We start from the raw sequence: 57,671 nt of genomic DNA on the forward strand, positions 1-57,671 counted from the left end.
CTTTTGGGGTGAATTGTGAGGATGTAGTCTTGCAAAAGACACCATTTAGCTTTGATGCTTCGGTGTGGGAATTCTGGACACCTTTGATGGTGGGGGCTAAACTCGTGATGGCGAAGCCGGGAGGTCATAAAGATCCGGCGTATCTAGTCAAAACTATTCAGCAAGAAAATGTGACTTTGCTGCAATTAGTACCGAGTCTTTTAGAAATGCTCCTTGGTGAACCGGGATTTTCTGAATGTTCATGTCTGCGTTTAGTTTTTAGCGGTGGTGAAGCGCTGAAAAGACGGGTGTGGGATGAGTTTAGAGATGTTGCATCTAAATTGGTGAATCTTTATGGCCCGGCGGAAACAACTATTGATGTTGCTTTTCATTGTTGTGGAGAAAAGGAAATTACTGAGGTTATTCCTATTGGCAAACCAGTCAGCAACACTCGTTTATATATCCTAAATTCTCATCTGCAACCTGTGCCTATTGGTACACCGGGTGAATTATTTGTGGCTGGCTCCCAATTAGCTCGTGGTTACTGGAATGCCCCAAGCATGACCGCTGCAAGCTTTTTACCCGATCCTTTTGTTGAAAATGCAGGCAGTCGGATGTACCGCACAGGCGATCGCGCCCGGTATTTACCTGATGGTAGGATTGAGTTTCTAGGACGTGCAGATCAACAAGTCAAAATTCGAGGTTTCCGCATCGAAACTGGCGAGATTGTGGCAGCTTTAGAAAAACAAGCTTGGGTAGTTCGGGCTGTCACCAAAGCTATTGCTACTCCTGGTAAACCCAATCGACTAGTTGCTTATCTGGAACTGAAAACACCACCGACATCCTGGCAAACAGTTTTGCGATCGCAATTATCTGCCCTTCTCCCTGATTATATGATTCCTTCGGTGTTTGTCAGTCTCGATGCTTGGCCGTTACTGCCTAATGGGAAAATTAACCTTAACGCTTTACCCGCTCCTGATGAAGAGAATATCATAGCCCGTGAGGAATATATCGCCCCACAAACCAAAACTGAAGAGATTTTAACTAAACTTTGGCAGCAAGTACTACAAGTATCCCGTGTGGGAATTAAAGATGACTTCTTTGAACTGGGAGGAGATTCGATTCTTGCCCTGCAAATTATTGCTAAAGCACGGGATGCTGGACTTTATTTCACGCCACAAGATTTGTTTAACAATCCCCAAGTTGCAGCACTTGTACCTCATATTAAAACAACAGCAAAATTACCCAATGCTTTATCAATTTCTGTAGGTAGTGAAGTAGCGCTAACTCCTATTCAGCAATGGTTTTTCCAGCAATCCTTAGAACATCCTGAATACTGGAATCAGACGGTTTTATTGGATGTCAAACCGGGATTTAATGCGTCACATTTTCAAACTGCATTAAGTTATATTGCCGCAAGTCACCCAGCTTTTCGCCTGCGATTCCGCCAAACCGAAACTGGGTGGATACAATGGTTAGATGATGATGGTCATGTTTTAAATTTTGATATTGTTAACCTGACTGCTATTTCTCAAACAGAATTACAAAAAATTGCCAGTCAATTTCAAGCACAACTTAATTTAGCCACTGGGCCTCTCTTTCGCGCCGTCTACTTCCATACTGATGAGAATAAATCCGATAAGTTACTGCTAATTATTCATCACCTCATCGTTGATGGTATTTCGTGGCGCGTCATTTTGCAGGATTTAGCGATCGCTTGTAATGCTTTACAAAAGGAACAGGAAATTTCCTTATCTGCTCATAGTGTCGGTTTTCCACAGTGGACTCAACATTTACACACCCTAACTGAAAATTCTGATTGGCAAGAAGAAGTAGCTTTCTGGAAAACCCAACAAGTAGCTAATTCAGAATTACCCCTTGATTTTCCTGATGGCATAGCAGAGAACACAGAAATTTCTGCTACTCAAATAGAATGCAATTTTAGCGAAGATGAAACTGATAGTCTCCTTTATGAACTACCACGCACTCACAAAGTTAGGATTCAGGAAGTTTTACTGGCAGTTCTTTTAGAAGTGGTGACAGAATGGACAGGTGAATCAAAAATATTAATTGCCCTAGAAAGTCACGGACGAGAAAGCGATTTTACTGCCATTGATGTCTCTGATGCTGTGGGATGGTTTACATCTCTTTTCCCCTACAAATTAGAGAAATCTCAAAAGAGTAAATTCAGCAATTTAGAAAGCGTCAAAGAACAGTTGCGGAACTTGCCAAATAATGGCTTTGCTTACGGTATCCTCTCTCAAAAATCAGAATTCGCATCTATCTTACCGCCAATTCCCCAAGGCATCCTGTTTAACTATTTGGGGCAATTTGATGAAAACCTTTCCCAAGCAGCATCCTTTACTCCAGCTAACGAAGATGTCGGGCTATCTCGACACCCACAAAATAGGCGGGCTTTTCAACTAGAAATTACTAGTTTAATTGCTAATGGCAAACTCCAAATGCGGTTTGGTTTTAGCAAAGCTTTACATAGAGAAGAAACAATTCGCCGTTTAGCAGATAGTTTTTCTAAACATTTACAGACTTTGTTAGCAACTAGCCGCCATCAAGAATACAGTTTAACATCTGCTGATTTTCCCCTCGCTAACCTTAATTCAGAACAACTGGTTATTGCTTTGGCGCGAACTACCGATGTGGAAGATATTTATCCTCTATCCCCTGTTCAGGAAGGAATACTTTTTCATGCAAATTATGAATCAGAAAAAGATATTTATCTGCAACAGGTGAGTGGTGAAATTGAGGGTTTTCTAGACGTAGAAACTTTTAAAAAGGCTTGGGAATCTTGTATTAACCGCCATCCTAGTTTACGCGCTTCCTTTGTCTGGCGCGATTTACCCCGACCGTTGCAACGCATTCACCGCCGGGTCAATTTGCCCTTTGTCTACGAAGACTGGCGCGGATGCGATATTAATGAAGTAGCAATGAAATGGTCAATTCTGTTAACAACAGACCGCCACCAAAGCTTTTCAACAGAAAGGGCCCCACTGATGCGGATGACGTTAGTGAGAACCCAAGAACAGAAATGGCAATTTCTCTGGACTCACCATCATCTCCTTTTGGATGGTTGGTCATTACCGCTAGTTTTCCGGGATGCGATCGCATTTTACCAAGCTAAAACAGAACGCCCAAATTTACCACAACCACCCATCTACCGAGATTTTATTGCTTGGTTACACAAACAAGAATCTGGTTTGGCAGAATCTTTCTGGCGCAAAGAATTAAGCGGTTTCCGGGAAGCAACTACTTTTGGTATTAAAAAACACTCCTCTGATGATTACCAAACCTTACAAACTACTATCCCCAAGGAAATTTACACCCAACTCAAAACCTTTGCTCAAAAGAATCAAGTAACGTTAAATACTTTAGTGCAAGCGGCTTGGGGAATTCTTTTGAGCCGATATAGTGGTTCTGAAGATGTGGTTTTTGGTGTCACCGTGTCGGGACGTACTACCGAATTATCGGGTTTTGCAGAGATGGTGGGTTTATTTATTAACACCTTACCCTTGCGTCTAAAATTAGATGCAGCCACACCCTTAAAACCGTGGTTAATAGAATTGCGCGATCGCATCTCGGCAATTAATCAATATTCCTTCACTCGTTTAGTAGATATTCAAGGATGGAGTGACATTAAGAGAGGAGAACCGTTGTTTGAATCCATTGTGGTTTACGAAAATTACCCAGTGGAAGAAAGCCTGCGTCAAAATCCCGGAGAACTGGCGATCCATTCTGTTGAATCTTTGGAGAAAAACCATTACCCCATCAGTCTATATGCCTTACCAGGAGATGATTTAACGCTGAAAATCGCTTTTGGGCAGCAGATTGGGAGTGCAAAAACACGAGGAGATATATTACATCATCTAACCCAGATATTGACCAGTTTTGTTACCGAAAAACCGCAATTCATCGGTGAAATTTGTTTGTTATCGAAAGCGGAATTAGGTAAGGTAAATTACCCATTACCCATTACCCATTACTCCAATACTCCAATACATAAATTATTCAGTCAGCAAGCCGCTCAAACTCCCGATGCGATCGCTATTTTCCCCTCCCTAACCTATGCAGCTTTAGAACGCAAATCTAACCAAGTTGCTCACGCACTACTGCAACTTTGTGTGACGCGAGAAACCTTAGTGGCGGTTTGTTTAGAGCGTCATGCAGGTTTGCTAATAGCATTGTTAGGAATTATGAAAGCAGGCGCGGCCTATGTACCACTAGATCCTACCTTCCCGCGCGATCGCCTGGAGTGGATGCTTGCAGATAGCGCGGCGGCTGTAATCATCACCGAAGATCAACTTGTGTCAGCGCTTCCAGCATCATCAGCAAAAGTTCTGTTACTAGATTCGGTTTCGATCCAACCAAATACCGCACCACCTGCGGTTGCTGGTAACAACCACTTAGCTTACGTTATCTATACATCCGGTTCCACTGGACGACCCAAGGGAGTACAAATTCAGCATGAATCTTTGGTGAATTTCCTCCTCAGTTTCCAAGAAAAACTGCGACTGACTGCTGCTGATACCCTGGTTGCAGTAACTACAATTTCTTTTGATATTGCTGGACTAGAACTTTTCTTACCATTAATTAGCGGTGCAAAATTAGTCCTAGCTGACAAGGAAACTACCAGAGATGGATTTAAGTTAGCTCAACTAATGCAAACATCCCAAGCCACGGTGATGCAAGCCACTCCAACTACCTGGAGATTACTCTTGGCTGCTGGTTGGCAACCAAATGATAGTTTTCGCATCCTCTGCGGTGGAGAAGCTTTGCCAGTTGATTTAGCCGCCTCTCTTCTCAACTCTCAGGTGAATCTGTGGAATGTTTACGGCCCAACGGAAACCACAATTTGGTCTACTGTCAAAGAAATTAAGCTGCAACAGGATGCACATTCCATAGGTAGGGGAATTGCCAACACATCAATTTATATTTGGGATAATGCTGGTAATCCTGTTCCAGAAGGGGTTGTAGGTGAGTTGTTGATTGGGGGAGCAGGATTAGCACGAGGTTATCGCCAAAGACCAGATTTGACGGCGGAAAGATTTGTTCCCAATCCCTTAGCCACAAATCCCGGTGAGCGATTATATCGGACTGGTGATTTAGCGCGTTGGCTACCCAATGGTGAAATTGAATTTTTGGGACGCATCGATTACCAAGTTAAAATCCGTGGTTTCCGTATCGAACTAGGGGAAATTGAAACCATTTTAGAAACTCATCCTGCGATCGCACAAGCTATTGTCCAAGCTATTGACGATACTGTAGCAGGTAAAAAGCTTGTTGCATATCTAGTTGTCAAATCTGAAGCTGAAAAACCCCCTCTCGAAACTTTGCAATCATATATGTTGGCAAAACTACCCGATTATATGCTGCCTGACTCTTGGGTGTTTCTAGATGCGATGCCTCTAACACCTAATAATAAAGTTGATCGCCTTGCTCTACCCTTACCAAATCAGTTTGATCATCAAGTTGATTATACAGCGCCGACAAATGCGATCGAAGAAGCATTAACCTATATTTGGCAAGAAATTCTGCAAGTCGATAGGGTGGGAATTATGGATGACTTTTTCCGACTGGGCGGACATTCTTTATTGGCCGCCCAAGTTCATGCTCGCATTAGAAAAGTATTTTTGATTGATTTAGAATTACGAGAACTTTTTGATACGCGAAGAATTGAAAAAATGGCACAACTTTTATTGGCGCGAGAACCTCAAGTGGGACGCACTGAAAAAATAGCGAAAGCGTTTTTACGCCTCAAACAAATGACACCAGAAGAAAAGGCTAAACTTCTGCAAGAAAAACGTAAAAAGGATTGAGAAAAGGCTGAATTGTCATGTTTTTAAATCAAGGACAACAGTAAATTTCATGTTATTCACCAAGGCGGCGGGAAGCCCACTTGCTTTTTGGGGTGTCCGGGATAGCCGCCCCGCCGCCCTTAACTGTCGACTGATGACTGTTAACCGTCAACCGTCTTTCGTGTTATCCCATCCCCTTTTAGGTGTGGGATGATCTGAAAAAATCTACAAATAGGAATTTTTTAATGAGTAAACATGATTTAACCACAGTGAGGTACATTGAACGGGTTGAACAACCGACAAGAGAGGAATTCCAAAGGAATTTTCTCTCTCCTAGAAGACCCGTCATCATCACTGGTGCTATTAATGATTGGAATGCTCTCTCTTTATGGACTGCGAATTATCTAACTAGCTTATTCAGTGATAAAGAGGTTGAGATAAGTGTTTCTCAAAATAGTATTTTTACAGGTAATCTGGAAAATGGATTTGCTAATTTGAGACAGAGAATGCAATTTAGTGACTTTATCAACATCCTGAGTTCAAAAACTAAATTTGATAAATTCTACTATCTCCAACAACAGTCAATTCCTACAGAATTTCCCGAACTCTTAAAAGATATTAAGTTTCCAGAATATTTTGATAAAAAGTTATTTGTCGATCCAACTATTTGGATTGGTTCTGGCGGTAACACATCTCCATTGCATTATGACGCAATGGATAACTTATTTATTCAAGTTAGCGATCGCAAGCGTTTTCTGTTGTTTGACCCGCAACAAACATCTTCATTATATCCTTTTCCGGCTGGTTCAAAAATCCCCCACATGAGCCAAATAAATATTGAGAAGCCAGATTTGGATAAATTTCCCAATTTCCAAAAAGCCAAATATTTGGAGTGTATTGTTGAACTCGGTGAAATTTTATTTATTCCTGCTTTTTGGTGGCATCAAGTATACTCACTAGAAAATTCAAATCACCAGCTAAATATCTCTGTAAATTTCTGGTCTAAGCCACCTATTAGTCAATTTTTAACTCCTCCTGGGCGGAGATTGGCAGCACAAATACCCACTATTTTAAAGAGAGCTTTTAGTCGATGATTCTATATTAGAATGGTATAATAAGCAATTTTTTCAACCTCAGAACATTTGTTAATTTACCTCCTGAAACCTTACAAGCCAAAAAATATACATCTAATTTATAAAATATGTATGTAACTAAACTAATTGAACTAATTCGGGAACTGCGTAATTTTACCCTCTTTTGGCTGGGGCAGTCTCTGTCTGAAATTGGAAATCGCCTAACAGGATTTGGTTTAGGTATCTGGGTTTATCAGAATACTCATGCTGTTACACAACTTAGCCTCGTTATATTTTTTACAACATTGCCCGGTGTATTAATCACTCCCTTTGTCGGTGCATTAATAGATAGATGGAATCGAAAATGGACAATTATTTTTAGTGAAATAGCTGCGGCTTTAATCACACTCACACTTGCTGTACTGTTACTGACTGGCAATCTACAACTTTGGCATACTTATGTTTCTGCGTTTTTTACCTCAGTCTGCGGCTCTTTTCAAATGACTGCCAAAGGTGCTGCTTTACCTTTGATGGTTCCTAGCAATCAGATGGGGAGAGCTAATGGCTTGATTCAGTTCAGCACAGCATTAGGACAACTGGTTGCACCAATCTTGGCAGGTCTACTAATTGCTAATGTACAACTTCAGGGCTTGCTGCTGATTGATTTGTCTACCTATTTAATTGCATTGTTAACCCTAATATTTATTCATATTCCTCAGCCGGAATCTAGTATTCTGTCAACAATGGGAATATCTACCATCCTCAATGATATTGTTTATGGCTGGGAAAATATTTCTTCTCGCTTTTTCTTGCTGATTCTACTGTCATTCATGACAATTTATTTTTTTGTGAACGGCATGACTTCTGTCTTGATTAATCCCTTAATATTATCTTTCTCTTCAGCTACAACATTTGGGAGTGTAATGTCAATTGCCGGCTGTGGGATGGTTGCTGGCAGCATCCTTATGAGTATCTGGGGAGGAGGTAAAAAATCTATCTCTGCTCTATTTATATTTTCGGCATTAAATGGGATAGGTCTACTAATCACTGGCATTAAACCCTTTATTCCTACCATCGCCTTGGGCATTTTTATTTCATTTTTTACCTTGCCCATTATTCTAAGTACTAATAGTACAATTTTGCAAACTAGCATACCCCAAAATGTTCAGGGACGTGTTCTTTCATTGTTCTACACTTTGGCAGGCTTGGGTGGGGCTTTTGGTAATCTTAGTGCCAGTCCCCTAACCGATGGACTTCTGGAACCTATGCTATCTAATGATGGGCTACTTGCTAGTACTGTAGGGCGGGTAATTGAAACTGGTTCAGGGCGTGGAATTGGTTTTTTGATGGTTCTTGAAGGGCTACTTGTTTTAATCATCTCAATCAGCTTATACAATTATTTTGTATTGAAAGAAATGAATGAAGAATTATTAATTAGTGATGGAGAAATAGTAAACAATAAGATGATAATAAATACGTTTGATCAAGAACATTAAGAAAATATCTAAGGGAGGTGGATAAACATAGGTTTATTGCTTTTATTTACATCTAATTTAAATTAGTTTATAGACTTTTTTGTATTAAGCAAAACAGGTAATAACTTATTAACTAATTATAGATATTTAAGTATACAAAAAGATAATTAAAGCCAGCTATCCGTTATTTTAAAGTTTTTATAACCGCAACATCTGTCTCTTAACATCTGTTGCTAGTACATGATAACCAAATTCTGCTTTAGCATCATTGAGGTATCTTTAATGGAAAAAATCACTGCTACTACCTACGATACAGTTGACCCATACCAATGGGTTACAGATGTGGCTCATGAAGCTTGGAAAGCTAGAGATAAAGAAGTTTGGACTAATAACATTCAGGATTTGATCACGCCTGATGCAGTCATTCTTGATGCTGGATGTGGATTAGGAAGATTACTTCCTCGCCTATGGACAGCTAAAAAGATTGTTATGGTCGAACCAGACCTCAGGAGATTCTTACACGCTTCACTAGTAGCCAAATGTTTAATTAACCAAGACAATGAACTATTAAAAAAATTACATAATGATGACTTTGTACAAACCAATGAATATGAACGATTGCTAAAAGAAATCTATTCATCACCACTAAAAAGTGAGAAAGTCCATCTCCTGAATGATGTGATGCAAAGTAAAGCAATATCACAATATGGTAATTTCGATTTGATCGTTTGCTCCCACATTTTTGAACATATTTCTTTAGATGTTATTCAAGAAAGTATTGCTGCTTTTTATAAATTTCTTAAGCCGAACGGTTCTTTAGCGATCTTTGCTTGCAAGTCTCCCATTCTGTATCACTTTCGTGACAATAAAGAGTTTAATCATCAACATATTTTAATTACACGAGAAGAATTTTTTGATATTTGTAAAAATGGACATTCCGCAGGGTTAGGGATTCGATACATGCCTTTTGACCTTTTCCAAACCCTCCTTACCAACCCTTTTAATCCCACATTGCAAGAAACATTTGGGGATGAGTTCAAATCTGAATCAGAATTTTATCAACTTCCTGCTACACCGCTATTTACCATCAAGCAATGGGAAGCTTACCATTCTGAGTTGTATACTCATAAAACTATGCAGGTGGGCACATATATTGAATACCCGCAAATTCAAGCCCGCCTCTATCGACCAATCAAACCGATAGAAAGTGTTGCAGAAATATTAGACCTTGAATACCAAGTTAATCAAAATGAAACTTTAAAAAAAATGCATTTGATTGATATGGTCGTGGTTGCTAAGAAAATGGATGATGATTATAGCAATCCTATTTGAGTCTGAGGATTTCGTAAGGTGCTGTTAGCGCAAAGAGTACGACTCCAAACCATAAATGATACCTTACAGTCTATTAAAAGACCCTCCAATCGGTGCTAATAACAACAACTTTCTCGCAATAAATGGACAATTTACAAATACTAGCAAAAGTAAATCCCCCAAATTGGTTAAAAATCTTAGTAATAATCCTCATCGGGTTAGGTATTTTCTTTCGCTTTGCCCATCTAGGACACAAAATATACTGCTGTGATGAATCTTGGACATCTGTAGCAATTTCTGGTCACACGGTAGCCGAGCTAAAACAGGAAGTTTCCAATTATCAAGGCGCAATTCCTATTACCATCTTCGACAAATACCAGCATATTAATCCAGATCATGGTGTGGCTGATACAGTGAATTACTTAATCACCTCAGACCCACAGCATCCCCCCTTATATTACGTAATGGTGAGATTGTGGGCACAAGTATTTGGAGATTCACCTACTGGGATGAGGAGTTTATCAGCACTCATCAGTATGTTGATATTTCCCAGCGTGTATTGGCTGTGTTTAGAGTTGTTTGAGTCGACCGTTGTGGGATGGGTGGCGATGGCATTGGTTGCCGTTTCTCCTTTGCAGTTATTTTTTGCTCAAGAAGCCCGTCAATACAGTTTGTGGATCGTAGAAATTTTACTATCTAGTGCTGCATTATTGCGAACTATTAGACAAGAAAATAAAGTAAATTGGGTTGTGTATACCCTCACCTTAGCTTTGGGATTATATACCCATTTATTCACAGTTTTGGTAATGATCAGTCATGGTATTTATGTAGTTATTCAACAACATTTTCGCTTCACGAAAACCTTACTCAATTATCTGCTTGTTAGTATTGCTGCCTTCTTAATATTTTTGCCTTGGTTGATTGCGATCATCCCCCACACTAGGACAGCACTAGAGCTTACTTCAGGGTCGGCAGTAAAATGGATAAATAATCCCTTTGAGCTAATCGCTATTTTTCTGATTCGAGTTACCCGAATATTTTTCGATCTTAATTTAACTTCAGATATTTTTGCGTTTAATAGTTTTACTCTTGAAGGTTCTCTGTTTTATAGTATTACTGCATTAATATTCAGCTTAAGTTTGATTGGTTATTTGATTTTTTTCATCATAAAAACACTCAAGTATAAAACCAGCCTATTAATTTTTTTAATGGGAGGATTTACCAGCCTATTGTTAGTAATATATGATCTAATCTCTGGTGGAATTCGCTCCATCCAAGTTCGCTACCAATTGCCTTTATATCTCAGCCTAGAAATTATTGTAGCCTATGTTTTAGCTTTTCATATTTTCCAAGAAAAGATGTGGCAGAAAAACATCTCTCAATCCCTACTAGTCGGATTGCTGATAGCTGGGTTGATTTCTGATGTCAGATTTTTTCAAGCTGGAAATTGGTGGACGCAATCGGATGGACAATTTATCAGAGAAACAGGTCAATTTCTTAAGGAATCAGAGAGACCTTTACTGGTAATTAATGATTCTCCTATTAATTTGGGAGGAATCCTAACCTTAAGCCGTTATTCACCAAAAGTTAGCCTACTTCCAGTAGCAGATGATAGTCTGTTACTGATTCCTCCGAAATATAGTCACATTTTATTTATGCAAAATAATAGTAGTTTATTTCATCAACTGGAGCAAGATAAAACCTATTCTTTGAAAGTTATTAAAGTGCTTAATCTACCACCTGGAGGTTTATGGCAATTCGAGAAAATTGAGCAATCGTAAACAGTAGAATTTGAGACTGTATTAAGTGGTAAAAACTAAAACCCTATAAGCCGAATGAACCAATGTCTTGAGATTAATATTCTAATAAATCGACTGTGTTTAAGGCTTTCTTGGCTGGTTGTGAATAGGCTAATTCGTTTCGCCATAGTGGGTTTAAGTGATGTATTTGTAGACTTCGGAGGATTCTATATTTTACATACTCTATTGGGTTGGATGTTAACTCCAAGTGCAATACTTTCAACAGAGATAGCAATCATTAATAATTTTATCTGGAATGATCTATGGACTTTTGGTGATGTATCTATTCAGAAACAATTAGACAAGCGGTTGCGACGTTTTTTCCAGTTCAACCTAATTTGTTTTTTTGGACTGATTTTTAATAGTTTAATTGTAAATTGGCTCTTTTATAAATTCGAGATGAATGAATACATTGCAAAATTAGTAGCAATTGTTGGTGTAACTTTTTGGAATTTTTCGCTCAACTGGAAGGTGAATTGGCAAATAAGCGAGACAGAAGTAGATGTTTTGAGAGATAAGTCCATCACCTGAGCTAACTTGTTTGCTAACTCACCATTTTTAATTCGTAGGAATGCTCTATGCGTTATTTTGACGAATACTGTGAAGTACATTTAGACCCTAGCACAGCACCATATACTTGGGTGTTTAGGAGTGATGAAAAAATCTCCATCAGATTTGGTGTTCACTTATTTAAAAATCCAGATTATGGTCAGATAGTTTATGAATTGAATGATGGACAAGGTTATTCCGATTCAGATCGAATTACGGCACAAGCTGAAAGCGTTATAGAAAATGGCTTCCAAATGTTCTCAGCCATCCTACCGCCTATGGATAGCGGGGGAGGATATCGTTACAGTTTAGGTTATGTCGATACATTTGGTAATGAACATACAAGCACGCGATCGCATTTTTTGTTAGTCTGTGATGAAGCACCCCGCTCAATGGCTGAAATCCCATCTGTATTTCTGGGCTATGTAGATAATCAGCCTTTATATGGACTAAAACCAAAGGTTGCAATGACATCTAGTCCCGATGATTGGGAAGCACGTCTATTTTACTCAATCATGATTGATCGATTTGCTCGCAGTGCAGACAGCAACTACACTGGTCTGAGTGCAGTCAAATATGATCCGACTTCACCCTATACAAGTCATGGTGGGACGATTCGGGGCGTAATTGAGCAGATAACATACTTGAAGTCATTAGGAATTCGAGCCATTATCCTCAGCCCTGTCTATGTCAATGCTGCTGATGGCTATCATGGCTATCATCCCATCCACCTATTGATGGTTGATCCACGTTTGGGTACACTTATGTGTCTGCGTGAACTGGTGAAAACTGCTCATGAAGCTAATATTGCTGTCATTTTAGACGTTGTTAACAACCATATTGCAGATAGTATTAACTGGGAAGAGTATGGGGGGCCACCAGGCGGAGAGTTCAAGTATGTGCAAGGTGATGGCTCCGCGGTTATGCCTTTTCCTATAGAAGCCCGTAACACATTACTCTTCCACGGGCCTGAATACACTGATATGGTAAATCAAAGGCTCTTTGGCTTCTTAGAAGATTGGCGAACAGAGACAAGCTACGTCCGAGAATTACTGATTCAACACCTAAAATACTGGATTGCAGAAACAGACATTGATGGCTTCCGATACGATTCAGCACGTCACGTTGGTCTTGACTTCTGGGAGCCTTGTGTTGAAGAGATATCAAGGTATGCTGCCTATCTTGGAAAAAAGCAGTTTCTGCAAATAGCCGAACACGCTGGCAGTACTCACGAAGAAGTAATTGCCTACAATGGAGCGAAATTTTCAAATCTGATCGACTACCCAACTTATTATGCTGTCAAGCGTTCTTTGGCTGATGGTAATTGGCTAGGGGGTTTGGCAGATTATTTTTGCGGTTTTCTAGAGCCATCGCACCCATATTATGCTGGTTGGCGGCATAATATTATGTTTCTCGATAACCAAGACACAAGTAGAATTTTCCATCACTTCTTAAGTTGTCTAGGAAATCAGGATGAAGCGCGAGTCCGGTTATATTTTGCACTTGCTTGCTTAATTTTAGGGCCACAAATACCTTCTATCTATCAAGGAACAGAGCAAGAATTTTCTGGCGCTTTAGGGATACATCAACACCAGGATACAGGTGAGTGCATTGGTCATGATTGCTATGTGCGGGAAGATATGTTTGATAACCCTGCTTGTGTGTGGGAATTTGGGCCGATTAACCGCAAAATTTTTGAACCATATAATAAAAACCACCCAAGTTTTTTACTAATTCGACAGCTTGCCGAAATTAGGTTTCAAAATAGACTAATTCATAGTGGAAACCGCACTCTCTTATGCTCTAGGAATAATGGTCTCTGGTGTGTACTCATTCATGGTGCAGAGGATGAACAGCCGCTTTTTGTGGCGATGAACCTGGGGTCTACACCAGTAGTTGAAGAGGCTTTAAAGATTCCTAATTGGTACGGCAAGTTCTGCGGAGTCGATATGTTAATTGCTACATCGGGGGGAGTATTCCATCTTGTGGAAGGTGGTATGCGAATTAAACTTCCACCATTCACATTTGTCTTAGGACGACTATTACAGGTGACAAGTAAAGCTCAAGAATAGAAGCAAGTTTTATTGTCTCTTTAATCCCTACATGGGGGTAACATTGCCTGCTGAAGATTCAAAATCAGGTACATTAACTTCCAAGTCTCGGATGGCAGGGTATTGGGAGCCAATAAATGCTGTTATTAATATAAAACACCCGATAATTACAAACAATAGTCCAATCCCACGACCAGGCCCAGAACCAATTATTTGGCCAACTAGTACTTGAGACCAAACTCCATCAAAAGCCATCAGTGGCTCGAAAACATAGTCAGCTAGGGGGCCTGCAACGATCGCAGCGAGCGGTATAGCCGCCCCCCACATTGCTCCGGTTAATGCAAATACTCTTCCCTGTACCGACTCGGCAACTTTTGTCTGCAAAATAACTTGCACTGAGCCATTGATGAAAGGCGCAGTCAGGAAGAAAAGTAAAGTAGCGATCGCAATTTGGATAATAGAAGGGCGTAAACCCGCAAGGGCAATGCATACCCCACTTACCGACATAGTGATTAGAACAGGGCTGATTAAGTTCTGCCAACTATTCTTCCATGTGCTCATCACTATAGCCCCCACGAACATACCAAGACCGCTAAGAAATGCAATCTGTCCTAAGCTAGTTGGCGTAGTTAATGAAAGAATTAGGGGAAAGCTTAGTACACTCACGAAGCCGACCAAGAATTGATAAATGGTGAACAGAAGCACAAAGCTGAGTAGTCCCGGACGCTCTGTTAAATAAGTCCAGCCGTAGAGTGTTTCTCGCAAAAATGAGGTAGGCGGAGTGGACTCATTCGCTTCAGTAACCGGGCTGATCTCAGGGAATCGCACCAACAGAAGGGGAACAAGGGCAACCAGTAAGGTTGCGAAGTCGATAATCAGAATGCCTTTTTGCTTAACAATAGCCAGTAAAATACCTGCTAGTAAAGGCGAAATGATTTGCTGAATGCCCATGCCCAATTGAATCATACCGCTCACCCGTGCTAAATCCTCTTGAGGCACCAAAGAGGTAATGGAAGCTTTATAAGCAGGCGTATGGAAAGCACCGATGATGGAAGTAATGATATTTCTAAGATAGATGTGCCAAATCTCTAATTGACCAATACTGATTAGTAGTATCAGAATTAGGGTACATAGTCCTTTACAGGCATGACTAATAATCATGATCCAGCGACGATCCCAACGATCAACTAATGTGCCTGCTATTGGCGAAATAACGATGAGCGGTATCGTACAAGTCAGGGTAAGGAAAGCAAATTGGGTGGCAGAGCCAGTTTGCTGAAATACCGAGATATCCAGAGCAAACCCGGTCATAGACACGCCAATCAGAGAAATTAGTTGTCCTAACCAAATAAATGTGAAAATACGCATTTTTATGTATAAAATTATGATTTAGTTGTCGTTCTGTATTATATGTATACTTGGTCGAGTTGAAATGAAAGTACTACTTATTTTAACTAAGACGAAGTGCGTAAACTCTAGATCACGGAGTAGATATACATAGATAAAGTTAGCGATCGCTAGTAGGGGGTAAATTTTCTTTTGAACCTGTCCCTGATTAATCCCTACCGCAATGAATAGAGGGCGTAGTTATGAAAATCCTCAAAACTAGAAAAATTTATATAGTCTACAAATGAATCGATTCAGCTTGAAAGCGGTTAAACGGTTTTGGGCGATCGCTCAACTCTATTGGTTAGGCGATGAAAAACGAGGTGCTATAGGTTTACTTGTGCTTCTCGGAGTTTTATTATTAGCTACCACTCAAGTCAAGGTTTTCTTAAATACTATACAGGGAGATTTAATTTCTGCCCTTTCCGCCCGTAATAGTACTAAATTCTGGCAAGTTATACTAGTTGCCTTCGGGGGAATAATCGTCTTTGGTTTCCTAAATTCTGGCTATGGTTTTCTGCGAGAGACAATCGGCATTTATTGGCGACGATGGTTGACTCATCATTTACTCAATCAATATTTCCAAAATCGCGCTTTTTATGATCTGAGTAACTCTCATAAAGAGATTGATAACCCAGACCAACGTATTTCTGAAGATGTTGCCAATTTCTGCCAGCAATCTATTCAGTTGCTGGTAAATTGTCTGGAATCTGTTTTTGTAGTAATTGCTTTTAGTGTCATTCTCTGGTCTATTTCCAAAAATCTAGTTATTGCTTTGGTAGTTTATTCTATTTTAGCCTACGCCATAACTATTGGGTTCTATGGCAGAAAATTAACGCAACTGAATTTTGAACAACTAAAAAAAGAAGCTGATTTTCGCTTTGGTTTAGTCCGCATCAGAGAGAATGCTGAGTCTATTGCCTTCTATAACGGCATCCTTCAGGAAGCTAATAAAATTAAACTTATATTTAATGCAGTTTTTCATAACTTTAAGCGATTGATATTATGGTCAGAGGTGTATTTAAACATATTTAAATATCAGTTTGGTTATCTCCCCTGGATCATACCAGCATTGATTTTAGGAAACCAAATTTTGTCAGGTGAGACGGAGGTGGGAAAAGTCACAGAAGCTGGTGGTGCCTTTGGGCAGGTTGCTTTTTCTGTGAATCTGATTATGTATCAGTTTGAAAAATTTACTAAATTTGCTGCTTCAATTAATCGCCTATACGTATTTTATGAATATCTCAAACAGCCAAGCAAAGCAATAGCTAATTCTAGGACTATTGATATAGTTATAGGCAGCCGTTTAGCCTTGGAAAACCTGACTGTCGAAACACCCAATTATCAAAAAACTTTATTTAGCAACCTGTCTGTAGCACTGGAAACAGGACAGGGATTACTAATTATGGGAGATAGCGGTTGTGGTAAAAGTTCTTTGTTGCGTGCCTTGGCGGGTTTATGGAATTCGGGAACAGGTGTAATTGTTCGTCCGGAATTAGAAGAAATGCTATTTTTACCGCAGCGTCCTTACATGATTTTAGGGACTCTTCGGGAGCAGTTAATCTATCCTAACGCCAAGGTTAATCTGAGTGATGAAGAACTCCATCAAGTTCTCCACAGAGTCAATCTGTCAGACTTAGCAGAACGGTTTGGTGGTTTTGAGGTCGAGCAAGATTGGAGCGATGTTCTTTCTTTGGGAGAACAACAAAGATTAGCTTTTGCTCGGCTTTTAGTTACGAAACCAAAATATGCAATTTTAGATGAAGCGACTAGTGCTTTAGATATTAACAACGAAGAACATCTTTATAGTCTTTTAGTAGAAACAGAGACAACCTTTATTAGTGTTGGTCATCGCCCTACTCTCAAAAAATATCATCAGGTCATTGTTAATCTTTAAATTTGTCAAACTAGCAGGGTATTTTCTATGAGTCGTGTAATATTTATGAACGTTTCCGCTGCCGGGCACGTTATTCCAACCTTTGGATTAGTGACGGAGTTGATGAAGAGAGGTGAAGAGGTAATTTATTACGAGGTTCGCCATTTTCAACAAGAAATCGAGTCTTTTGGAGCTGCTTTTCGTTGCTATCCTCAACTCAATCCTGAGACAGCGCCACCATCTGAAAATGAAATGTCTCTAGTACCTTCTCTAACTTGGTGTACTCGTGAGATGCTACCAGCACTCTTAGAATCAGTGCGTGCAGAAAAGCCAGATTATATTATTCACGACTCTCTCTGTCTCTGGGGAAGACTAGTGGCACAGTTGCTCAATATTCCTGCCGTTAATTCCATTGCTACAGCCGCTTTTACTCCCGAAAGTTTCTATGAATGTCCTTGGCTGAGGAAGAAACTACCACGATTGTTAAAAGAGGCGGCTGTCGGGATGAAGCACTATCGTCAACATCAACGTGAGTTAAGAGCAACTTATGGTGTACCTCCAATTAAATTTGTTGACACTTTTACTAATATTGAACCTCTCAACATTTGTTATTTACCCCTAGAACTCCAACCTTATAGCGATAAATTTGATGAACGCTTTCATTTTGTTGGCCCTTGTAATCCCGTGCGGGCAGTAGAATATGATTTCCCAATGGAGAAATTGAATTCATCCAAGCTCATCCTGATTTCATTTGGGAATATTCACGACCCAGGTTTGGGATTTTACCATAAATGCATTGAGGCTTTTACTAACACAGATGCTCAGGTGGTAATGGTGTTGAGTCCAGCTTTAGATGTCACACTTCTAGGAGATATCCCAGAAAACTTTATCATTCGACCTACGGGTACTGTTCCCCAATTAGAAATATTAGAGCGTGCCAGTCTATTTATTATGCACGGTGCAGGTGGTGGAACACGGGAAGCTGTCTGGTATTCGGTGCCAATGATTGCAGTACCACAAACTTATGAGCAAGAAATCATTTCCCGCCGCATTCAGGAGCAGGGTGCAGGAATTATGATGATGTTAGAAGATATAACTTCAGAAGGCTTGCGGCAAACGGCGCAACGAATTTTTGATAATAGCTCTTTCCGAGTAAATAGTGGTAGTTTGGGTGACGCTTGTCGTGCGGCTGGCGGAGTAAAGCGAGCGGTAGATGAAATTCTGCGATATGTTTGTGAACAGAAAGATTCACAGACATTAGAATATATATCTTAAATTGTTTAATTGTATTTGCCTCTTTTTGAAGTGAGCTTATTTTATAAACAAGCCCATGCAAAAAATCAGACAGTACTTTTGAGGAAAGAGCGAAAGAACCAGTATGGTTCTAAAAGCATACCGAATAAAGCTCTGGTTATCTGGTGTTTTGCAGGCAACCAAGAAGTAGTCATGTGGTGTATGGTATAAGTCTCTGAGCTAGGCTGGCTCTTGAAGATTTTGCCGTTAAGTTCCATTGGAGCACCTGGTTCAAAAATATATCCTGGGCATATACGAACTGTGGGACTTTCATGGAATTTACTTGTTACTACGGAATCATTTAACATGAGAGGCCCGGTGCTGTGGCCTACATAATAGGGCATGGTATTTTGGGCTGAATTATCTTTGCGTTTTTGTAATTCTTCGAAGACTTTTAGCCAGAGAGGATGTCCTGGAATACTGCCCATAATGGCATTACTAAAGCAAACTAATTTTGAAAGCACAAGCTCAAAATCTGCTAATAAATCATCAAGTGGTTTGAGACATTCAATATCCATATCAATATAGAAACCTCCATAATGATGAAGGATAAAATAGCGTATGGCATCAAAACGTTGAATTTTATGGGGATAAGCATCAAATATTGGCAGAAACCAGGGATAATTATCTGCCATAAATTTTTTTGCTCTGGCTTCATCCCAAAATTGGTGTTCCCATTCTGGGTGATGCTGCAAAACTGTTTGATGATAACGACGATATTTTTCTGGTATGGCTGCTTCTCCCAGAAAAAAAATCTGATGGATTATTTTGGGAATTTTAGTCATTGAGCAATTGGGTGTGGTTTTGATTCTTCGCAGTCTCTAGTACTTTGTCAAGCTAGTTTTGAGGGTTTGTAGTAAGGACTTTAGTGCTTAGAAAATAAGGACTAAAGTCCTTACTACGAACTTCTAGTCCTCAATCTGTAAGTTAAGTTTTACAATTCAGGATGAGTAGATGCTTCTTGCATTGCCTGACGCAAACTTAAAGGACGCATATCTGTCCATACTTCTTCGATATAGGCTAAACATTCAGTTTTAGAGCCTTCTTTGCCTACAGATTTCCATCCTAATGGCAGTTCCTGTTTCCATTTCGGCCAAATTGAATATTGTTCTTCATGATTGACTACTACAAGATAAATAGTTTCGTCGTTGTGTTCGTTGTTACTCATAGTTTTTTAGGCTCCTTTGTTTTGGTGATTGGTCTATTACCCATTACCTTTAACTAATATGCCGTCATCGCTTAAGTTTACAGAACGGCGTTGACGCGAGGCTTTGGGAATATCGGTGGTTGTTTGCACAGATGGAGAAGTTGCTAGTAAAAGAGCGATCGCTTCTGGGGTACGATGGGTGAATAATTGAGGTAGGGGAAACTCGGTTTGATAGCTTTGGCGCAAACGGATGGCTAATTGGGTAACTAACAGGGAATCTCCGCCAATTTCAAAGAAATCATCGGTAATTCCTACCCGTTCTATTTGTAATAAACTAGCTATCACGGAACAGATAGTTGCTTCTTGCTCATTTCTAGGTGCAATGTAAGGTTTACTTGTCCCACTCCAATCGGGTGCAGGTAAGGCTTTGTAGTCTACTTTGCCGTTAACTGTTAAGGGAATTGCTTCTAGTGGCACATAGACCCCTGGAATCATATAGTCTGGTAATTTGCTCTTTAAAAACTCTGGTAAGACGGTTTTCAGGTCTGAATCGGTATTAGAGATAAAGTAAGCAATTAGCCGATTATCTCCATTTGCAGCTTTCCCTACGGTGACTAAGGCTTCTTTTACTTGGGGGTGAGTGCTGATAACAGCGGTAATTTCACCTAGTTCAATGCGAAAACCGCGTATTTTCACTTGCTGGTCGGCGCGTCCAAGATATTCTAGTTCGCCATTCGGTAGACGAAGCGCTAAATCTCCACTGCGATATAGACGACTACCAGGAGTTTTGGCGTAGGGGTCGGGAATAAATCTCTCTGCACTCAAACGAGGCTGATGCAGATAACCCCGCGTCACTCCCGCACCGCCAATATAGATTTCCCCAGGAACTCCTATCGGCATTGGTTCCAGATTCTCATCTAAGATATAGAGATTTAAATCGGGAATCGGTTGACCAATAACGCTACCTCGATTGGCGTTTACATCTGCTTGGGTAATCGGTCTATAGGTGACGTGAACGGTGGTTTCGGTAATACCATACATATTAATTAATCTCGGTTTTTCGTCGCCATATAACTCAAACCACGGTTGTAGGCTTGGTAGTTCTAAGGCTTCTCCTCCGAAAATCACGTAACGCAAAGGTAGCTTTGGTGTCTCTGATGCGGCTATTTGGATTAATTGCTTGAAGGCTGATGGAGTTTGATTTAATACCGTAACTTTGTGGTTTTGGAGCAGTTGGAAAAAGTCCTTTGGTGAGCGACTTGTCCAATAGGGGACTACGACTACTTGACCGCCATATAGCAAGGCTCCCCACAGTTCCCAAACGGAGAAGTCGAAGGCGTAGGAGTGAAACAACGTCCAAACATCTGCGCTGTTAAATTCAAACCAGGATTGAGTGGCTTTGAGCAAGCGAATAACGTTGGCATGAGTGACAATACAGCCTTTCGGTTTGCCTGTGGAACCACTTGTATAAATTATATAGGCTGGATGCTCTGGTAATATCTGGGCTGCTAAGGAATCATGGCTTTGATTTTTTAGTTGGGTGGTTATATCTTCGAGAATGATAATTTCGGTATCACCTGCGGGAATTTGGGGAACGACTGAACGCTGGGTGATGAGTAGAGAAACGCCACTATCTTGTAAGAGAAATTCTATGCGATCGCTAGGATAACTAGTATCAACAGGAACATAAGCACCACCAGCCTTGAGGATTGCTAGGATGGCTATTACTAAATGTTCAGAACGTTCTAAATAAAGCCCTACAAGGGTTTCTGTCCTAACGCCTCTGCTTTTTAAGTAATGTGCAAGGCGATTGGAACGAGTATCTAATTCTGCAAAACTGAGAGTAGTTTCTTGGAAACAGAGGGCGGTTTTGTCTGCATATTGGGAAACCGCTTGAGCAAAGGCAAAAACCAGGGTTTGGTCAGATAGATAATTGGCTGAGTCCAGATTGGAAGCTTGCAGTAAGTTTTGGCGTTCTTCAGAAGAGAGGAGCGATCGCTTGTGGTATGGTGTTTGTGGTTGAGTGGCGATTTCAGTCAGGGCAGTTTGATAATACTTGCTATATTGCTCAACTTGTGCATCGCCAAACTGCTGCACGTCATAGATTAAATTCAATTGCAGGGCTGCACTTCCTGGAACCAGACAAAACTCTACTAGAAAGGGAAAATCTGTCTCTTCAAAAATATCAACGTTTTTAACTTCAACTTGGGGTAGATTTAGCAGCCCTTCATATACGTGAAAATGGACGTAGTTGAATCCCACTTCAAATAAAGGACGCTGATCAATCCGGCGTTGCATCTCAGCTAATGGGAAATTCCGATAAGGGAGAATGTCCCGTTCAGCGCGAAAAACGGCTTGGATTAACTCTAACCAACTACCAGATGTCAATTCCATCCTCAACGGTACTGTATTGACGAACAAACCTAACAGATTTTGACTGTCGAGGGTTTCGGGTCGTCCATTGATGACGTTACCAGTCACGACTTCATTTTGTCCAGTTAAAAAGGAGAGAACGCGCAGATGCACGGCTAAAAGCGCTGTTTTCAGAGGAAGCCCGGCATTTTTGGCAATTTTGCGGAGGCTATTAGCTAACTGCTCGTCAATGGTGACTGATAAGCGTTTTAGTTGGCGTTTTAGAGACATTGAATGCTCTACATTCAGACGCGGGAGGGTGCTAACTTCCAAGTTGCTGAGATGTTTTTGCCAAAATTCTTGCAGTTGCTTGTCAGCGATCGCTTGTTGTTCTTGAGCGATAAAATCTCTGTAAGCAATCTCTGGAACTGTCAACGCTGGAACGTTTGCGGTTTCTAAATACTGAACATAACGTTGTAATAATTGCGTGAGCAATGTTGCGACACTCCAACCATCCAGAATGACGTGATGAAAACTGAAACTGAAGCTGAGTTGTTCATCTGAGAGTCGGTGAATCTGGAAGCGGAATAAGGGAGGTTTCGCAATATCAAAGGAGCGGGTTTTTTCAGATTCAATCCATTTGGCGACTTGCTGAGGTGCATTCGCTCCCAAATTACGCAAATCGACAACCGTTAAAGGTAATTCAACTTGAGCGTGAACAATTTGAATCGGCGTGCTGTATCCTGTCCAGTGGAAAGAAGTCCGTAATACTGGATGTGCGCGACAAAGATCAGCGATCGCATTTTTCCAAGCAGCTTCTGAATAGGTGAGGCGTAAATCAAAGGTGAAAATTTGGTGGAAAATTGCCGAGTCAGGATGCATCTCACTGTGATAGAGCATTCCTCCCTGTAAACTAGAGAGGGGATAAGCATCTTCGACATCTTTTGGTAAGCGCTGGTGATCGCTTTCAGACAAAAGGTCAATTACCGTATTTTTACTTAAGTCAGTTGTACTTAATGCTGATTTTCTTACAGCCAACTGACGCACAGTTGCAAATTCATAAAGTTCTCTAGCGGAAATTGCAAAACCTGCTTTTTTAGCTTTAGCGATAACTTGCAAAGCCAGAATCGAATCTCCGCCAATTTCAAAGAAATTATCGTCAATCCCGACTTTTTCCAGACCAAGAACTGCGGCTACAATTGCACAGAAGCTTTCTTCATCAGCATTGCGGGGAGCTACATAATCTTCTTCTACCCTTAAAAGGTTCCAATCGGTCGCGGGTAATGCTTGCGTGTCAATTTTACCATTAACAGTTAAAGGAAAAGCTTCTAAACTCACATAAGCTGCTGGTACCATATACTCAGGCAGCTTGGTTTTGAGATACTGACGCAGTTCATTAATATTAGGATGGGATTCTCCTGGAACATAATAACCAACCAGCCTATTTTCTTCTTCCCATTCATCAGTCAAAATCAAAGCTTCACGAACTTGAGAATGGGACGTTAACGCTGTTTGGATTTCTCCCAACTCAATCCGAAAACCGCGAATTTTGACTTGTCTATCTATCCTTCCCAAATATTCTAAATCTCCGTTAGGCAATCTCCGCGCTAAATCGCCACTGCGGTAAATTCGTCCTTCTGCAAAAGGATTCGGTAAAAACCGTTCTGCTGTCAGTGCGGGACGATTTAAATAACCGCCAGTCACCCCTGCACCGGCTACATAAATCTCTCCTGGTAATCCATCAGCAACGGGTTCTAGTTTTTCATCCAGCAGGTATATCTGCAAGTCGGGAATCTCTGTACCGATTACACTAGCACGGTTTTTGGTAAGATCGGACTGGGAAATAGGGCGATAGGTAACGTGAACGGTGGTTTCTGTAATCCCGTACATATTAATTAAACGCGGGTTTTTATCCCCGTACCGTTCTAGCCAGGGATGCAGACTTGGCAAATCCAAAGCTTCACCGCCAAAGATAACATAGCGTAACGCCAGTTTTCCCACACTGGCTTCGTCGGCGCGAATCAGTTGGTTGAAGGCGGAAGGAGTTTGATTGAGGACAGTTACCCGTTCTGTGGTGAGAAATTCGCGGAATGATTCTGGGGATCTACTTAACCAGAACGGAACAATAATTACTTTACCACCGTAGAGCAAAGCTCCCCACAATTCCCAAACGGAAAAATCAAAGGCGAAGGAGTGAAACAGCGTCCAAATATCTTGTTCGTTAAAACCAAACCAAGCTTCTGTGGAACGCATTAGCCGGATGGCGTTAGCATGGGTTACAACGCAACCTTTGGGTGTGCCAGTGGAACCACTAGTGTAAATTATATAAGCTGGAAATTCTGGTTGTAAGTAAATTGGTGGTGATGTATCTGGTTGATTGCTAAGTTCCTTTTCTATAGATTTGAGAGTGAATGCTACTACTTCTTTGTCAGTCAATTCTGATAAAACTGAGTCTTCAGAAATTAGTGCCAAAATCCCGCTATCTTGCAGAATTAATTGCAGACGTGCAGAGGGAGAATTAGGATCGAGAGGAACATAGGCTGCACCAGCTTTCAGGATTCCTAATATGGCAATAATGACGTTTTCTGAACGTTCTAAACATAATCCTACTCGTGTTCCTGGCTGCACTCCTTGGCTTTGCAAATAATGAGCGAGGCGATTTGCCTTTGCATTAAGTTCAGCGTATGTGAGGGTGATTTTGTTAAATTTAACTGCGATATTTTCAGAATACTTGTTGGTGGTGCTATCAAAAGCAGAAACGAGTGTTTCTGTGGTTAACGGGAAACCTAACCCCCTAACCCCCTTCCCTACAAGGGAAGGGGGAAAATTCAAACCCTCTCCTCTAGTAGGATAGAGGTTTTCCAAATCCTGTGAAACGCCTACTTCCGGTAATACAATAGACAGGCTAGAAATGGTTTGTTCTAAATTTTCTGTGACTTCTTCAAACAGATTTTGGAAGTTTGTAACTATCTGTTCTACCGTCTCAGAATCTAAATAGGAAAGATTGTAATCAAAATCAATTTTGATGTCACTATCTTCCTCATATTCTCGCACATAGATAATTAGGGGAACTTTTTGCTGATGGCTGTAGAGAGGAACACAACTTGTTTGACTATCAGCAAAACATTCGTTGTAATCGTGCCTTTCGTAGGAAAGATAAACTTCAAATAAATGGTCTTTACTACTTGGTTGTAAGCCAGAAAATCGCTTTAGCTCTCCTAACGGAAAACGTTGATGGCGATAGTCTTGCCGCAATAGAGAGCGGATTTTATCTAGAAGTTCATGGACTGTTTTATTGCCATTGATTTCCACCCGGAATGGAATGGTGCTAACAAATAAGCCAATAGCATCTTTAAAACTTTTTTTATTGCGGTTTAAAAGAGATAAACCAACAACTAAATCACTTTTGGTATAGCGTTTAGCTAAATAAATTGTAACTAAACTCAAAATCAAATGAAAGACATTTGATTGAATATTTTGGCAAAGAGTATTAACCCGGTTATACTGCTCACGAGAAATATAAATAGATTGACGGTTTCCCATCAATCTTTGGGGTTTAATTTGAGGAAAAATCTTAGGTGAAACCTGCTTTAGGCGCTGTTGCCAATATTCGCGATCGCGCTGAAAATTCTTTGATTCTAAATACTCTGATTCTTCATGAAGATATTCAATTAAAGACCAATCTCTTTCTATTTGATTATCGGTACCTTGATTAATAATTTGATTGTAAGTTTTGATTACTTCCCTAAAGAAAATAGAGGTTCCCCAGCCATCAGTGATAACATGATGATATTTAGCAAAAATAATATGTTTTTGGTTGTTAATCCGAATTAGTTGAAAAGCCACCAGTGGTGAATTTTCACCAAAGCTAAAAGGCGTGGTAAATTGCCTATTTATATACTCTTTGGCATCTTCTTCACTCTTTTCATGACTTGAAAAATCAACTAAAGTAACCTTTACATCTTGGTGCGGTGCAGTTGTCTGCAAAGGCTTACCTTCAGATTCATAAATTCGTGTTCGCAAACCTGGATGACAGCGAATTACTTTGTTAATGGCATAATTGAAAACTTCAATATCGAAAGCACCTTGAACCGTGACAACTGCACCGATATTCAGATGGGAACCTTCCGACCACATCATTTGGTCGATATAAATTTCTCTTTGATTGATTGATAATGGAAATATTTTATTCACGGTGTCTGTCATAATTCCTTAAATAAATTAACCTTTTCAGGGGCAAAAGCTTTGAGATAATTCGCTTTTAGCCCAAGTTAATATTTACTAAGCACACACGGAGTGAAAAATGTCTTGTTCCTACATAATAGATACAAGCAAGTTAATTATTAAACACTTACGCTCAACTTGGTCTGAAGTTGAGTAGTATAAAATTTAACTATTTTTGACTCATCATAAATCAATATGTTTAGCTCATTTTAGGTAGAATGTTTTTATTTTGATAATTATTTTACAAAAAACATAACTACAACTTATCGTTACTCAAAGTGTAGTTGACAAGAAGATAATTATATGAAATATATGATGATGTCAACACCATGATGTAAAAAATTTATCTTGTTCTGCAATTAAAGCAGCCTCCCTGATGCTGCCGGACAAGTCTTGAGAGGTAAAATTTTTGCAAAAATATTGTGAGTCTACACGTGTGAAGGCTGGAACTTCCAGTACTACAGACTATAAACACTCAATCTATGTCTGCTTTGAGCGCAACGGATGAAAAGGTTTCAGGATTTTTAACCCAGAAATTTTAAGTAAATACTATGCCTAAAAGAGTCATTTCCAAAGAACCCCTGTTTAACTTTATTGACATTCATATCTCAGAGATAGAAAAACATCCCAACGCCTTGCAAGATATGCTGTTTAACCGCAGCTTTGAGGGTATGATTATCCGCGAGGTGTTGCCTAAAGAGACTGTTGAGTTAGTCGTCAGTCGCCTAGAGAATAATGAAGGCGGGATGAGTGGAATTTTAGACTCTAAGTTTGCCGAGGCGATCAAGGGAGCCTATACTTTGGGTGAAAACATTGTTTTCTCCGACCCTGGCTTGCAACAGTACTTTGATTATGCAGCCATTTTTCGGGAAAAGTGCCGCACATTGTTTGAAGGGAAGTTGGACTTTGAGGCGCTAATGGAATCTGTATTGCGCTCTCTTTCTGGGGGACTTTCGGTACAAGTACCCAATGGGCCTCAAGGACAAAGCTACATTCCAGCTACCATCCGTAAGGTACCAACAGATCATGAGTTTCCTATCCATGTGGGGAACGATTTTTTGAACAGTCCTCAAAGTGAGCATTTGAGAACCCTGGTGGATGTCACTGACCAACTCAGTTTCTTTATTCCCGTAGCTCTCCCAGAAGCTGGAGGAGAACTAGTTATCTATGGGCTAGAGTGGGACGGTGAGGAGTTAGTTTTTGAAGACACAAACTCTAAGAACGGCTATGGCTCTCGCTTATACCAGCAATCACATCAGGTATTTGATCAGCAGTATGGAAGCATGACTTTTAAGCCGAATATTGGAGATATGATGCTATTCGATGGTGGTCGCTTCTATCACTGTATCGTCCCAACAATTGGCGATCGCACCAGAATAACTATTGGTGGATTTCTCTCGTTCTCTAAAGAGCATGATGCAATTTACTACTGGAGCTAATTTTGTATGGCGAAAGTGAGTATTGTTACACCCTGCTACAATGCAGAAAAATTTATCGGTAAGGCAATAGAAAGTTTGAGCAATCAAACTTTCACCGATTGGGAGTATGTGGTTGTAGATGATGGTAGTACTGATAAATCTAAAGAGATTGTAGCAAATTATCTGACTATAGAACCTCGTATGAGGTTGATCAAACAATCCAACAGTGGGACCTGTGTAACACGTAACAATGGTTTTAAAGCTTGTTCTTTAGAATCGCAATACTTATTATTTTTTGATGCAGATGACTGCTTAGAACCCCAAATGCTAGAGGTTATGGTTAAATACCTTGACCAATATCCTCATGTTGGTGCTGCTTATTGCGATTTCTCTAATATTGAGGAAGATGGTAAGTTAATAAACACCGTTTCCTGGCCAAGATTTGTCCCCTCTTTTTTTGGCGTAACAACCCTACCCTATGATACTCCTGAAACACCTTTGGCAGCTATTGTGGCTGGTTTAGGAGGTGGACTAGACGGACGTTGTGTTTTCCGTCGATGTATATATGAAAAGACATCGGGATGGGATGAGAATTTAGGGAGAAATGGTGGACATATACTTGACCTCTTGCTACAAGTTGCTTTAGTCAGCGAAGTTCATTTTGTAGCCGAAAAACTGCATCAATATCGTTTACATAGTATTAATCAACTACATAGGACAGTTAACTTTAAAACTCAAGCTCAAAAAATTACTAACAAATGGAAAGATGGAAAATGGTTGACCCAAGAGCAAAAAGCCAAAGTAGCTGAAGTTCTGTGGTTTTATGAAAAAAGATTAATGCCTTTATTCGAGATGCAATCTGGAACAGACTTGATGCGACGTGGACAAGTTGGTACAGCATTAAGGTTATATCTAGAAGCTGGGAAAAAATATTTTATGTCATTTTTCCGGCATCACTTTAAAATAGACTGATTTTATTTATATATATTATGATGAATTCAGAAATCAATGATATTGAACTTTTAGAATTCCTTCTAGAAGAGGAAGGAATCGAACTAGAAAAAGACCAGTTTTTGATTCCGCGTCGCAGTCTTACCCAAGCACCCGCTTCTTTTCAACAAAGGCGGTTGTGGTTTCTTTATGAATTAGAACCTACATCTTCTGCTTATAATATTTGTTCTGTATTCAGTCTACATGGGAATTTACAGGTAGAGGCTTTGCAGGAAGCTTTTAAACAATTACAGCAGCGACATGAAAGCCTGCGAACCACATTTATAGCAATTGATGGGGAACCTTGGCAACAGATTCACCCAGATTATTTAGCTGAAATTGTATTAGAAGATTGGAGCGATAACACAAAAGATGCTGAAAAACAAATCTTGAGAATAGGGCATTCTGAATCTGAATATGCCTTTGATTTAGAAACAGGCCCATTGGTGCGATCGCGCCTTTTTCGGCTAGCAGCAAAACAATACATACTCACTCTAACTCTTCATCATACCATTGCTGATGCTTGGTCAATTGGCGTTTTTTTACAAGAAATTGCTGCTCTTTACCAATTGGCTATTCAAAAACATGAAACAGCACTCCCAGATTTAAAAATTCAATACGCTGATTATGCCTTATGGCAACAAGAAAAATTTAACTATTTAGCTTTGCAAGATAGTCTTGCTTATTGGGAGAAACAACTAGCAGAATTACCAGTTTTGCAATTTCCCATTGATTTTACCAGACCCCGCCTCCAATCATTTCGGGGAGATTTGGTGAAATTTTCTCTACCTATTTCCCTCACAAATGCTATTCGTACCTTCAGCCAAAAAGAAGGTACCACTTTATTTATGACCCTGATGGGTTCTTTCCAGGCTCTTTTAGCGCGTTACACCGGACAAGAGGATATACCAGTCGGTACTTCCATCGCTAATCGTCCGGGAATCGATGCTGAAAAACTCATTGGTTTTTTCGTCAATATGTTGGTGATTCGCACCGATTTATCAGACGAACCTAGTTTTCGCAAGCTGCTAAATAGAGTCAGAGAAACGGTACTAGAGGCTTTTGAACATACAGAAGTACCATTTGAAACCTTAGTAGACCGCTTGCATCTTGAACGGGATACCAGCCGCAATCCTTTATTCCAAATTGCCTTTACTTTATTAAATGCACCCAAGCCGCAATTTAGTACAGGTGATTTAGAAGTTTCCATATTAGCAACTCAAGAAGCGGCTCGTTTTGATTTAGAGTTATTTATTACCGAAAGCGAAAAACAGCTAAATGGAGTTTTATCCTACAACATAGATTTATTCAAAAGAGAAACTGTAGAAAGATTTGCGCGTCATTTTTGCCAACTTCTAGAAAATTTAATAGCGCAACCGGATACACCCGTAAGTCGCTTACCTTTTCTGCTGACTGAAGAATTATCTCAATTAGTTCCAGCGACACCTCGCCAAACTTTTCCCGTGCAATTTTGTTTGCATGAAATATTTAGTCAACAAGCAAAGTTGCGTCCCCAACAAACAGCGTTAATATTTGAAAATGAAACCCTGACATACTCACAATTAAATCATCGCGCTAACCAATTAGCGCATCATTTAATTAATCTTGGTGTCAAACCAGAATCACGAGTGGGACTGTGGCTATCGCGTTCTTTGGATTTGGTCGCTTCTATTTTGGCGATTCTGAAAGTGGGTGGGGTTTATGTTCCCTTCGATCCCGATTATCCGAGCGATCGCATCGCTTATATGATTGAAGATAGTCAAGTTGCAGTTTTGCTTACCCACACCCAATTTAAAGAGCAAATTCCATCTCACCAAGCTACTGTTATATTTATTGATAATTGCGAAGCTGAACTAGCAAAACTACAAAAAACAGAACCAAAAGTTTTAGTTCAGCCAGAGAACGCAGCTTATATTATTTACACTTCCGGTTCCACAGGAAAACCCAAAGGAGTCGTTGTCACCCATCGTCATGTTGTGCGTTTAATGTTGGCTACTGAAAAATGGTTCAACTTTAACGCCAAAGATGTGTGGACACTCTTTCATTCCTGCGCCTTTGATTTCTCTGTTTGGGAAATTTGGGGTGCTCTTTTCTTTGGTGGTCGTTTAGTAATTGTACCTTATTTAGTAAGTCGTTCTCCCGAAGAATTTTATAACTTACTTTGTGATGCTAAAATCACAGTTTTAAACCAAACTCCTTCAGCATTTAGACAATTAATGCAAGCGGAAGAAATACTTTGTCGGGAAGGGGAACTAGAATTACGCTATGTAATTTTTGGTGGAGAAGCGCTTGATTTAGCCAGTCTAGAACCTTGGTTTGAACGCCATGATGATCAGCTTCCGTTACTAGTAAATATGTACGGAATTACGGAAACCACCGTTCATGTTACCTACCGTCCGATTCGGTTAAGGGATGTAAAACAACGTCTTGGTAGTTTAATTGGCGAACCGATTCCTGACCTTTCTCTATATATTTTAGATCGTCACTGCCAACCCGTTCCTATTGGGGTAGTTGGTGAAATGTATGTTGGTGGTGCGGGTGTAACTCGCGGTTATTTTAACCGTCCGCAATTAACCGCAGAACGGATGATTCCCAATCCATTTAACAATTTAAAACCAGAATGCCTCTACAAAACTGGTGATTTAGCTCGCTTCCTTGATAACGGCGAAATTGAATATATAGGACGTAACGACCATCAAGTTAAAATTCGTGGCTTTCGCATCGAATTGGGGGAAATTGAAGGAGTTATCAAACGTCATTCAGGGGTGCGCGATGCTTTAGTAATTGTCCGGGAAGAAAGCAAAGAAGATGTGAGAATAGCCGCTTACATAGTTCCCAAAGATCAAATTTCAGACTATGAAACTTTGAAGCAGGAACAAACCCAAGAATGGCAATATACCTTTAACGAAACCTATCGTCATAATGAAACTGAAGCCAACGAAGCCTTTAATATTACTGGTTGGAATAGTAGTTATGATAATCAACCCATTCCCGCCGCCGATATGCGTCAATGGCTAAATAATACCCTGGCGCGAATCCAAGCACTCAAACCCCAACGGGTTCTAGAAATTGGCTGCGGTACGGGGATGATTTTATTGAATATTGCTACTCAGGTAAAATCCTATTGGGGAACTGATTTTTCCCAGGAAGCAATTAAGCGATTGACAAATATTATTCAAAATCGCTCGTGGAATCATGTAAAGTTATTGACGCGAGAAGCCATTAATTTTTCGCAAATTCCTGATGCTGAGTTCGATACTATTATTATTAATTCTGTCGCCCAATATTTCCCATCTATTGATTATTTACAGAAGGTAATTGCAAGCGCTTTGCAAATATTAGCACCGGGAGGAAGTCTGTTTATTGGCGATAATCGTAATTTACCGCTTTTAAATTATTTTCATACCAGCATTGCTTTTTCTCAAGCTGATGACAATACAAATAAAGAAACTTTTAAAACCCAAGTCCGACGCGTTGCGGAAACAGAAAGTGAATTAGTACTTGATCCAACTTTCTTCGTCAATCTGACCAAAGTTTTCCCCAATTTAGAGGCAGTAGAAGTTAACCTTAAAGAGGAAACTAGCCACAACGAACTGACTAAATATCGTTATGATGTCGTCTTACACAAGTTAGGTGATTCACCAAATGATGTTATAAAACCTATTTGGAAAGATTGGAAAACAGCTTTGCAATTAGACGATTTACGTCAGGAAATTATTAAAGCAGGTGCAATTGGTTGGCGTGGAATTCCCAATGCACGTTTAATGAAAGATGAAGCAGTTTTACAGTGGATGCAAGGAAATGATGGTGAAAATACAATTGGAGAGTTACGCGAATCCATCGATAAAATTAACTTAAACCAAGCAATTGATCCAGCAGATTTATCTACTCTAGCTAAAGAGATAGGTTGTCAGTTAACTATTAGCCACTCTCCAGATTTGAGTCCGATTTATTTTGACGTTTGCTTCTATCCAACAACAGATGGAAAACGCCACTCTCCAGTAATGCCAATTACTAGTATAGTACCTACTCAAGCTACTAATTCTTACTGGATTGATCCGCTCAAAGGACGTTTTGCAAAAACGCTAATTTCCCAGTTAAAAGAACAGGTACGGGAAGAATTACCAGAATATATGCGTCCGTCTTCCTTTGTGCTTCTAGAAAGCTTCCCGATAACTCCCAGCGGTAAACTGGATTGGCGTGCTTTACCTGCACCAGAGCGAGATTTAGCGCTTAGTAAACAAGCCTTTGTTCAAGCCACAACTCCCACCCAAGCAAGACTATGCACCCTCTGGCTTGATGTGCTAGACATTGATACCGTCGGCGTAACAGACGATTTCTTCCACTTAGGAGGACATTCTCTTTTAGCAACTAAGTTAGTTTCTCGGATTCGTGAAGAATTTAATTTAGCCTTACCGTTAAGAAAAGTTTTTGAACATTCAACGATCGCAGGTTTAGCTGAGGAAATTGAGCGCTTGGCTGTGGTGAGCGATTCTACAAGTGTCCTTCAAAATATTATTCCACAAATTGCCCACCGAAAAAACTTACCGCTTTCTTTTTCTCAAGCACGACTCTGGTTTTTAGATTGGTTGGAACCGAATAATCATGCTTACAATATTGCGATCGCTTTTCGTTTGGATGGAGATTTAAATCAAGAGGCGTTACACCGCAGTTTACAAGAAATCATTCAACGTCATGAAGTATTACGCACAACTTTTGAGACTAAGGACGGAGTTGCTGTACAAGTTATTCATGAATCTGATGAAGTGCCATTGACGCTGATAAATCTGGGTCATTTAGAGCCAGAAAAGCAGAAAGAAGCAGTTAAAAAATTAATTAGAGAAGCAATTATTTCTCCTTTCAATCTTCGTACACTGCCTTTATTGCGCGTCCATCTCTATCAGTTAAATGAGGACGTTCATGTTTTTGTCTTGGTAATACACCATATTATTTCTGATGGTTGGTCATTGGGTTTAATGATTAAGGAATTATCCTTATCTTATGCAGCATTTTGCCGGGATGATGCATCGCCTTTATCACCTTTATCTTTACAATATGGTGAATTTGCCCATTGGCAACGAACAACTTTTGAGCAAACCCAACTACCTGCACAACTGGCTTATTGGAAAGCAAAGCTTGGTGGGAAAATCGAAACTTTAGAGCTACCGACTGATTTTCCTCGTCCTGCGATCGCACGTTATCAAGGCGCTACTGTATCCTTTACGATTAACACAGAAGTTAGCGATCGCTTACAGAAGTTATGCGAATCTCAAGGTGCTACCCTGTTCATGGGATTGTTAGGGGTATTTAGCACCCTGTTAATGCGTTATTCGGGACAGCAGGATTTATTAATTGGTACGCCCATTGCTAACCGAAATAGTAAACAAATTGAAGAACTAATTGGTTTTTTTGTCAACACTTTAGTTATCAGAACCGATTTAACTGGCAATCCTGATTTTAATACATTACTGTTGCGAATCAAAGAAGAAACGCTGCAAGCTTATGCCCATCAGGATGTACCCTTAGAAAAAATTGTTGAAGAACTACATCCAGAAAGAAATCTCAGTCATCATCCCTTATTCCAGGTGATGTTTGTGTTACAAAATGCCCCGATGGGCAACTTGGAACTACCTAATTTGAGCCTTATTCCCTTGGAGTTGGAACAGGTGACCGCTAAGTTTGATTTAACTCTATTAATGATAGAGACAGAAGCAGGAATTCAGGGAACATGGGAATATAGAAATGATTTATTTGATGTAACAACAATTAACCGGATGGTGGGTCATTTTCAAACCTTGCTAGAAAGTATTGTTGTTAATCCCAAACAGCGAATTACAGAGTTATCTCTACTAACAGCAACTGAGCAAAATCAATTATTGGTAAATTGGAATCAGACTCAAGTTGAGTATCCCCAAGATAAGTGCCTTCACCAATTATTTGAATTGCAGGTAGAGAAGACACCAGATGCAATAGCTGTGGTGTTTGAAAACGAAAATATGACTTATGAGGAGTTGAATAGACGGGCGAATAAATTGGCGCATTATCTGCATTCAGTAGGGGTAAAATCAGATGTACTGGTTGGTATTTGCGTTGAGCGATCGCTAGAAATGGTAATTGCGTTATTAGGTATTCTTAAAGCTGGTGGCGCTTATGTCCCCATCGATTCAGCTTATCCCCAAGAGCGGATAAATTTCATCCTAGAAGATGCTCAGACACCAGTCTTATTAACTCAACAAAAACTACTGGAAAAAGTTGGTGTTCCAGACAATATACAGATTATTTGTTTAGATACTGACTGGGAAATCATTACCCAACAAAGTGCAGAAAACCCAGTTAATGAAGTAGTAGCGGAAAACTTAGCCTATACCATTTACACATCTGGTTCCACAGGTAAGCCCAAGGGAGTAATGATCTCTCACCGTGCTATTTGCAATCATATGTTTTGGATACAAGCAACATTTCCCATGACCGAAGCAGATAAACTGCTCCAGAAAACTCCCTTAAGTTTCGATCCTTCTGTCTGGGAATTATATGCACCATTGTTAGTAGGCGCACAGTTGGTTATAGCTCGTCCAGGAGGTCATCAGGATAGTGCTTATCTAATTAAAATCATTAACGAACAGAAAATTACTTTTGTTCAATTTGTTCCATCGTTACTACAAATGATCTTAGAACAAGGAGGAATTGAAACTTGTAATTCTCTAAAACACGTCTTCTGTGGGGGTGAAACTTTGCCAGTTTCTCTGCAAGAAGGTTTGTTTAGTAAACTAAATGTCAACTTTCACAATCTCTATGGACCAACTGAAGTTTGTATCAATACAACCTTCTCAACTTGTCAGCCTGGAATTAATCAAAAAATTGTTCCAATTGGTCGCCCAATTTCTAACAACCAAATTTATATTCTCGATCATAATTTGCAACCCGTTCCTATTGGTGTTCCTGGTGAAGTGCACATTGGCGGTGCTGGACTGGCGCGGGGTTATTTAAACCGCTCAGAGTTAACCGCCGAGAAATTTATTCCCAATCCTTTTAATAGTTCAAAATCAGAACATCTCTATAAAACAGGTGACATAGCCCGTTATCTCCCTGATGGCAATATTGAATTTTTTGGGCGTATTGATAACCAAGTAAAACTTCGCGGTTTACGCATCGAATTAGGAGAAATTGAAGCAGTATTAAATCAGCATCCAGATGTCCTAAATGCGGTGGTAATTACTTGTGTAGATTCAGTAGAAAGTCAATGCCTAGTTGCATACATTGTCTCCTCAATTGAGCAACTTACCTCTGTAAATCAGCTACGTACTTTCCTAAAAGAAAAACTGCCTGAATACATGGTGCCAGCACACTTTGTCATATTAGATTCTCTACCTTTAACACCTAATAGCAAAGTTGACAGAAAGGCACTATCCGCACTTAATTTTGAAAGGAATATCGACTCCAGCCAACAAATTCCCCCTCGGACGGCGTTAGAGCATAAATTAGTCCAAATTTGGCAAGAAATACTGCAAGTTAGCCCTATTGGTGTTACTGAAAACTTCTTTGATTTGGGTGGTCATTCGCTCTTAGCTATTCGGTTAATAGCAACAATTGAACAACGTTTAGGATGCAATCTACCTGTTGTTACTTTATTCCGGGAAGGTACGATAGAGAAGATGGCAGCTTTGCTAGAACAAGAGCGGTCAAGCAGTGATTTAGATGTTCTAGTTCTTTTACAAACTAAGGGTGATTTACCCCCTTTATTTTTTGTACATCAAGCAGGCGGCTATGCTCTTTCCTACTCTGTACTTGCTCAAGCTTTGGGTCAAGAACGTCCAGTTTATGCACTTCAGGCAAAAGGTTTAGATGGAAAACAACCACCTTTAGATACTATCGAAGCAATGGCTGCTAGTTACCTAAAGGCAATTCGAGAAATCCTGCCTTGTGGGCCTTATTTGCTAGGTGGTCACTCTTTGGGAGGACTCATTGCTTTTGAAATGGCTTCCCAATTGGAATCTGGGGGAGAACAGATTGAGCATCTGTTAATTATCGATACTCATCCACCATTATCTACTCCTGAAATTGAGGCTTCTCTTGAAGATGAGGCTGCTATTCTTTGCTTTATTGTTGAGCAAATAGGACTGCATTTTAATACAACTGTAAGTGTTAATTATGACGAACTTTCGACTCTAGATAAAGCGGCTCAATTTGATTATGTGCTGCAACTTTTGCAACACTATGAACTCGTTCCTCCTGATTCAGGACGCAGTATAATTTTCGGCTTACTCAATGTTTACAAAGCTAATTTGCAGGCAAGTCTGCGTTATCAACCACAACCCATTAAAGCTGGCATATCACTATTCAAAACTTCATCATTATCAGAAAAGTTTCCAGATGATCCTACTGTAGCTTGGGGGCAATTCACTAAAGATCGAGTATGCGTTTGTTGCATAAGTGGTGAACATGAAACGGTTTTAAAAGAGCCTCATGTCAGAAAACTTGTAGCAGAAATTTTAGAGATACTATAACCCAATACTATGGCTATTTACTTCTATAGGAACTCTTTTTACTAGTCGCCTTTAAGCCGATGACGAAAATTACAAAAGAGCAAAACATAGTAACTTGTGAGAGTGGGAAAAAGTTATTAGCATGATCATTGTGTGTTACTGCGTACAGTAAAAAATAATGATTTCCTAAAAAAATAAAATGCCGTTAAAACATAACATGCCAATCGTATTTTTATGTAATGCAAGACTTACTAAGGCGTTACACTACAAATGAATTGATATGGTTGCATCGCAATGGATTTTCTGACAATTCTAGGATTAGCTGCTGCTACACTTACAACAATCGCCTTCTTGCCACAGATGTTTCAAACTTGGCAAACTAAATCAGCAAAAGATGTTTCTTTCGTCATGCTGATTACATTTATGAGCGGTCTTTTTTTGTGGTTAATCTACGGAATTTATCTCCAAGCCTTGCCAATTATTCTTGCTAATAGCGTGACATTGTTTTTTAACTTGATAATTCTATGGCTTAAAATTAAATATAGATAAAGAAGCCTTGGTGACTAGAAATCGCGGCTACACAAATTCTCGTCAGCTTGGGCAGGCTAAAATGAAACCCACGTTGGCGTAGCCTCTCGTAGAGAAAAGAACTAAAACTGGTTTTTGCCTGTGTAGGCGCGAATTTCTATGAAACTGTATTATTCAAACACCCCTAAAAAACACCTGTGACATCATCTGTATTTACCTCTGAACGCCTCTTTTTCACCCCCGCTAACCCAAACACCGACGCTATTCCCATCATTTTTGCCTTTCCCAATGAATATAGTGTAGGTATCACTAGCCTCGGCTATCAGGTGGTGTGGGCAACCTTGGCAATGCGTGATGATGTGCAGGTGAGTCGCCTGTTTACAGATACTCACGAACAACTCCCCAGAACACCGGAAATTGTGGGATTTTCGATTTCCTGGGAACTGGATTATGTGAATATTTTAAATTTGCTGGAATCTTTGGATATTCCGATTCTGGCAACCTCTCGTGATGATTCTCATCCGATAATTTTTGGTGGTGGCCCAGTTCTCACTGCTAACCCCGAACCTTTTGCAGATTTTTTTGATGTCGTTTTACTGGGGGATGGCGAAAACCTACTGGGAAATTTCATTGAGGCGTACAAAGAAATAAGAAATGCTTCTAGACAAACTCAACTAAAAAGACTTGCACAAGTCCCAGGAATTTATATTCCTAGTTTGTATGAGGTGGAATATCACAGCATAGATGGTGCAGTAAAGTCAATTAAACCAATTTCCCCCGAAATTCCCGCAGTGGTACAAAAGCAAACTTATCGGGGAAATACTCTATCAGCATCGACTGTAGTCACCGAAAAAGCTGCATGGGAAAATATTTACATGGTGGAAGTGGTGAGAAGTTGTCCAGAAATGTGCCGCTTCTGTTTGGCGAGTTATCTCACACTGCCTTTTAGGACAGCCAGTCTTGAAAGTTCATTAATTCCAGCCATTGAAAAAGGTTTACAAGTCACAAATCGCCTAGGATTATTGGGCGCTTCTGTAACTCAGCATCCAGAATTTGAGACTTTACTGGATTATATTAGTCAGCCAAAGTACGATAATGTCCGTCTCAGTATTGCCTCAGTGCGAACCAATACCGTAACAGTCCAGTTAGCAGAAACTTTGACGAAACGAGACACGCGATCGCTTACCATTGCTGTAGAGAGTGGTTCCGAAAAAATCCGCCAAATCATCAACAAAAAGCTGCATAACGACGAAATTATCCAAGCGGCGGTAAACGCTAAAGCTGGCGGATTAAAAAGCTTGAAACTCTACGGAATGGCAGGAATTCCCGGTGAGGAACCAGAAGATTTAGAGCAAACCGTGACAATGATGCGTAATATCAAAAAAGCTGCGCCGGGATTGCGTTTAACATACGGATGCAGCACCTTTGTACCGAAAGCACACACACCATTTCAATGGTTTGGGGTGAATCGTCAAGCAGAAAAGCGGTTGCAGTTTTTGCAAAAACAGCTAAAACCACAGGGGATAGAGTTTCGCCCAGAAAGCTATAATTGGTCGATTATACAAGCTTTATTGTCGAGAGGCGATCGCAGGCTCTCCCAACTCCTCCAGCTTACTCGTGACTTTGGCGACTCCTTGGGTAGCTACAAACGTGCTTTCAAACAACTCAAAGGACAAATCCCCGATTTAGATTTCTACGTCCACGCCGAGTGGTCAACAGAGCAAGTTTTACCTTGGAGCCACTTGCAAGGGCCTCTGCCACAGTCTACACTACTAAAGCATTTGGCTGATGCTCAGAGTTATATCAACTCATCTCCAAAAGAATTACAGCCATTGAATTCATAGCTGAAAACTTGATGCAAAACACAGCTGAGTATTACTGCGCCTATTGCGGCGAACCGAACTTAACTTTTATTGATTTGAGTGCAGGAGGACAGCAATCTTATGTAGAAGATTGTCAAGTTTGCTGTAACCCAAATATTTTGTATGTGCGGGTTGATGAAGATACCCTAGATATCGAGATTGATACAGAATCCGAAAGTTGAATTTTAGGTTTTTCTTTCCATGCTGCACTTTAAACATTCCTCAGTAATAAATGCGCCGCCAGAAGTAGTTTGGAAATTTCACGAAAGGCCAGATATTTTGCAACTCCTGAATCCACCTTGGCAGCCAGTCCAAGTGGTTCGTCGTGAGGGAGGGCTAAATGTGGGCGCTATCACAGAATTTCGCCTGTTTCTCGGCCCATTACCCCTAACTTGGTTAGCGCGTCATACTGAATGTGAAAAATATCGCCTGTTTACCGACGAACAGATATCTGGCCCCTTTGAGTCTTGGGTACATCGCCATGAATTTGAACCGGAAGCTGGCAAAACTAGGCTAACTGATGCAATCTCCTTCTCTATGCCTGGCGGAGGAACAGTTGAATTTGTCAGTGGTTGGTTAGTGCAAGCGCAACTAGAAGCTATGTTTCGCTATCGCCACTATGTAACGAAACGAGAATGTGAATCACAATAGCAGAATGTGCTGGGAGCAAAAATTAACTATCCTGATTTTTCAACCCTTGCCGCGAAACCCACTTTATCAAACCAGGAAACAAGCGATACAAAGCTTGCGAGAAATTCGCCGAACCAACCATCACTTCTGACTTCTTATTCTTGACTGCATCCCAGATAGCATTTGCCACATCTTCAGGCTTCTCCACCACCGGATTTTTCAGCACACTCTCAAGCTGTCCACGACGAGCTTGAGCATCTTGCTCATCTTTGCCCCGAAAAACTGCCCGTTCCATTAAAGTACTCTTAATTAAATTCGGATAAATCCCACAAACATGAATCCCTTTTGGTTGTAGTTCTGCTTGTAGAGCTTCCGTCAAACCTGTCACGCCAAACTTACTAGTACAGTAGGGAACTAAATAAGCTGTTGGCACCTTACCGCCGATAGAACTTAAATTAACTATAGTTCCACTTCCCCGCTGGAGGAAATGAGGTAGAAGGGCATTAATTGTGTGGATATATCCCCATAAATTAGTGTCTATAATTTGATGCCAATCACTCAGAGAAAACTGCTCTACTGGCCCCGATGCAAAGATGCCCGCGTTGTTTATCAGCACGTCGATATAACCATAATTTTCTAATGCCTTTTGCACTAATGTGTTTACTTGAGATGGGTCAGTGACATCGCAAGTAACCGTTAATGGTGCTGCACGACCAATGCTTTGCAACTCCTGCGCTAAGGCTTCTAAGCGGTCAGCATGACGAGCTGCAATTACAAGGTCATATCCTTGCCGAGAAAATAAAATAGCTGTCGCTTTACCAATACCTTCAGAAGCACCTGTAATCAGTACTGTAGGAGCCATACTCATACTATATATAAGTTTGAAAATATTATTTGCTATTTTTTATTTTGGGCAATAATACTCCAGAAACCTTCTAACTTTCGTTAGATTTTTTATCATATCCAAAATAGTTTTTTAGTGATATTACAAGTATTCATTCGCAGAGCTTTAGTAAAAATATCTCTACTCTATAGGCCAGCTATTATTGAACTTTTGTTGGAGGATGTTTTAAAAGTGGTTAGCTATGATTTTAGGCACTTCTAGATCCCCCCAAGACCGCGCTGGCTCCCCTTAAAAAGGGGAGAACCGGAATCAAAGTCCCCCTTAAAAAGGGGGATTTAGGGGGATCTAGAACGTTTGGCCACCAAGAAGAGGACTTTTAAAACATCCTCTTAGATAAGTATTTCCTAAACGTCCTTAAAATCTCATTCTTTAGAGTTGCTTCTACTTTGGAACTAGAGACAGATAGCTCCAAATGGATATTTTAAGTAATATGAACAATGTACTTAGCTTCTTAAGGAAACTTAACAATGGCACTTTATCCTAGTGATAAAACTGAAACCGCATACAATGGCAAAGACCGCAATGCTGCTGAACTTGGGCTAACTCCTCAGTCTGAACTTTGGAACGGTCGCTTGGCTATGATCGGTTTTCTTGCTTACTTACTTTGGGATCTCAATGGTTACAGCGTAGTGCGGGACGTACTTCACCTCATTTCCTAAACTCCCCGCTAATTATTGAGCATCTTTCTTGCAGCCATTAGATTGTATCCCAAGTATCAAACAGAAGGTACTGGTTATACTAGATACCAATTTAACCAGTGTCCTCACTTGTATCACCCAACCTTTCAACCGAAAACAGTTTTTAGAATAGCAGCTGCGTGTGTAATACTAGTTAAAGTATCTTAATATTTCTACATATTTTTGAGCATTGGCATTGTTCAGTGTAAAAGATTGACCACTAACACAGTTTCCCGGCTAGTAGTTAGTTGTTTTTGTAATCACTATATTTTTGGAATTTTCATTTGAATGCTAGGCGGAGTAAAAGTGTGATCGAGTTAGAACAACCACCCAGTCATCAAACAAAACTGACCCCAGTAGTGAAAAGTAAATCTCAGTTTAAAGGACTTTTCATTGCTATTGTCATTGTTAGCGTATGGGCCATTAGCCTGAGTTTATTACTTTCCCTTGATATCTCCAAGTTAAAATTGTGGGTGTTATTGCCTGTTCTACTATGGCAAACATTTTTATACACGGGATTATTTATTACATCTCATGATGCCATGCATGGAGTAGTACTTCCCCAGAATACTAAAATTAATCATCTTATTGGGACATTAACCCTATCTATTTATGGTCTTTTGCCCTATAAAAAATTATTGAAAAAACATTGGGTACATCACCACAATCCAGCAAGTCAAATAGACCCAGATTTTCATAATGGGAAACACAAAAATTTCTTTGCTTGGTATTTTTATTTTATGAAGGGTTACTGGAGTTGGGGACAAATAATTGCGTTGACTATTATTTATAACTTTGCTAAGTACATACTCCATATACCAAGTGATAATCTAAATTACTTTTGGGTGTTCCCCTCGCTTTTAAGTTCATTACAATTATTTTATTTTGGGACTTTTTTACCTCATAGTGAACCAATAGGGGGTTATGTTCAGCCTCATTGTTCGCAAACAATTAGCCGTCCAATTTGGTGGTCATTTATCACGTGCTATCATTTCGGCTACCACGAAGAACATCACGAATATCCCCATGTTCCTTGGTGGCAGTTACCAGAAATTTACATAACAAAATAGTGTTTATCTCATAACTATCACTGAGTTTGCAAGCTAGAACACCTATTCAGCAAGGTGTAGTGAACATGCCGTGCCCCTATGGGTGTACTGTATATCTAAAATCGGGTTTCATACTCAACTAAAAATCGATTTTCATCCCCCAAATTACTTGAGCCTCGCATGAGAATTTCGTCATTGACTCGATAGAGGACGTTGTAAAGGAAAGAGTCATTGCTAGAAAGAGCGCGTGATAAAGAAACAGACACGTTTCTATTGACATCAAACACACCTTCTGCTGATAAATTAAGAATTGAAGCTCTCGATGCTTCATTGGTAGATGGAGTCGGAAAAATCCGAAACTCACTGAAACCAACAGCTTGCCCGATCGCAGTGATAGTTCCTTGTAAACCACCTAAAATGCTAGAACTAGCGAAATTAGTCAGCCCTTGGGTGGCATCTGTTTGACCGAAAGAATTCAGAATTGAGCCACCCAGCAGAGCAACTATTTCTCCCCGACTACGGTTGGGTTCACTCGTCAGTTCTAGATTGTCGCCCAATTCACTAACTGGCCCGTTCACCCTGGCTTGAACGCGAACACTACGTAAAGTCCCAAAGCTGTTTACAGAAACATCGCTGATTTCAGCAGATAATGGTGATTCCAAAATTCGACTGTTCCTTGCCGATGCTTCAGGGACAATTGCGATTAGTCGGACATCCAGATTTGGGTCAAGTCCTTGACTAGGAATAAACCGCGCAGTATGTTCATAGCCCCGCGCTAAGGTGAACTCAGTAGAAAATAAGCTCAGTCGTCCTCCTGTCAAACGAATAACTCCTTCAGGAAGCGGCTTGGCTAATGTACCATTAATGGTCAAATCACCTGTTGCATCAAAGCTCAATATGGGCTGACTAAAGGCGGCTCCTCCTGGTACAAAGTCGAGTAGGGACTGACTGGTAACACGAACATCATCGTCTAAAATCAACTTTAAATCTGCAAACTCTACAGGTAAAGTGGGTGGAGTTACTGCGCTAGTGCTACTCTCTGGTGTAGCTACTGGGTCAGCGCTATTCTCTGGTGTCGGTTTGACGTTAGCGTTAACCTCTTCTCTATTTATGACGTTAGCATTAGCCTCTGCTGTCGCTGCTGCTTTTTTGTCAGCAGTAGCCGAGCTTCCAATAATCACCTGACCATCACTCAGTTGAATCTCTCCACCAATTACAGGTTTTAACGCTGTTCCGCGAATTATGATATCGCCGCCGACACCGCCTTCATATAGTCCTGCAATTTCAAAATTGAGTTTGTCTGCTATTGATACTGTCAGGGGATTCGCTGCGGCTGGCTGAGAATCAAAAATCGGCAGGATGCCTGATACAGCTACTTTCCCTTCATTGTAAGTACCTTGGATGCTTTCAACATTCACAGTATTGCCATTAAATTGTGCTGTCCCTGTGACATTCGTTAGGGGTTCAGATAAGGCTTCAGCGCGAAAAGTTGCATTATTAAGTGTGGCATTGCCGTTAATAATTGGTTCGTCTAAAGTACCTTGAACATTTAAATCTACTTGTCCTTGACCGTCTATCCAAGCGACTTGATTGTTGGTAAACAGATTTAACAGTGCCAATCCTTCATTGTTCACGCTGGCGTTGATGCTGATTTGATTACTATCCGGTTGCACTTCGGCAAAAGGCAACGGAGCAGGTACGCTACCTGTAATGGCAACTGGCTGCGTTCCTGTCACTAGTAAGGTACTGTCAAAATTCAAACGAGCATCGTTGTAATCAAAGTTGACTTGTCCTGTTTGTACAGGTTGCTGGTTAAGAGTCGCATTGGCCAACGTCACTTCGCCTTTAACACTAGGGTCTTGTAAACTACCTCCTAATGTGGCATCAGCATTTACATTACCAGTGATATCTATGGGGTATTGTTCGATGAAAGGCTCTAAAAGTGATAGAGGTAAACTTGCTACATTCAGGTTTCCAGATAGTTGCTCAGTTCCTAACTGTCCTGAAAACGCCACTAGTCCTTGATTGATTCCAACACTCAAAGGCGAAAGTGTGACGATACCATCGGCAAAAGTGCCTTGAGCAACTACTTGATTGATAGAATATCCACCCCATTGCCAGTTCGCACCTTGAAAATTAAAGCCGACGTTCAACCCAGATTTTAACGAGCCATTGGCTGTAATTGCTCCACTCAAAGCACCCGTTAATTCTGCAAGGGTGGGCAAAGATGGAGTTTCTTTTCTCTCTTCTTGCTGTTGTTTTGCGATCGCTGCTGTAATATTCGAGAAATATGCTAGTTGTCTTAGCAAATCTGCATCGGGCAAACTGATAGACTCGGTGTTAAGTACTTCTGCTCCAGCTAACGTCGGAGGCTGCAACCCGCTACCAAGGTCTTGAATGTCGAAGATATTAAACGCTTGTAAAAGTCTCTCGATTCTGGTTTCACCAAAATTAGCCTGGAATTGAAATTGCGGGTCATTCCCTGGTTGCACATTTCCACTCAGGGCGATGTTGCTATCTCCAATCCGCAATTGACCATTAGCCAAGCTAGCAGTACCATCAGCATAATTGATGCTGCCGCGAAACTCATCTGCTGTAATTCTCGCAATCCGAGGCTGTGCGATCGCAACGTCTCCCGCAATGGCATAATTATTCAGATTGACAACTAAATTCCCCGATAGTTGCCCCGCCAGTGGTTGCAATTGATTGTTAGGTAAAAAGCCCCCAACTAAAGCTATAGGAAACTGTTGGGCGTTGATGAGTAAGTTATCTCCCTCTGTTCTACCGGTGGTAACTGCGTCATCGCGTTGAACTAAAAATGAAGTCGGACGATAATCTGCACCCAGGTTCAACGCAATCCTATCTTGCTTCCCAGCTAATCGCAGACTTGCCCCTTGCCCCCCTTGAAAGTTTACGTTTCCGGTTAACAGTGGGTCAAACGCCAAGTTACTAACCTGGAAATTCCGCAGGTGGATATTACCATTAGCTTGCGGAACATCTGGAGTTCCTGTAACTTGTCCCTTAAAATCTAGTAGCCCCGCTATCGCTACATCACCAGGAACTTGAAAACCAGTATTTTGTAAGTTGAAATTCTGCGCCAGTACATTTAAATTAAATCCCGCAATTTCCGGTGTGCCAGTTGGTGGAGTTTGAATTGCGATCGCACCATTAGCACTCAATCCTGCGGTACTTGCGTTTTCAACTATAATCTGCTGTCCATTCCACTGAAATTGAGCGGTGAGCGGTTTTGCCAGCAGCGCTACCCCTTGGGAAAGACGGATTTGTCCGGCGGCGCGAATATCTGCAAGCTGGAAAGATTCTGTTGTGCCTGCTAACTGAATATTACTATTAAGCCGTCCTCGCAGTTGTGGTGAGAAACGGTTGAGTTGAATTTGAGAAGTGTTGACAACCCCTTGCCAGCGTTGTTGTGCAAGTTGACCTTTGGCCCTGATTGTCCCGCCTGCCACGTTCAAAACCGCATCTGGAAAGACAATATTCTCTCCTTGTTGAGCAACAACAACTCGTCCGGTAGTGGGATAGGTGGCGCTTGGTGCTTGCACCCGCGTTACTGCTTGCAAATTGTTCAGAGTGCCGGAGATATTGGCATTTGCCGACACATTCCCAATGGTGATGTCAGGTGAGGAGTTATATGCTTTTGCGATCGCATCCCCTGGTAAATTTTGTGCTTGGACATTTAACGCCACCCTCCCTTGGGGTGCAAGCTGAAGTTGACCGCTAGCTGTGACTTGCCCTCCCACCTCTGGATTTGCTTGAACACGAGCAACATTCACGTTTAAGGGTTTACCCAGTGAACCAGAAACTTTAGCGTTCGCAGATATACCACCAATATTAATCGGAGTTGAGATACCGTAACCTTGAGCGATCGCATTTCCTGGTAAACCTTGAGCTTGAATATTTACGCCTACCTGACCTTGGGGAGCCAGTTGAATTTGACCATTGGCTGTGATTTGCCCTCCGGCTGGCGGCGTTATTTGAACACTGGAAATATCAAGGTTCAAGGGTTGTTTGCTAAGTGAACCAGTAATTTGTGCTTTTGCCGAAACATTTCCAACTGCGATCGGTAGAGTAACGCCGTAGTCACGTGCTAGTATATCCCCTGGTACACCATCAACTTGAGCATTAAATATAACGTTGTCTTTGGCTCCCACATTAACTTGACCGCCGCCTGTAATTTGACCACCTGCTGCGGGGACTAAATTCAGATTGGATACGGTAAGTTGAGATGCAGTTTCAGATACATTCAAGCGGAAATCAGTGTTAATAGTTTTAAATTGAAGGCGGTCAACTTGAATAGGTTTTGTGTTGCTGACTGTACCGCTAAGGACTGGTTTCTGAAGTGGGCCTAGTACCTGAATATTTGCTTGAATTTCGCCATTAGCTGGGACTGGCGAATTTACATTCAGCGTGTTTACGATATTTTTTGCATTAACTGGTTTTATTTGAGCTAAAACATTAAAACCTGTTTGGGTATTAATTGTGCCATTTGCCAGAATGGGAACTTGACCAAAATTCGTATTCAAATTCTCTAAAGCAACCGTCTGACCTTGAAAGATAAATCTCCCATTAAAATTAGAAACCGGCTGCGGAATATTTTGAATTTTGGCAGTTACTTGATTAGCAGTAGCCGTTCCCGTTACGGCTATGTCTGAGAGTTGGGGTGGAATCTGAACCCCCAAGTCAGCATTTAAATACCCTGCTTGCAAGGCAATTGGCAACTCAATTAATCTACTAATATCAGATGCTTGTAAATTTTGTGCTGAAAGCTTAAGGCTAGTTTGTTGAGCTTTGAGTTGTGTTTCGCCAACAATTGTAACAGCGCCTCCCCTAGTGAGTTGACCATTGAGGTCATAACCAATCCTTTGATTTTGATCTGAAAATCGGGCAACACCACCAAATTGATCTAATATGACTGAGCCTTTCGGTCTAGTTGGCGCAGCAAATGGCATCAACTCTACATCGCCATCTTGAATTTGAAGTGTCTGCAACTCAGTTTGAATAAAACCTTCTCCCTCGCCAGCCTTAACTTGGGCTGTCACCCAACGACCATCCTTATCCTGTTGAATGTAGACATTCGGTTGAATTAATGTGACATTTAATACTAGTTTTCGGGTGAGGATAAGTTGCAGCGGCGAGAACTGCACCTCCAAAGCTTTTGCGACCACCTGATCTGGATCGGTGGGAGTTGCTGGTATTGATAGAGAGCTAAATCTCAGACTAGAAAGCGAAAAACGTTCAACGTTCCCAACTTTTACCGGACGTTCAAGCAATTGCTCAAGATTTTGCTCCACTAATGGCGCTAAATCTTTATATACATAACTTCTAGCCCACCAAGCACCAACTACAACTCCAACCAGCAAAACCCCACCTAGAGCCAAACTGGTACGTCCTAAAAGCAGGAGCCATAGACGACGATTAGATGGTTTCTGATTGTTTCCTGAATTTGGAGATCGCGTCATTATCTTTACTAGTACCAGTACTTTTTTCTGGAGTCAGGCTAGAGACAGGCTAGTTGCAATTGTATCAGCCAGTCAAAAGCTATGACTTCATAATTTGTCAGCCGACATGAGTTTTTATTGTCTTTTAATTGATAAATTTCGTTTAGAGTATGCTATTGATTAGCACTTCCTCAATCTCAGCAATAATTGCATCTATTCTCTGATTCAACTTTTAAAATTCTCTAGCCATCCCAATAGTTATTTAATTAAAACTTGCCTCCTTTATAATTGGGCAACCCACGTGATTATAAGTCTTTTCTCACGCATCATGTCTTGTTGACGACTATCTTTTGTAAGAATAATTGATATCTTTAGATAGAGTTTATTTGTTTAAATAATATTATTTATCCAAAATTTCAGTAGTTAAATTCTATAATGCTTACTTGAGAAATCCTGTATATACAACCCTGGTTAGAAAAATCAACTCTGTAGAATCTTACCTAATACAGATGACTTTACTATGGTAACTGCTTATGGTATTTTAAGTTTTTATCCCAAAAATAGGGTAATGTCACACTTTGCTATTGTTCTGGCAGCAGGTGCATCTACTCGTATGGGTACTTGTAAAACTTCACTTCCTTGGGGTGAAGGTAAAACATTATTAACTTATCAACTAGAACAGTGGTTGAGTGTAGGTTTTACCCCTGTGGTAGTGTTAGGTTCACACAACAGCGAGAAACAAAAAGTTTGTCCTGAGGGTAGTTTGACTGTAATTAATCCTCATGCCAATACCGGGAAAACAACTTCCCTCCTTACAGGGTTGCAACATATTCCCCCAAACTTTAAAATATTAGCGATTTCCGCAGTTGATCAACCCAGAAAAATAGAGATTTACCAAAGATTGCTGTTAGCACACCAAGACAATTCAGCAATGATTACTGCACCCACATATCAAAGTCAAATGGGGCATCCATTGTTATTTAGTAATGGGATGCGATCGCACTTACAAAATATCCGTGAAGAAAGCTTAGGTTTACGCCAAATTATCAAAGAATTTTATCCAGTAATTCACCAAGTTAAATTTGATAATCCGGCTGTGCTATTAGATATCAACACGCCAGAAATATATCAGGAACAACTGCATAATTGGGGATGGTATAGCGGTTCTCGTTTACCTGAGGTACACCCGTAGGGGCACGGCAGTGCCCATTGGTGTCAACTTAAGCTTAAACCCTTTTCAAATCTCGTTTCCAGCCAGAGGCTGGAAATGCACTTCAATTGCGGCTCTGCCGCAAGTCTAGAGGCGGAGCCTCAACTACGGGCATTCACAGTCGGAGACTGGGAACGAGACATATCTAAAAGCTTGTTCTAAGATGGCTTTCACGTTAAGTTGACACCAATGGGCAGTGCCGTGCCCCTACACCTGGTGATGTAATGTTGTACCGCATCTGAATGGGAACTGCTATATTAGATTACTAAAAACATTCCCAACTTCTCCAAGAAGTTGGGAATCTGAGCTTTGTGATTACTCTTTCACAAACCCAATCATTGATCAGTTGGATCATCAATCATTTCCGGTACTAAAGCTGGATTACTTTTACGTTCTTCTGGTGACTGCTCCCGAATAACATCGTCTATCCTCGCAGGGTGTTTGATTTTGTCAAGTACCTCTGGACTTAATTGTGATGGCTCGCCTTCTGGATTCGACTTTTCAGCTTGACTAGGAACTGTTTCCTTATTCATCACTAATTTCCCCAAACTTATACGCCAAGCTTAAGCTGTTTTGTGGTGAGATACACACTATCTTGGGACTTATTTTACACAGTGGTGAGTAACATAGAAGCGATCGCCACAGCCCCCCACAACGGCGCATCATCCCCTAACTCTGCTGGCACAATTGCAAAATCAACCTCTGGCAAAGCCGTCTCCCGCGCCACCTGCTGCATCACCTGCCAAAAATCCTCCCCCGCCTTTGTCACACCGCCTCCCAACACAAAACGCTGCGGATTCATCAAGTTCGCCACATTGCCAATACCCACACCCAGCGCCCAAGCAGCCTTGTGCAAAACTTCTTTAGCCAAATCATCTCCAGCCGTCGCCGCTTCACTTACCAACTGCCCCGTTAGCAACGTTAAATCATTCCCCACCAAACTCCTCAAAACCTCTCCATCTTCTAGTCCTTTGCGCCTCTGCGATACCCTCTGGGAAGCCCCTGGCGCGTCTATAGTTTCCAAAATTTCCCTAGCATTTTGCGCCATATAAGGCCCCGACGCGAAACGTTCCACACATCCCCGCTTCCCACACAAACACACTGGCCCAGCAGGATCTACAACCATATGCCCAATTTCACCAGCCATCCCACCCACACCCCGCCAAGGCTGGCCGTTTAGTATCCAACCACCACCCACGCCAGTGCTGACAGTGATGTAAAACAGGCTATCGTATCCCTGTCCTGCCCCAAAGCGATGTTCTCCCAAAGCAGCAACGTTAGCATCATTGTCTACACCAACAGAAACACCAAACTCATCTTCCAACAAACCTTTGAGGGGAATGTTTTCCCATCCAGCCACATGATGAGATAGTCGCACCATCCCCGTGGAAGCATCAACTGGGCCGCCAAAGCTGACACCGATCGCAGCAGGTTTTACGTCTTGTAGCAGCGAGTAAATTAGCGATCGCATAATTTCTAAGTCAGTGCTAGCATTAGCATTCGCTGGCGAGAGACGACGTTCATAACGCAACCACTTTCTAGAACCGATATTTACTAATGCTGCTGCTAGTTTAGTTCCGCCAAAATCAAGAGCTAAAATTGTCATAGTTTTTTATGCGCAGAAAATGTTGGCGATTTTGCTAATGTTCCCGGTGCAAGAAGCTTGCAATTGGACTTATAACTATTATTTACCTGTTCTGAAGTCAAGCACTTCGTCAATAAATTGTTGCAATCGTTCATAATGGGAACCTTTCCAATAAATGCGATCGCAGTCTTGACAACGCTGGAATTGATCAATCTGCGATCGCACTGTTTCTGGTAGCTTGTCAACGATGGATTGCTTATCTACAGATTCTAATAATCCATTGCAACGCAAACACCGTTTAAATGGTGAAATTAATTTAAACAAGTCGAAGCGTTGCAGTACTTCTATGATTTGTTGTTGAGGGTTAGTATTTCTAACGTAATACCCATGCGTTACCAAACTACGCATCAATAAACCCTTATCACGAGTCAACAGAATCCGCGCTTGGCTGTAAGATATTTCTGCTAATTTCTCATCTTCGTAGTCATTGCGATATAAAGTATCAAAACCTAAAAGTCGTAAAGATGTCGCAAGCTTCCCCAAGTGAATATCTAAAACAAAGCGGATAATACTGAGCGGTGTTGGCAGAACATAAACGCTTGGTATAATAACACTCCTAGCTGAAATTGGATAAACATTGATAGTATCTCCATCCGAAACTATGTAAGAAAAATTTACATATTCACCATTAACATTTATAAAATCAACTTCGGGATGAGGCACACCCAACGACTCAATCATGTCCTTAATTGAGGCTCTCTCCTCAAAAAAATGGGAGATTTTCACTTGCTTATGATGCCGTGGTAAAAAATGATTCAATTCTCTATGAAAGTAGAAATATGCGATCGCCATAGTTAAAAATCTTGGGATTACTATGAGGGCACATCTGTGTACCCTTACTGGCAACAATTTGTCACAATTGCAAAACTTTATCTATTGTATTAAAAGAATCAATGCTCGCTCAACGGACTTATCTCCACTATAAAATGCCCGTTCACCTTGATTTAAGCAATCTTCTAGTAGCAACAAACGGTAAAGTAATTATAAAGATTCTCAAATACTTGCATTTATTATTGAGTTCAGTTACAGTCAAAGCAGATACATATGATCAAACCCTGACATGAGCTTCAGGAAGTTAGATTAGATAAAAGGGTAAATACCAGGTTTGTTAATGTTGATATCAGTGACGCTGCGAATAATTAGTCACTAGTTTTGATCGTTAACTGATCGCACATGAAGTACGGGGCATTAAAGCATTTACCCCTAATTTAGTTGTTTTTATTTTTTTCTGAGCTAATTGATAATTATTTGCAATATGGATACATCGATTAACACATTCAAAGCAGATAGTGGGGAAAAAGTTTTAAAACAGGATTGCCTTACCAAAGGATTATTTGTTTATCAAGTGTTTTCGCATCTACCTTTAGGAATATGTTGCACACAAAAACAATACAAAGTTATATGTTTATCTGTAAAAACAGGAACTGTAACTAGCTATGTAGATAATTTCAGCAAAACTTTAAATAATTATGTTGCTGCAAGCAATATATTTGATTGTAGTATCAGCTACATCGATATTGTAAGCAAGTTAATTGCCTGTTACTCAGCAAGCGATCGCACAAGATTGAATATATTTGATTTGGGGAAAGAAAGCAAGTTCAGAAAAGCCGAGTTTCCGCAAGTTAAAATTTATGAGATACCAAATAACAATAAAACTAGATACAAAATTAACGTCGCTCATACGGAAAAATCTATCTTGACACTGTTTATCTCTATTGTGGAGAATTTATTAACCGGAAAGACCTTGCTCAATAATGATGTTATAAAGTGGCTACCTAGTTTTAACTGGGAAATGAATATTGTTCTTTTTTATCTCCTTTAGCCAAGGATATTGTAGCTAAGAACACAATTGTATTTTGTAATACCTTTTGTCCATAAAATACGCTAATGAGTACAGCGAGATGAATACTTTTTTTTGTTCTGACGATTCACGGCAAATAGGAGAAGATGTTATTGGTAGCGCCACCAATTATCAAACTTATATTTTAGTTGAGTGTCCTTTACCTTGGACATCAGAAGCCTTGAATTCCAAATGGGTGCCCCAGAATTTGAGGATTTTGGTAGATGAAGTGAAGCGTGCTAAATTACCAATTAGATTCCTCTTGATTGCTAATGATGTATCCCACAAAGTAAACCACACTACGCTTTTGATTTATCAAAAAGAAGAGGGTCTAAGTAATGGATATCACAAGCAAGAGTTTAAGCTAGCAAATATTGAGCAAGTAGCGGCAGTTGTCCAAAAATGGTTATGGGGTATCAATTCTAATTCTGAGATAGAAACCAGTGTAACTAAAGATATTTTAGTTTGTACCCACGGTAGCCATGATAAGTGCTGTGCCAGATATGGTGCTCCCTTTTACTTCAATGTTACAGCGAGTAATGCTGATTTGTGCTTGGATAAAGTGCGAATTTGGAAATCATCGCACTTTGGTGGACATCGGTTTGCACCAACAGTCATAGACTTGCCAGAAGGAAGATACTACGGTCGTCTCGATCAAGCTTCATTTAGATCGATTTTGACTCGTACTGGCGATATTGAATGCTTAAAAAAAGTCTATAGAGGCTGGGGAATTCTGCCTGCTGCACTTCAGATTTTGGAAAGAGAACTAATCCTTCGCAATGGATGGGATTGGTTTAACTACAAAGTTGCAGGCAAAATTTTGGAGCAAAGTTTAGACAATAGTACTATTCTGGGTGAGCTAAGTTTTGAACAACCTTCTGGTTCTCTCTACACTTACCAGGCTAAACTTGTGAGGGATGAAACCAAAACTCAACAACTCAAGAGTTCATGCAATGCTACACAAGAATTGGTAGTTACTAAATATGCTGTAGCTAGTCTCTGGCTTACTTCTAGTAAGGTGATGAGTTATAGCGCATAAAAAGCTGGGGTATGCATCTACCTAATTCGTAATTCGTAATTCGTAATTCGTAATTCGTAATACTTGCCTCCGGCGGTAAGTAAGCTACGTAATTAAGAAAGTCAGTCAGATTTCATCTGGGTTTCCAGGCTTGTATCTGAACCCAAATCCAAAATCCAAATTTAAGATTGAGCCATATTTAGCACTTTTCGTAAAAGTACTTGGTCTTCTAACTTGGCTTTTAAACGACCATTTTCGATATCTCGAATCCAGCTTTGGCTTTTACCTGTGAGTTTTGCTAACTCTCTTTGGGAGAGATTCAAATTTTTTCGCGCTTGCAAAATCTGTTCACCTAGCAAATCGTTTGTAGTTTTGGGCTTCTTTTTGGCTTTAGCAGTTCTTGTTTTCTTTTTTTCCGATTCTGAAATTTGCTGTTCCCATTCTGGTGGGAGTTCAAAAGCCAAAATCCGCGCATTCATTAACAGATTCCACTTACCACGGGGGCCTGTGTCTGTGAGGCGAGTTTCAGCGCCACCATCATTAGTCCAAAATTCTAACGCTTCATCTGGGTCTTCAGGAAGATTAACTAACTTCGCCCACAAAGGTTGAATTTCTGGTGGGTAAGTAATTGGGTCGAAAAGTGGTTTCATTCCATAGTGATTGAGAATTTCCAAATCACTTTCAAAAGTTCGCAGCAGACGTTTGCGTTCTTCCCGTTGTCTGGATGCAAGAGCGACTTTTTCTTCACCATAAGCAATACGCAGCAATGTAGGAATAGTGATGCGTTGTTCTTTGCCCATTTTGGTTTTAAACAGCAACCACAGCATTAGTCGAACTGCGCCTTCATGTTGCTGCCAAATGCTCATGACTGTGGTTAGCAGCGTTTTAGGAAGACTACCGTATTGATAGAATGCGGTTCGCTCTCTACATGCTTGTTTGTTTAAAAAATATTGTGCCCATAAGCCTGCTTTTACTTTAAAAGTTAACCCAATCAGATATTTGCATCCAAGATTGTCTTCTTGAAAGTGGTGCTGAATATCTACTAAGTGCCACAAGCGACTATTTGTAATAGAGAATCCGTTAATTCGACCTTGTTGGGGCCAGTCAATGGAGATAATCAGAGAGCAAGCTTGCTGAACGATATTTTTCATTAAAGCTAGCTTGGCAGCTTTGCTCAAGTCTTTGCGTTTCTCCATCCCCAAATATTTCTCAATTTGTCGCTCATCGATCGCAAATTCTTGCTCCCAAGGTTGCTCTAAAGCTGTAGCGTAAGCTGCAAAAATCAGATGTATGCAAGCGGCTCTGATGTCAAGCCCTTCAATTGCTGATATATCGGTGGCTTTGTCGTTAACTTTGAATGGATCTTGGATGTGAAAGGCGATCGCACCTCGACCTTGATTGACTTGTCGGCTGTAACACAAGTAACCCTCTTCATCATTTTCCCAATGTAGGGATGTGCGTTGCGCTAGGACATTACAAGCCTCCCAAATTGCGATCGCTGAAGCAAATGGGTTATTTTTACCATTAGAAAACAAGTCTAAGCTGGTAGCATCTCTTGGTTCTACTTTGCATCTCCCCTTTTTCGCCTGCCAGGGAATGGGAGATTTAGTTGGACAAGCTATTACACATTGCGGTTCTGAATAATAGCCCTCACAATTATTACAAAGACTAGGATCAACCCAGTATTCATTGTCCTCTATTCTGATTGCACCCGTAGGACATTGGGGGCGGCAGTTGTCACATCCAACGCAACTGTTGTTAGGAATTGTATAAGGCATTTGGCTCTTTTCCCACTCTAATCGTTGAGATGTCTGGCTCAGGTCTCCCCTGGATGAGTCCTGTCTATTCATGACTCGCTACCACATAATCTTTCTGGCGAGAATAATATTTCTCACCACATTTATTCCCCACATCCATATTTTGGCTTTGCATCCAATTGGAAGCTATTTAAGGCTTTTTAACCGAGCCTAATAAAACTTCTTATTAACTATACATTTCATGAAAAAAATGATTAGTTTGTTCGTACCGAGCTTAGAAAAAAATCTTAACATTTGTTTAATTACGTATCTGATGAACATTTTAGCTTTGACCATAAAGTCTTTTTAGGACATATTTATTTCCGTCGCAATTGGACTTTATCTGATTTATTAATAATTTTAATATTTAATGCATGATACTATTCTGCCATCAAATTTACAGTTCCTTCATAAATCAATTAGGTTTCTTCATATGAAATCAAAGTATTTTTTGTCATCATTTATCTAAATAATTGAATCAAAAGTGACTGGGAAATTGTTGCTTTATGAAATACATATTGCATATATAAAATTGTAATTAATGAACATATTAATTTGTATATGTATATACAGTTTATCTAAATTTACTTGCCTAAACCTAAATATATTTGAAAAATAGTATCATCATTCTTATCTAGAAACCTCCTTTTTGCAAGGAGAGAGATTTTCAATTTTCCCTATACCCTGCAAGGATTGGGGCTTTGAGATTAGGATGTAAACCAAATATGCATAATAATTATTGGCAATAAGTTTCATCTATTAATTGAAATAAAAAACAATGTGTAATTGTGTTCAAGGTCATCGAAACTTGATGATAAAAAAGTGATTTTTAAATACCAAAAAGATAAATTATTAGGATAATATGATGATTAATGCACAAACAGATTGACAGGCGAAATTGCCGAGGAATTATTCATGGCACAACTAACAGGTTTGACATTTGGCGGTAAGGCTTGGACACCAAAATTTGCTCAAGAAATCGACAAGGATAAATGTATCGGCTGTGGCAGATGCGTTAAAGTATGCGGGTACAATGTGCTCGGTTTAAAGGCGCTCAATGAAGAAGGTGAATTTGTAGAAGATGAAGATGACGAAGAAATTGAACGGAAAGTAATGGCAGTTACTTCTCCAGAAAACTGTATTGGTTGTGAAGCATGTTCACGGATTTGCCCCAAGAATTGCTACACCCATGTTGCATTAAACAATTAAGATTTTTGGAGTTAGTCAAAATTGTTGTTTATTCAAGGAGGCACTGTTTGGATAAAGCGCAAATGCGCTAGGCAAGGTAACTTGAGGGGAATACCAAATATTTACCGGAACTCATAAAAAGTTCACAGTAAACAAATCCGTAAATCGTAAAGTGTTAGCTATTAACAAATTTAAACTTGCTGCTAATCTAGCCTAATCAATATTAGGTCTAACAGTGCCCTCTTGGAACAACAAGCTTTTCTGGGAGCAGGGGGCTACCTTTTTCATAGGAGTTGAAATATAATTTGTAAGTTTCTGGGGGAAAGATATGGAAAAAATCTGGAAGTTTCCCCCATTTTTTATGGCTGCACGTTAGAAAGTTAATAAGTGAAAACAAAAAACGCTGCCCTGTAAAAGGGAATGGGGAATAGGCAATAGGCAATAGATAACAATAGTCAATGCCCAATGCTCAAAACCCAGAAAATCACACCTTTAAAGACTGTTTACAGAGCAGGTAGCATGTATGCAACAAGTTCCTGTTTCGTTATGGACTCTGGTTGCTGGGATAGTAGTTACAGCAATCAGCATTTGGATTGGTCAAAACCACACTCTGATGCCGGTGCAAGCATCGCTACAAGCGCCTTTGGTAGACGGT

General features: G+C 40.3%; 33 protein-coding genes (2 of these 33 cut by a window edge). 23 read left to right on the forward strand and 10 right to left on the reverse strand.

Annotated features, from left to right (window positions below; genetic code table 11):
- From ACEYW6_RS03805 to ACEYW6_RS03835, 7 genes are all read left to right on the forward strand, one after another.
- On the forward strand, window positions 1–5,807 hold the 3' portion of the coding sequence (locus tag ACEYW6_RS03805) for an amino acid adenylation domain-containing protein (protein ID WP_412978683.1). Its footprint begins 5,320 nt before the window's first position; the window shows 5,807 of its 11,127 coding nt (coding positions 5,321–11,127); the start codon falls outside the window, past its left edge; the stop codon is at window positions 5,805–5,807.
- A 224-nt stretch (window positions 5,808–6,031) separates the two neighbouring features.
- Window positions 6,032–6,880 (forward strand): cupin-like domain-containing protein, encoded by an 849-nt coding sequence (locus ACEYW6_RS03810; protein ID WP_412978684.1) that lies wholly within the window; start codon window positions 6,032–6,034, stop codon window positions 6,878–6,880.
- A gap of 107 nt (window positions 6,881–6,987) precedes the next feature.
- Window positions 6,988–8,355: an MFS transporter gene (locus tag ACEYW6_RS03815; RefSeq protein WP_412978685.1), complete on the forward strand. Its 1,368-nt coding sequence runs from the start codon at window positions 6,988–6,990 to the stop codon at window positions 8,353–8,355.
- Window positions 8,356–8,616: 261 nt separating this feature from the next.
- Complete coding sequence (locus tag ACEYW6_RS03820) at window positions 8,617–9,666, forward strand: class I SAM-dependent methyltransferase (protein ID WP_412978686.1); 1,050 nt, start codon at window positions 8,617–8,619, stop codon at window positions 9,664–9,666.
- Window positions 9,667–9,788: 122 nt separating this feature from the next.
- Window positions 9,789–11,426, forward strand: a complete 1,638-nt coding sequence (locus ACEYW6_RS03825; protein WP_412978687.1) for a glycosyltransferase family 39 protein — start codon at window positions 9,789–9,791, stop codon at window positions 11,424–11,426.
- 120 nt (window positions 11,427–11,546) lie between these two features.
- On the forward strand, window positions 11,547–11,975 hold the full coding sequence (locus ACEYW6_RS03830; RefSeq protein ID WP_412978688.1) for a GtrA family protein: 429 nt from the start codon (window positions 11,547–11,549) through the stop codon (window positions 11,973–11,975).
- 47 nt (window positions 11,976–12,022) lie between these two features.
- Window positions 12,023–14,065, forward strand: coding sequence for an alpha-amylase family glycosyl hydrolase (locus ACEYW6_RS03835; protein ID WP_412978689.1), 2,043 nt, complete (start codon window positions 12,023–12,025; stop codon window positions 14,063–14,065).
- A gap of 27 nt (window positions 14,066–14,092) precedes the next feature.
- Here ACEYW6_RS03835 and ACEYW6_RS03840 read toward each other — a convergent pair whose 3' ends face one another.
- Window positions 14,093–15,412 carry an MFS transporter gene (locus tag ACEYW6_RS03840; protein ID WP_412978690.1) on the reverse strand — a complete coding sequence of 440 codons (1,320 nt, stop codon included), beginning with the start codon at window positions 15,410–15,412 and terminating at the stop codon, window positions 14,093–14,095.
- Window positions 15,413–15,674: 262 nt separating this feature from the next.
- Between ACEYW6_RS03840 and ACEYW6_RS03845 the strand changes: the two genes are divergently transcribed.
- Both ACEYW6_RS03845 and ACEYW6_RS03850 read left to right on the forward strand, forming a co-directional pair.
- Complete coding sequence (locus ACEYW6_RS03845; protein WP_412978691.1) at window positions 15,675–17,327, forward strand: ABC transporter ATP-binding protein/permease; 1,653 nt, start codon at window positions 15,675–15,677, stop codon at window positions 17,325–17,327.
- 45 nt (window positions 17,328–17,372) lie between these two features.
- Window positions 17,373–18,581: a macrolide family glycosyltransferase gene (locus ACEYW6_RS03850; protein ID WP_412978692.1), complete on the forward strand. Its 1,209-nt coding sequence runs from the start codon at window positions 17,373–17,375 to the stop codon at window positions 18,579–18,581.
- 65 nt (window positions 18,582–18,646) lie between these two features.
- On the opposite strand, the gene ACEYW6_RS03855 is transcribed toward ACEYW6_RS03850, so the two are convergent.
- The 3 genes from ACEYW6_RS03855 to ACEYW6_RS03865 form a co-directional block, all read right to left on the reverse strand.
- Window positions 18,647–19,384 carry a glycosyltransferase family 32 protein gene (locus ACEYW6_RS03855; protein ID WP_412978693.1) on the reverse strand — a complete coding sequence of 246 codons (738 nt, stop codon included), beginning with the start codon at window positions 19,382–19,384 and terminating at the stop codon, window positions 18,647–18,649.
- A 149-nt stretch (window positions 19,385–19,533) separates the two neighbouring features.
- Window positions 19,534–19,767, reverse strand: a complete 234-nt coding sequence (locus tag ACEYW6_RS03860) for an MbtH family protein (protein ID WP_412978694.1) — start codon at window positions 19,765–19,767, stop codon at window positions 19,534–19,536.
- A gap of 36 nt (window positions 19,768–19,803) precedes the next feature.
- Window positions 19,804–26,304, reverse strand: coding sequence for an amino acid adenylation domain-containing protein (locus ACEYW6_RS03865; RefSeq protein ID WP_412978695.1), 6,501 nt, complete (start codon window positions 26,302–26,304; stop codon window positions 19,804–19,806).
- A 569-nt stretch (window positions 26,305–26,873) separates the two neighbouring features.
- Between ACEYW6_RS03865 and ACEYW6_RS03870 the strand changes: the two genes are divergently transcribed.
- The 7 genes from ACEYW6_RS03870 (at window position 26,874) to ACEYW6_RS03900 (ending at window position 40,254) form a co-directional block, all read left to right on the forward strand.
- Window positions 26,874–27,761, forward strand: coding sequence for a hypothetical protein (locus ACEYW6_RS03870; protein WP_196509931.1), 888 nt, complete (start codon window positions 26,874–26,876; stop codon window positions 27,759–27,761).
- A 6-nt stretch (window positions 27,762–27,767) separates the two neighbouring features.
- Complete coding sequence (locus ACEYW6_RS03875; protein WP_412978696.1) at window positions 27,768–28,712, forward strand: glycosyltransferase family 2 protein; 945 nt, start codon at window positions 27,768–27,770, stop codon at window positions 28,710–28,712.
- Window positions 28,713–28,729: 17 nt separating this feature from the next.
- Window positions 28,730–37,234, forward strand: a complete 8,505-nt coding sequence (locus ACEYW6_RS03880) for an amino acid adenylation domain-containing protein (RefSeq protein ID WP_412978697.1) — start codon at window positions 28,730–28,732, stop codon at window positions 37,232–37,234.
- A 273-nt stretch (window positions 37,235–37,507) separates the two neighbouring features.
- Entirely contained in the window at window positions 37,508–37,762 is a 255-nt protein-coding gene (locus ACEYW6_RS03885) for a SemiSWEET transporter (protein ID WP_190889967.1), read from the forward strand.
- 176 nt (window positions 37,763–37,938) lie between these two features.
- Window positions 37,939–39,585 carry a B12-binding domain-containing radical SAM protein gene (locus ACEYW6_RS03890; RefSeq protein ID WP_412978698.1) on the forward strand — a complete coding sequence of 549 codons (1,647 nt, stop codon included), beginning with the start codon at window positions 37,939–37,941 and terminating at the stop codon, window positions 39,583–39,585.
- 11 nt (window positions 39,586–39,596) lie between these two features.
- Window positions 39,597–39,785 carry a CPXCG motif-containing cysteine-rich protein gene (locus tag ACEYW6_RS03895; RefSeq protein ID WP_012411100.1) on the forward strand — a complete coding sequence of 63 codons (189 nt, stop codon included), beginning with the start codon at window positions 39,597–39,599 and terminating at the stop codon, window positions 39,783–39,785.
- Between the two features lie 19 nt (window positions 39,786–39,804).
- Window positions 39,805–40,254, forward strand: coding sequence for an SRPBCC family protein (locus tag ACEYW6_RS03900; protein ID WP_190889972.1), 450 nt, complete (start codon window positions 39,805–39,807; stop codon window positions 40,252–40,254).
- 22 nt (window positions 40,255–40,276) lie between these two features.
- On the opposite strand, the gene ACEYW6_RS03905 is transcribed toward ACEYW6_RS03900, so the two are convergent.
- The gene (locus ACEYW6_RS03905; RefSeq protein ID WP_412978699.1) at window positions 40,277–41,095 is read right to left on the reverse strand and encodes an SDR family NAD(P)-dependent oxidoreductase; all 819 of its coding nucleotides are present in this window, start codon (window positions 41,093–41,095) and stop codon (window positions 40,277–40,279) included.
- A 509-nt stretch (window positions 41,096–41,604) separates the two neighbouring features.
- Here ACEYW6_RS03905 and ACEYW6_RS03910 point away from each other — a divergent pair.
- Window positions 41,605–41,796, forward strand: a complete 192-nt coding sequence (locus ACEYW6_RS03910) for a chlorophyll a/b-binding protein (protein WP_190889978.1) — start codon at window positions 41,605–41,607, stop codon at window positions 41,794–41,796.
- Window positions 41,797–42,122: 326 nt separating this feature from the next.
- Complete coding sequence (gene crtW, locus ACEYW6_RS03915; RefSeq protein ID WP_412978700.1) at window positions 42,123–42,884, forward strand: beta-carotene ketolase CrtW; 762 nt, start codon at window positions 42,123–42,125, stop codon at window positions 42,882–42,884.
- Window positions 42,885–42,979: 95 nt separating this feature from the next.
- Here the strand turns inward: crtW and ACEYW6_RS03920 are convergent, their stop codons facing one another.
- Window positions 42,980–48,340, reverse strand: coding sequence for a translocation/assembly module TamB domain-containing protein (locus tag ACEYW6_RS03920; protein ID WP_412978701.1), 5,361 nt, complete (start codon window positions 48,338–48,340; stop codon window positions 42,980–42,982).
- Window positions 48,341–48,887: 547 nt separating this feature from the next.
- On the opposite strand from ACEYW6_RS03920, the gene ACEYW6_RS03925 reads away from it, so the two are divergent.
- Complete coding sequence (locus ACEYW6_RS03925) at window positions 48,888–49,511, forward strand: nucleotidyltransferase family protein (RefSeq protein WP_412978702.1); 624 nt, start codon at window positions 48,888–48,890, stop codon at window positions 49,509–49,511.
- A 353-nt stretch (window positions 49,512–49,864) separates the two neighbouring features.
- On the opposite strand, the gene ACEYW6_RS03930 is transcribed toward ACEYW6_RS03925, so the two are convergent.
- From ACEYW6_RS03930 to ACEYW6_RS03940, 3 genes are all read right to left on the reverse strand, one after another.
- On the reverse strand, window positions 49,865–50,062 hold the full coding sequence (locus tag ACEYW6_RS03930) for a hypothetical protein (RefSeq protein ID WP_190889987.1): 198 nt from the start codon (window positions 50,060–50,062) through the stop codon (window positions 49,865–49,867).
- Window positions 50,063–50,136: 74 nt separating this feature from the next.
- Complete coding sequence (locus ACEYW6_RS03935) at window positions 50,137–51,135, reverse strand: ROK family protein (protein ID WP_412978703.1); 999 nt, start codon at window positions 51,133–51,135, stop codon at window positions 50,137–50,139.
- A gap of 78 nt (window positions 51,136–51,213) precedes the next feature.
- Complete coding sequence (locus tag ACEYW6_RS03940; RefSeq protein WP_412978704.1) at window positions 51,214–51,966, reverse strand: Mut7-C RNAse domain-containing protein; 753 nt, start codon at window positions 51,964–51,966, stop codon at window positions 51,214–51,216.
- 463 nt (window positions 51,967–52,429) lie between these two features.
- Between ACEYW6_RS03940 and ACEYW6_RS03945 the strand changes: the two genes are divergently transcribed.
- Window positions 52,430–52,996 (forward strand): hypothetical protein, encoded by a 567-nt coding sequence (locus tag ACEYW6_RS03945; protein WP_412978705.1) that lies wholly within the window; start codon window positions 52,430–52,432, stop codon window positions 52,994–52,996.
- 79 nt (window positions 52,997–53,075) lie between these two features.
- On the forward strand, window positions 53,076–54,053 hold the full coding sequence (locus tag ACEYW6_RS03950) for a sucrase ferredoxin (protein WP_412978706.1): 978 nt from the start codon (window positions 53,076–53,078) through the stop codon (window positions 54,051–54,053).
- Window positions 54,054–54,214: 161 nt separating this feature from the next.
- Here ACEYW6_RS03950 and ACEYW6_RS03955 read toward each other — a convergent pair whose 3' ends face one another.
- Window positions 54,215–55,810 carry a helix-turn-helix domain-containing protein gene (locus ACEYW6_RS03955; protein WP_412978707.1) on the reverse strand — a complete coding sequence of 532 codons (1,596 nt, stop codon included), beginning with the start codon at window positions 55,808–55,810 and terminating at the stop codon, window positions 54,215–54,217.
- Between the two features lie 933 nt (window positions 55,811–56,743).
- On the opposite strand from ACEYW6_RS03955, the gene fdxB reads away from it, so the two are divergent.
- The gene (fdxB, locus tag ACEYW6_RS03960) at window positions 56,744–57,037 is read left to right on the forward strand and encodes a ferredoxin III, nif-specific (RefSeq protein WP_190730863.1); all 294 of its coding nucleotides are present in this window, start codon (window positions 56,744–56,746) and stop codon (window positions 57,035–57,037) included.
- Between the two features lie 502 nt (window positions 57,038–57,539).
- A protein-coding gene (locus ACEYW6_RS03965) for a cytochrome c oxidase subunit II (protein WP_412978708.1) crosses the window boundary here: on the forward strand, window positions 57,540–57,671 show its 5' end (the start). The gene runs 855 nt beyond the window's last position; 132 of the gene's 987 nt are visible here — the first part of the coding sequence; its start codon is at window positions 57,540–57,542; the stop codon falls past the right edge of the window.

It is taken from the genome of Nostoc sp. UIC 10607 (genome assembly GCF_047228265.1).
Classification (GTDB): domain Bacteria; phylum Cyanobacteriota; class Cyanobacteriia; order Cyanobacteriales; family Nostocaceae; genus Nostoc; species Nostoc foliaceum_A.

Bases quoted from the DNA above. Each gene is read 5' to 3' on its own strand.
- ACEYW6_RS03945 (WP_412978705.1), top strand. From the start codon at position 52,430: ATGGATACATCGATTAACACATTCAAAGCAGATAGTGGGGAAAAAGTT.
- ACEYW6_RS03930 (WP_190889987.1), bottom strand. From the start codon at position 50,062: ATGAATAAGGAAACAGTTCCTAGTCAAGCTGAAAAGTCGAATCCAGAA.
- ACEYW6_RS03905 (WP_412978699.1), bottom strand. From the start codon at position 41,095: ATGGCTCCTACAGTACTGATTACAGGTGCTTCTGAAGGTATTGGTAAA.
- ACEYW6_RS03875 (WP_412978696.1), top strand. From the start codon at position 27,768: ATGGCGAAAGTGAGTATTGTTACACCCTGCTACAATGCAGAAAAATTT.
- ACEYW6_RS03870 (WP_196509931.1), top strand. From the start codon at position 26,874: ATGCCTAAAAGAGTCATTTCCAAAGAACCCCTGTTTAACTTTATTGAC.
- ACEYW6_RS03940 (WP_412978704.1), bottom strand. From the start codon at position 51,966: ATGGCGATCGCATATTTCTACTTTCATAGAGAATTGAATCATTTTTTA.
- ACEYW6_RS03855 (WP_412978693.1), bottom strand. From the start codon at position 19,384: ATGACTAAAATTCCCAAAATAATCCATCAGATTTTTTTTCTGGGAGAA.
- ACEYW6_RS03810 (WP_412978684.1), top strand. From the start codon at position 6,032: ATGAGTAAACATGATTTAACCACAGTGAGGTACATTGAACGGGTTGAA.
- ACEYW6_RS03865 (WP_412978695.1), bottom strand. From the start codon at position 26,304: ATGACAGACACCGTGAATAAAATATTTCCATTATCAATCAATCAAAGA.
- ACEYW6_RS03835 (WP_412978689.1), top strand. From the start codon at position 12,023: ATGCGTTATTTTGACGAATACTGTGAAGTACATTTAGACCCTAGCACA.
- ACEYW6_RS03925 (WP_412978702.1), top strand. From the start codon at position 48,888: ATGTCACACTTTGCTATTGTTCTGGCAGCAGGTGCATCTACTCGTATG.
- ACEYW6_RS03955 (WP_412978707.1), bottom strand. From the start codon at position 55,810: ATGCCTTATACAATTCCTAACAACAGTTGCGTTGGATGTGACAACTGC.
- ACEYW6_RS03840 (WP_412978690.1), bottom strand. From the start codon at position 15,412: ATGCGTATTTTCACATTTATTTGGTTAGGACAACTAATTTCTCTGATT.
- fdxB (WP_190730863.1), top strand. From the start codon at position 56,744: ATGGCACAACTAACAGGTTTGACATTTGGCGGTAAGGCTTGGACACCA.
- ACEYW6_RS03895 (WP_012411100.1), top strand. From the start codon at position 39,597: ATGCAAAACACAGCTGAGTATTACTGCGCCTATTGCGGCGAACCGAAC.
- ACEYW6_RS03845 (WP_412978691.1), top strand. From the start codon at position 15,675: ATGAATCGATTCAGCTTGAAAGCGGTTAAACGGTTTTGGGCGATCGCT.
- ACEYW6_RS03920 (WP_412978701.1), bottom strand. From the start codon at position 48,340: ATGACGCGATCTCCAAATTCAGGAAACAATCAGAAACCATCTAATCGT.
- ACEYW6_RS03825 (WP_412978687.1), top strand. From the start codon at position 9,789: ATGGACAATTTACAAATACTAGCAAAAGTAAATCCCCCAAATTGGTTA.
- ACEYW6_RS03860 (WP_412978694.1), bottom strand. From the start codon at position 19,767: ATGAGTAACAACGAACACAACGACGAAACTATTTATCTTGTAGTAGTC.
- ACEYW6_RS03815 (WP_412978685.1), top strand. From the start codon at position 6,988: ATGTATGTAACTAAACTAATTGAACTAATTCGGGAACTGCGTAATTTT.
- ACEYW6_RS03885 (WP_190889967.1), top strand. From the start codon at position 37,508: ATGGATTTTCTGACAATTCTAGGATTAGCTGCTGCTACACTTACAACA.
- ACEYW6_RS03910 (WP_190889978.1), top strand. From the start codon at position 41,605: ATGGCACTTTATCCTAGTGATAAAACTGAAACCGCATACAATGGCAAA.
- ACEYW6_RS03850 (WP_412978692.1), top strand. From the start codon at position 17,373: ATGAACGTTTCCGCTGCCGGGCACGTTATTCCAACCTTTGGATTAGTG.
- ACEYW6_RS03950 (WP_412978706.1), top strand. From the start codon at position 53,076: ATGAATACTTTTTTTTGTTCTGACGATTCACGGCAAATAGGAGAAGAT.
- ACEYW6_RS03820 (WP_412978686.1), top strand. From the start codon at position 8,617: ATGGAAAAAATCACTGCTACTACCTACGATACAGTTGACCCATACCAA.
- ACEYW6_RS03900 (WP_190889972.1), top strand. From the start codon at position 39,805: ATGCTGCACTTTAAACATTCCTCAGTAATAAATGCGCCGCCAGAAGTA.
- ACEYW6_RS03935 (WP_412978703.1), bottom strand. From the start codon at position 51,135: ATGACAATTTTAGCTCTTGATTTTGGCGGAACTAAACTAGCAGCAGCA.
- ACEYW6_RS03880 (WP_412978697.1), top strand. From the start codon at position 28,730: ATGATGAATTCAGAAATCAATGATATTGAACTTTTAGAATTCCTTCTA.